Consider the following 57,671-nt stretch of genomic DNA (forward strand, 5'->3'; position numbering starts at 1 on the left):
GAATATGTTACGATCGAATCCTAAGGTCAGCTAGCTCAGGGAACTGATAAGGAGGAATCGTATGACAGAGGAGGACCGACTCTTTTTAGCCGCGAAAAATGGTGAGTCTGAAGCTTTTCGCAACTTGTATCAGCAATACCAACCGGTAGTCTTTAAAATACAGCAAAAGTTTTTTTTGAAAGATTTAGACCAAGACGACTGGCATCAAGAAGCTCGAATTATTTTTTTTCTGTCCTTGCAACGCTTTGATAAAGCAAGAGGCATTACGATTGGTAGTTTTTTTCGGATTAATTTGGAACGCCACATTGTTAGTTTGTTACGAAAACAAGGGGCTGCCAAACGCCAAGGGACTTTAATGAGTACGTCTTTAGAACAACGGATAATTGAAAGTGGCGAAGACTGTTTAAATCATGAAGGTGAGCAACGAAACTTATTTATTCAATATATTATGATCAGGGAAGCTTTAAAGGAATTTAGTGATTTATTGTCTTCCTTTGAAAGTGGGATTTTAGAATTATATTTAAAAGGTCGAGGGATTACTGAAATTGCTGAAATTAAGTGCTGTTCAATAAATAAAGTCAAAAATGGCCTTAGTCGGATTAGAGTGAAATTCAAAAAAGAGTTTCGAAAAATAAAGGATTATTAAAAGAGTTAAGAGGAGTAACAGGGGTTGCTCAAATAATTAGCTTCGATTAAAAGTTGTTCAGAAAAAATAAAAATATATTAATAAACGTTGCATTGTCCTTTATTTTATGATAAACTTGTAAAATTTTAGAAAGTGTGTTAGTATTTGCGTAGAGGTGAATTGGATGCCAACAACATTATCAACAATTAAAAAGAAGATGGAAGATCGCATCGGAAGTAAGATTATGTTAGTCGCTCAGACAGGTCGTAAGCGCCAAACAGAACATCGCGGAACGTTGACTGAAACTTACCCAGCTGTTTTTGTTGTGGATTTAGACCAAGATGAGAATTCTTTTGAACGTGTTTCATATAGTTACACTGACATCTTAACTCACACAGTGGAAGTTGAATTTTTATAATTTCCTCTAAACGATACGCAAAATAACTAGCCTAGTTAAGGGCTTTTTATTTTGGCTAAAAACAGAAAGCAGGGGAAATATGCAGATATTTATTGATGGAGATGCCTGTCCAGTTAAAGAAATTATCTATGAAGAAGCTTTAAAAAGAGGGATGCTAGTGACATTAGTGACAAGTATTTCCCATCATAGTAATAAAGAACTGCCAAAGAATGTTACTGTCGTCTATGTCGATGAAGGCAGTGATTCAGCTGATTTTAAACTAGTCAGTTTAGTTAAAAGGGGCGATCTCTTAATTACTCAAGATTATGGCTTAGCCTCATTAGTCTTAAGTAAAGGTGTTCGGATTTTACATCACCTTGGTTATGAGTATACCCAGAACAATATCGGTCAAATGTTGGAGTCCCGTTATCATGGTGCGCAAATGCGTAAAAGTGGCCAACGGACTAAAGGACCTAAAAAATTTAAACAAGCCAATCGCGATAATTTTATGCAAGCGTTGATTGAGCTCTTGGAGGAAAGTTAAGTGAAAAAAATCTTAATCGTGTGTTTAGGAAATATTTGTCGGTCGCCAATGGCTGAAGCCGTTTTAAGGCAGTTAATTAAGGAAGCCGGGTTAGTTGAGGAATTAAGTGTTCAATCCCGGGGAACGAGTCATATCCAAGTTGGTAAAATCCCCCATGAAGGGACCCGTCAACAACTTGATAGCTACGGAATTAGTTATGAGAACATGGTGGCGGAACAAATCACAACTGCTGATTTTACAGACTATGATTACATCATTGCCATGGATCGTCAAAATGTCAAAGATCTTTTAGGGCTGGCGCCAGCAGGCTTAGGGAGTAAAGTCCACTTATTTTTAGAAGTTCTACCTGAAAGTGAGTACGAGGAAGTGCCAGATCCATACTATACTGGGGACTTTGAGTTAACTTATCAATTAGTAAAAGCCGGCTCAGAAGCTTGGTTAGCAAAAATTAAATAAAAAAATAACACGTTTCGGTCAAACCGAAACGTGTTAGTCTAATAGAAAGAATTTTTTTCTAAATCGAAAGCTTTGATCATTTGATCGGAAGCTTTTTTTGTAGAAACTTTTTTGACAAGCTCCCCTTGAATAATCAGACGTTCATTACCAGAATAATCACAAGTGACCAAGGTAATCATTTTTTTGTCAGGAACGTCATCAATGATTTCGCCGTGACGAGGGTCAATGTATTTTTTGACTGTGACTTTATATTCATAAATGTACTCTAAGTCAGTTATATACATAGGCGTCTCAATAGAAGGGTCTGGGATATCCATTAAAGGACCGAAGAGCAGACGATGGTCATTCATATTATGACTAGCTAAGGCGTAATTGCCTTCCCCCATCTTTTGATCTTCTTTCATCGTGCCAGCTCCAGCGGATAAAGAGTAGTTGGAAACACCTTTAAAAATCGGTAAGTTAAGGCCAACTTCAGGAATTGCAATCCCACCAACGACATAAAGTTGATCTTGATACAAGCGGGCTTTTGCCACGGTTTCAAAATCTAAAGAAATGACAGCATCGAAATCAAAGTCAGCCTCTTTGGCTAAATTTGATTGAATGTCTTCTTTTGTGACATTTTCAATCCGGTTGTGATTAGACATCCAGCGGACTAGAAAATTCTTGATTTGACCGTTAAAAACTAGGGCGAGACCAAGGATTAGCATTAAGGTCAATAAGACGTTGATTAATTTATTTTTTAAAGTTGATTTTTTTTTAGTTCGTGCTTTTTGTGAACGTTTTTTGTTTGACATGAGAGATCCTCCTCTATAGACCTATCATATAATAACATAGAGAATTACTCAATGGAAAAGTTTCAAAAAATTATTAAGATAGGAATATTACAGTCGTGTGTCTAATAGGGATGAAAAAGACTTAGAATGTAATCAAAATTTAAACAAGTATTGCCCCATTTTAAAAGCAAAATGGGGTAGAATGGAATAAGAGAGATTTAGAGGAAGAGGTGACTTAAATTGGCAGTGGCTTATATTTACATACATTTGGATACTATCAGTAATTCCGTGATGGCCAAAGGGTTAAATATAACAGATTTTAACCGGTCCAATTTTGACAACCCTCAAAATATTTTACTTTTGGAACCTAACGCTGTTGCAGGTGAATTTGAACCTCATACTGGCTTAAAAATGATTCGTGGCACTACCGATGTTAATAGTTTTTTTGAGTCGCAAGGAACAAAAAAAGACAGTAGTTTAAAATGGATTGATTTTAAAGATACTCATTTCCTACAACAACTAACGCCAATGGAAATTGCCGAGTTGTTATATTTTGGACATGTGGCCTCACAGTTACACTCGCCCTTTTTCTATAAATTACAAAACAATTTTGTTTACTTTGAAAAGAAAGATGGTATGAGTAAAATCTTTTATCGTAACTTAGATAACTTCTACCACTTGTTAGCAACTAAACTTGAAATGATTGTTCATGAACGTATCAATGAAAAGAAATCTTTTTTTAAACCAGCAATCGCTGTTGCGAAACTACCACCTCAGATGATGAAGGATTTACGAACAGTCTTTCAGGAAGGTGTCGTTTTAAGCAGTTGTTATCATGAAAGAGGCTCAGATACTTTTGAAATACCTGTTTATGTCGTTGAAGATCAAATGAAAAATATTGAGGGCCGCAAATACAATAAAGAAGATCAAATTGGCACAATCACTTATCATATCTCTGACAGTCGTTGGAGTGTCGAGCAAGAAGAGTGGGAGTTGTTACCAAATTTAAGACAAGTCTAAGGAAAAAATTCTTAGACTTTTTTTTATTGTGATTAATTGGTATAATAAACAAGAAGTCGTTAAAAATATTGACTAAATTAGTGATAACGATTAGGATGATAACTTACAATAAAACTGTTCAGGAAAAGATTGAGGAGGAGTACATTTGAAAATCATTGCAATTTATGGGGGAAAAAGTGCTGAACATGATATTTCGATTTTATCGACATATTCAATGTTACAAGCTTTTTATTATGAGTATTATGATGTTCAACCAATATATATCACAAAAGCAGGGCAATGGTTGAAAGGCTCGATTTTCACTGCTGCACCTAAAGCCCAGGAAGAACTGCATTTGACACCAGAAAATGCGACAATCATTAATCCTAGTGATATTAAAGAAGAGGATAGTATTGTTTTTCCGATTTTACATGGACCTAATGGGGAAGATGGAACAATTCAAGGCTTACTAGAAATTCTCGATATACCTTATGTCGGGGCCGGTGTGTTAGCCAGCGCCTGTGGCATGGATAAAATTATGACTAAATATATTTTACAACAAATTGGAATTCCTCAAGTACCATATGTGTCAGTGATGAAAACTAAGTGGAATGAAGAGCCGACAGAAGTCTTCGCCCAATGTGAAGGTTCTTTAGTGTTTCCGATGTTTGTGAAACCAGCTAATATGGGGTCAAGTGTTGGAATTAATAAAGCTGAAAGTCGGGAAGAGTTAGAAGCCGCGATCAATGAAGCTTTCTCATTTGACCAACGTGTCGTTGTCGAACAAGGAATTGAAGCCCGGGAAATTGAAATTGCCGTCTTAGGAAATGAAGAAGTACGGACGACAGTTGCTGGTGAAATTGTTAAAACCGTTGATTTTTACGACTATGAATCGAAGTATTTAGATAATAGTGTGACGTTACAAATTCCAGCTGAAATCCCTGAAGAGATTCATGAAAAAGCTCGTAAGTACGCAAAACAAGCTTACCTAGCCCTTGATGGCAGTGGCTTAAGCCGTTGTGATTTCTTCTTAACGAGTAACAATGAACTCTTTTTAAATGAATTAAATACAATGCCAGGTTTTACGCCTTTTAGTATGTACCCATTACTTTGGGAAGAGATGGGAATTAAGTACGGCGATTTAATTGAAGAACTTATTCAACTTGGTTTAATACGTCATCAACAAAAACAAGCTTTATCGTTAGATTATAATTAAACTACTAGAAGCTGAACCTTTTGTGTTCGGCTTTTATTGTGTAAAGGATGAAGAAGAGCATGAAACTATTAGTAAGTGAATTAGCAAAGGTCGTTAAGGCGGAAAATGATTGGCAACAATGGGCTGATGTTGTCGTTGAACACGTCGAATTTGATACGCGTAAAATTGTTAAGAACAGTTTGTTTGTGCCACTCCAAGGTGGGAACCGGGACGGCCATGAATTTCTAGAAGTGGCGATTGAGTCAGGGGCTAGTGTGAGTTTATGGCAGAAAGAAGTAGCGCCGGCAAGGGCAAACTTTCCAATCTTAGTCGTTGAAGATACGTTAATAGCGATGCAAAAAATTGCCATGTATTTTTTAAGTGTCGTTCAACCAAAAGTGATTGGCATTACAGGGAGTAATGGTAAAACAACGACTAAAGATATGGTTGCCAGTGTCTTAGGCCAACAATTTGAAACATACAAAACCCAAGGCAATTATAATAATCACATTGGCTTGCCTTATACGATCTTATCAATGCCTATGACAACAGAAATGTTAGTTTTAGAAATGGGCATGGATCACTTTGGAGAAATAGAAGTGTTAAGTCAGATTGCTCAACCTGATGTGGCAGCGATTACGATGATTGGTGAATCACATATGGAGTTTTTAGGCAGCCGAGCTGGGATCGCCAAAGCTAAGATGGAAATTGTTAGTGGCTTAAAAGCAGGGGGCTTGCTAGTTGTCCCAGGTGAGGAACCTTTATTGAAGCCATTATTAGAACAAGTTTCTCAAAAGGTTCTTACTTTTGGGCCTAGTCAGAAAAATAATCTAAGTGCCCAAATCACCGCAGAAACTAAAGTAGAGACGACTTTTAATGTTCCTAACTATCAAAACAGTCAGTTTGTGATTCCCGTTTTAGGTCAATATAATGTTAATAATGCCTTAATTGCTTTAGCAATCGGTAGCTATTTTGAGATGGAGATTGGGAAGATGGCCACTGGTTTGGCTGAGTTGGATTTAACAAAAAGTCGAACAGAGTGGTTAGTAGCGGCGAATGGTGCGGAAATTTTAAGTGATGTCTATAATGCTAACCCAACGGCCATGTCTTTAGTTTTAGATACTTTTAGTCAGTTGCCAAGTAGCGGTCGTAAATATGCTGTGTTAGCTGATATGGGTGAATTAGGTGATTCTTCACAAAGTTTACATGAAAAAATGGCAGAGCATTTAGATCCAGAAAAAATTCAAGAAGTATTTTTATTTGGTCCGCAAATGAAGGCTTTATTCAAAAAGTTAAGCTTGAAATACCCGAAAGGGCAAGTGTCTCATTATGACCTGGATGCTAAAGGGGAGTTGATAACTAAAGTTCTTGAAGGGCTACAATCAACAGATATGATTGTCCTAAAAGGGAGCAATAGTATGAAACTAATTGAAATTGTTGAAAAATTAACTGAAAACAAAAGCTAGTTTACATTGTAAAGCAATCTGTTCTATGGTATACTAGGACGGATGTGGGCAATTACGAGGCACAGTTGCGACTGTTGTTAGATGATAGATAAATATAGTTGGAATAAAGTTGCAACGCTTTGCGTGACGATTATTCTAACAATTGATTAGGTTAACTAATAATTAACGAATGATAGTCAAGAACAGACGCATAGACAAATTAGTTTAAAGACTCAGTGAGTCATTACTAATTCAAGGTTGCATCGGAAAAAGAAGCATAGATAAATTAGTTTCGACTAACTTATCAAAAAATAGATAGATCGGCAAACAAAACTTAAGGACACCGCTATTCTAGCAATTTATTGCGTAGAGCTAGGGGTTCCGGAAGATTTCTGTAAACCGAACAAGTAACACAGAATAAGCAGACATCGGTAAAACAAAAATTAAGGAGGACTATTATTCTTAGGAAGCGAAGCGACTTAGAGATAACAGTTACCGGATAATTTTTGTTAGCCGAATAGGTTCACAAAAATTAGGAGGATATCATTTGAAATTTGAAGAATTAGGTTTAGCACCAGAGTTATTAGAAGCTGTAAAACGCGCAGGGTTTGAGGAAGCCACACCAGTCCAAGCTGGGACAATTCCTTTAGCATTAGAAGGAAAAGACGTCATTGGACAAGCTCAAACAGGAACTGGTAAAACAGCTGCCTTTGGGCTACCTATGTTACAAAAAATTGACCCATCAAAACGTATGGTTCAAGGGCTAGTAATCGCGCCTACTCGTGAGTTAGCGATTCAAACACAAGAAGAATTATTCCGTTTAGGAAAAGACAAACGCATTAAAGTTCAAGTCGTTTACGGTGGAGCAGATATCGGCCGTCAAATTCGCGCCCTTAAAGATGGTCCACACATTGTTGTTGGAACACCTGGTCGTTTAATTGACCATATCAACCGTAAAACATTGAAATTAGAAACAGTTGAAACATTAGTTTTAGATGAAGCTGATGAAATGTTAAACATGGGATTCTTAGAAGATATCGAAAAGATTATCTCTAAAACACCTGCTAACAGACAAACACTGTTATTCTCAGCAACAATGCCTGATCAAATCAAACGCATTGGTGTTAAATTCATGGAAAATCCAGAACACGTTGCTATTAAAGCGACAGAATTAAGTTCTAACTTAATTGATCAATATTATGTTCGTAGTAAAGACTTCGAAAAATTCGATATTATGACTCGTTTATTAGATGTTCAAACACCAGAATTAACAATTGTTTTTGGTCGTACGAAACGTCGTGTTGATGAATTAGCTCGTGGTTTAGAATTACGTGGCTATAAAGCTGAAGGAATTCATGGCGATTTATCACAACAAAAACGGATGAGCGTTTTACGTTCGTTCAAAGGTGGTCAATTAGACATCTTAGTAGCAACAGACGTTGCCGCTCGTGGCTTAGATATTTCAGGAGTAACACACGTTTACAACTACGATATTCCACAAGATCCAGAAAGCTATGTTCACCGTATTGGTAGAACTGGACGTGCTGGAAATGACGGTATGTCAGTAACTTTCGTGACTCCAAACGAAATGAGCTACTTACACACAATTGAAAACTTAACTAAGAAAAAAATGACACCTTTACGTCCACCAACTCAAAAAGAAGCAATCCAAGGACAAATCGGTGCAGCAATTGAATCAATTCAAACACAAATGGCAGCTAATGGTCTTGAAGAATACCAAAAAACTGCTGAAGATTTGTTAAGTGAATATTCTGCTGAAGATTTAGCAGCCTTATTAGTAAAAACTGTTGCTAAAGAAACATCATCTGAAGTACCAGTTAAAATTACTCCAGAACGTCCGTTACCATCAGGTGGTAAACGTGGCGGCGGTGGCGGTGGAAACCGTGGCCGTAGTGGTGGCAATCGTGGCGGAGGCCAAGGCGGCAACCGTGGTGGCGGTCAAGGTGGCAATCGTGGCGGAGGCCAAGGTGGCAACCGTGGTGGTGGTCAAGGCGGACGTCGTGACGACCGTCGTCGTTGGGATGATAAAAACAAACCTGGCGGTAGCGAAGCTAAAAAAGGCAACTTCAAAAAACAAGATGGACCTGCCAAAAAAGCAGCGCCAAAAAAAGCTAACCGCGATTTCGTAATTAGAACAAGTAATAAGTAATCAAACGTTTGAAAAGTGTGGATCTTTAAGATTCACACTTTTTTTATTTCTCAGATAGATGGTATAATTAAAAGTAAGATTACTCATAGTTAGATGAGTTTTAAAAGAAGTGAGGGATAAGTGTGATCAAAGGAATTGGCGTTGATATCGTTGAAATGGAACGAATCGAAAAGATAATTAGTGATAACTTAAAATTTGTTGACCGGGTCTTGACTGACAAAGAATATGAACGATTTGCTAGTTTAAAAGGTCGTCGACAAGTTGAGTATTTAGCCGGACGTTTCGCTTGTAAAGAAGCATTTTCCAAAGCTTACGGTACTGGGATAGGTAAATTAACATTACAAGACATTGAAATCTTAACAGGTGAGCGAGGGGAACCAATCGTGACTAAATCGCCTTTTAAGGGGAATGTTCACGTCTCGATTTCCCATACAGACAGCATTGCGATTGGTCAAATAGTACTAGAAGAATAAAGAAAAACGTCACCTGAAAAGGCGACGTTTTTATGTGATTTGACGTTTTTTAGTTGAATTAGCAATTTTCGATTTTAAAAAACTAATTTTACGAATCGAATTAATAGGGATCATCCGGATGCTCTGGGTTTTCTGATCAGATAAAATGATGATGTCAGGGTTGTTTTCATTGGCACGCAATTTTCCGGCAACAGTTTCAAAAGGTTGATTAGGGTCATTAGATTCAGCAATATGAATCACAACGAAAGAATTTTCAGAACAGGCTAAGTTAATTTTTTTTCTTAATTTGTCTCTGTCTTTGGACAATTTAATGTCATCGTTGATAAACGCTGCTAATAACTTTTGAGATGAATCGGAAATTAGTTTAGTTAATATTTTGACACTATTTGTAGGTTTCTCTTTCGCCAATTTTGCTTACCTCCTCGTTAATAAATGATAACTGTGAATACTATTATACCGAACATTTGTTTCATAAGTCAACTGCTAGGAATAGTTGAAAACGTTTTTCGAGATAAAATAACAGGGGGCTGATTTGAGAAGTAAGTAAGAGCTAGCCGGTTAGTAGCTATGGTATAATAGTTAGTAAGAAAAGGCTGAGGAAGGTGATAAGATTGGGACAAAGACGCTTAAATAAAGTTGATTTGCAGGAAGTTTCAAACTTATTACCAGAAATGACACAATTTTTACCGATTTATCTAAGTAACAGTCAAAGTCGTCAAAAATATTATGCTAGTTTTTTCCGTGAAGATGTTAACTTAGAACTAGTCAAAATCGAAAGCCATGAGAAGGTGTTAGGCTTTTTAAGTCTATTAATTGAAGGCAAGACCTTACTACTAACTAATCTGCTTGTACCAGCTCATAAAAATAGCCGTAAGTATGGCTTAGATTTTTGGCTAAAGCACGTTGAGAAACTTGCTAAAGAAGAATTATGTGAAAGACTTCAGCTTAACTTGGCACCAGTCAATGGCTATATCAAAAATTTATTAGTGGCAAAAGGCTACAGTTTTCAGGTGACATCAGGGGGAGACTGGCAGTTTACGAAAAGACTGAATTATCGCAGAGGGTTAGTCTTGGCAGGTGGTGGCGCACGAGGGGCTTTTCAAATAGGTGCTTGGCGCGGCTTACAAGAATTAGGGATAACTTATGATCTGATATGTGGTACTTCCGTTGGTGGGTTAAATGGTGGGTTGATTTTACAAGGGGATTATCAAGCTGCGGAAAAAATGTGGCGTGAGATTGAAACGAAGCAGATTCTTGATTTTGAAACAGTTGCTGAGGAAGTTGATTATTCACCAGTGACGTTACTTAAAACAATTCAACGGTTTACTTTTTCAGCTTTAGTAAAACAAGGAGTCAGCACCGCACCTTTACAGAAATTGATTGAAGAGTTGATTGACGAAGAAAAGATGATGAACAGTGAGAAAGAATTCTATATATGTACAACGGAATTGCCTCATTTAAAGGAACGAGTTGTTTCTATAAAGGACAGCTTACCAGGGGAATTTCATAAGTGGTTGTTAGCTTCTTCCTCTTTCTTTCCTGCAATGGCAGCGGCGGAAATAGCTGGTAAGTATTACGTTGATGGGGGATATCGTAACAATATTCCGATAGATGTCGCCTTAAACCAGGGGGCAACAGAATTACTTGTGATTGACGTCAAAGGCCCTGGGATTACCAAACCAGTCCTAGTTCCAGCAGAAGTACCTATTAAGTGGGTGAGTAGCCCGTGGAATTTAGGGGCAGTCTTATTATTCGATGGGGCCCGCTCCCACTGGAACATTGAATTAGGTTACTTAGAAACCTTAAAGGCTTACGGTGTCTATGAAGGTTACTGGTATAGTTTTACGAAAGAAGATCAGTCTAGTCGCCAAGGGGAATGGCAAAAGCAGTTTAATGGCTTGTTAATGAAGGAGTTGCAAGTCAGAGGTAAACATGTAGCTAAAACTGAGTTACCTACTTATTTAAAAGAACTTTTGAAAAAAATCCGTAAAACGTATTCTCACGATTTAAAAGCTGAGTCAGTTAGTTTATTCGTGTTAGAATATCTAGGCAAAGCCTTTAATTTGTCACCGATTCAATTATATAGTGTGGAAAGTTTTAGTCAGGAAATTTGTGTTAAAATGAAAAAAAGTCAAACCGAGCTAGTGACAGGGAACAAAATGTTGCTGACTTTACCGGAATGGAGCAGGCTTTATTTAGAAGAACTGCCCTTACCGACAGAGAAACAACAAATTCTCTATTTGTATCATAAAATAAAAGGGGAACAGCGGGAAAATCTCTTTCACGTTATGGCGAACATCGCCCCCTTACCTTATTTAGCGGCGTTAGTTTTAAATCATTTATTAGGAAATAAAGATGAAAAATAAAGGAGCATCAGTATGGCACAAGAATTTAGTTATGAAATTGTCGAAGAAATTGCTGTCTTAGGTGAAAACGCCAAAGGCTGGAAAAAAGAATTAAACTTAATTAGTTGGAACGGTCGAGCACCGAAGTTTGACTTACGGGACTGGGCACCAGAGCATGAGAAAATGGCCAAAGGGATCACTTTGAGCAATGAAGAATTTGCAGCTCTAAAAAAAGTTTTAAGTGACATGGACTAAAAATTTAAGCAAGAGTGACAGAGGAGTGTGGAAAGATGAAAAGTATGACTGGTTTTGGTAAAGCGACCTATTTTCAAGAACCCTATCAGATTGATTTTGAAGTGAAATCAGTCAATCACCGCTTTTTAGATACTCAAATTAGATTGCCGCGAGAATACAATGTGATGGAGATGCCTCTCCGCCAATTAATCAAAGCTGAAATTAGTCGAGGGCGAATTGAAACCTCTGTTTATGTGACTAAAAGTAGTGGGGCGAGTAAAGAGCTTCGAATCAACTGGCTCCTCTTAGATAGTTTAATTAAACAGTTAACAGAAGCGGAAGAGAGCCGTTATTTAGACTTATCTTTTGATACTCAGAGCATCGTCAATGGCTTAGTCAATCACGATGATTTTTTTGAAATTGTCGAAAATCAAGAGGAAGACCCTGACTTAGAAAGTTATTTTTTAGCGGGAATGACAGCAGCGTTAATAAAATTAAATCAGAGTCGGGAAACAGAAGGCCAAGACATTGCTAGTCTTTTAACAAATTATTTAACGGATTTTAAAGCAGAGCTAGCACTGGTTGTCAGTTCCGCAGAGCTTTACGAAGCAGACTATCAACAAAAGCTGACAGCGAAAGTGACAGACCTTTTAGGGGAGTCAGTCGACGAAAGCCGCTTACTAACGGAAGTCACCTTACTAATTGAACGAGGAGACATTCACGAAGAACTTGACCGTTTAGACATTCATATAAAGAAACTGCAAGGGTTGCTACTAGTTAAAACCCCTATTGGTAGAGAAATGGATTTTCTAATTCAAGAAATGAATCGGGAAGTCAATACGATTGGCTCAAAATCAGCGCCAATCACAATTAAAGAAAGTGTTGTCCAAATGAAGACAATCTTAGAAAAAATCCGTGAACAAGTCCAAAACGTCGAGTAAAATGAGAATCTGCCTAGATTATGGCAATTATTCCAAAAAAAACTTGAAGAAGAGTGATTTATAGCATAAACTAATTAGATATACTATAATTGAAAGGGACGACAACATGCCAGAAAAAGGTTTGCTAATAGTGTTATCTGGTCCTTCTGGAGTAGGTAAGGGGACAGTCAGAAAAGCGATATTTGAAAGCGAAGGAACAGACTTCGAATATTCAATTTCAATGACCACGCGGAAGATGCGTGAAGGAGAAGTTGAAGGAGTCGATTACTTCTTTCGATCAAAAACAGAATTTGAAGAATTAATTACAGCAGGCCGAATGTTAGAGCATGCTCAATATGTAGGCAACTACTACGGAACACCTTTAGATTATGTCCAAAAAACATTAGATGAAGGCAAAGATGTTTTTCTGGAAATTGAAGTTCAAGGGGCGATGAAAGTTAAAGACCAAGTACCTGATGGAGTCTTCATCTTTTTAACACCACCAGATTTGACTGAGCTGAAATCACGGATTGTCGGCCGGGGAACAGATGAAATAGCAGTCATTGAAGAACGGATGGAAGTCGCTAAAAACGAAATCGAAATGATGAGTCATTACGATTATGCTGTCGTTAACGATGAAGTCGACTTAGCTGTTGAACGAATTAAAGATATCATCAAGAGCGAACACTTACGAGTGGATCGTGTGATTGATCGCTATAAAAAAATGATAAAGGAGTTGTAGGCCAAATGATGTTAAAACCGTCAATTGATTCATTGTTAGAAAAAGTAAACTCAAAATATTCACTAGTGATCTTAGCTAGTAAACGTGCCCACGAATTAGAAAGCGGTGCAACTAAAATGTTAGACGATTATTATTCAGTTAAACATGTTGGTCAAGCCTTAGAAGAAATCGACTCTGGGGATGTCGTCATGGATCCTAATCCTGACTTAAAGAGAGCTTTATTAAAACGTAAAGAAGAAGAAAAAATGGCTGCTCGTAACCGTGAGAAAGCCGACCTAGAAGCTAAAATTAAATTAGATCAACCTAATTAGTTACTCGTAAACAGGACAAGCTATCTGCTCGTTCTGTTTATTTTTTAGGTTAAGGCCTGATTAGCTAAGGTCTTTTAAAGACAAACTAAGGATTATTTAGTAAACTAGAGATTATGAAAAGACAAAGAAAGAAGGTGGAATTAGATGGTCTACGTTGCAGAAGTCATTGTTGATGTCCCAACAATGCAAACAGATGCCCCATACACGTATCTGATTCCAAGTGAGTTAGGAAAACAAATTAAAACCGGGATGCGGGTAGAAGTCCCCTTTGGTAAAGGCAACCGTCACGTACAAGGCTTTGTTGTGGCAACTTACGAACAAGAGTCCAAGGTGACTGACACCGGTTATGAATTAAAAGAAATTGTCTCGGTCCTTGATTTAACACCAGTTTTAAATCAAGAGATGTTAGCCTTAGCAGATGAAATGAAAGAACGAACCTTTTCTTTTAAAATTACGTGCTTACAAACGATGTTACCTAGTGTCATGCGAGCGACTTATCAAAAATGGTTAGTGCTAGTCGATGAAGTCAGTGATGAGATTTTATATGAAGTCTTTAAAGGCTTAGATGAAATTACTTGGGAAGAAGGGGTAGCTTCAGGAAAACTCCCTGAGCTGATGCGCTTACGAGAAGCTGAAAAAATTGATATCCGTTACGAAGTTAAAAATCGTAATCGGAGCAAGACGATTAATGGCTTTCACGTTCGCTTCACTTTTGAACAGTTAGAAGAAGCCCGTCATGGTTTACGGAAAGGTTCTACTCAAAAAGAAAATTTAATTAATTTACTCCAAGGGATGAAGGCCACTGAGCCGATGACTGTCAAGCAAGCCCAAGTTGACTACGGCGTTAACCGCCCGGCAATTAATGATGGTCACAAACTAGGCTGGTTAGAGATTGTTGAAATTGAAGTTAATCGGGACCCCTATGCTAATCATAAATTTGAACAAGATCAAAGGAAAGCGCTGAATCCAGGCCAACAGCAAGCCTATGAGAAAATTTTAACTTCAATGAAAGCCGGGGATCATAAGACCTTTCTATTAGAAGGAATTACTGGTAGTGGGAAGACTGAAGTCTACTTACAAACAATTGCCGAAGCTTTAGCAGAAGGTAAAACAGCGATTATGTTAGTGCCGGAGATTTCCTTGACGCCCCAAACCGTTCACCGCTTTAAAAGTCGTTTTGGTGATGAAGTAGCTGTTTTACACAGTGGCCTGTCAGAAGGGGAAAAATACGATGAGTGGCGGAAAATCGAAAGTAAACAAGCGAGAGTCGTTGTTGGCGCCCGTTCCGCTGTGTTTGCCCCTTTAGAAAATATTGGTTTAATTATTATTGATGAAGAGCATGAAGGCAGTTATAAACAAGACGACACTCCCCGGTATCATGCCCGTGATTTGGCGATTTGGCGGAGCCAGTACCATCATTGTCCCGTTGTTCTAGGTAGTGCTACGCCCTCTTTAGAGTCGCGAGCCCGAGCCCAAAAAGGGGTCTATGAACGGTTAGTTTTAGATAAACGAGCCAACGAAGCAGCACAATTACCGAGTATTCAAATTATTGATATGCGGAAAGAATTAGCTAAAGGTCAAATGCAAAGTTTTTCAACGACCTTATTAGATAAAATCCACGATCGTCTAACGAAGCAAGAACAAACGGTTTTAATGCTTAATCGCCGTGGCTACTCTTCCTTTATTATGTGTCGTGACTGTGGTTACGTGCTACCTTGTCCGAACTGTGATATTTCTTTAACCTTACATATGGACAGTAAACGGATGAAATGCCATTACTGTGGTCACGAAGAAGGCATTCCTCATGATTGCCCAATCTGTGCTAGTAGTAAAATGCGCTATTATGGAACAGGTACCCAAAAAGTCGAAGAGGAACTCCAAGGGTTGTTTCCAAACAGTCGTATCTTACGAATGGATGTCGATACGACCCGGCGCAAAGGGGCTCACGAAAAGCTCTTGAAAACCTTTGGAGATAAAGAGGCGGATATTTTACTAGGGACCCAAATGATCGCTAAAGGCTTAGATTTCCCTGATGTGACCTTAGTCGGTGTCTTAAATGCTGATACGGCTTTGAATTTACCGGATTTTCGCTCAGCTGAAAAAACCTTCCAGTTATTAACCCAAGTTAGTGGTCGGGCAGGTCGGGCAGAAAAAGCCGGGGAAGTTGTGATTCAAAGTTTTAATCCAGAGCATTACTCGATTCAGTATGCGAAACATCAAGATTTTCCAGGCTTTTATCAAGCGGAGTTAGCGAATCGCCACCAAGGGAACTATCCACCATTCTTCTTTACTGTGCAAATTGTAGCCAGTCATGAAGATGAAAATACTGCAGCCAAAAAAATGTACGAGATTGTTCTGCAATTAAGAGCAGCACTTTCAGATAAGAGCATTATTTTAGGTCCAACACCTAAAGCAGTGATGCGGGTTAATAACCGATACTTTTATCAGTTAGTCGTTAAATATAAACAAGAACCAGGCTTACAAGCTGTCTTAAAGAAAATTTTAAACGAGAGCCAAGTCGATGTCCGCAATGGCTTGAAACTAGCAATCGATGTAGAACCCTTGAATTTTATTTAAAAGTAACTGCCAGCTGAACTGGCCTAAGAAAGAGGACGACAATGCGATACCCAATAATTATTTACCCAAATGATATGTTAGAGAAAAAAACCAAAGAAGTCACAATGATTACTGATGAATTAGTCCAAATGTTAGACGATATGCGTGAGACGATGATTGCTCATGATGGGATTGGTTTAGCTGCGCCACAAATCGGCAAAAATTTACGAGTGGCAATTGTAGAAATCGATGAGGAAAGTGGTTTGTTTGAAATGATTAACCCAGAAATCATCGAAGCTAGTGGCAGTGACATTGATGTGGAAGGGTGTTTAAGCTTTCCCAATATTTACGGAACGGTTGAACGTTTCCGAGAAATTACCGTTCGTTACTTTGACCGGGAAGGGGACGAGTACGAAGTGGAAGCCACAGAATACTTCGCCCGAGCGATTCAACATGAAATCGAACATTTAGATGGTAAATTATTTACTGACAAAATCATCGAACGAATTGCCCCAGAAGATTTAGATAAATATACGGAGGAACACCAACATGACTAAAATAGTATTTATGGGAACACCGGCTTTTTCAGTGCCGATTTTAGATGCTTTGGTAGCAGCTGATTATGAGGTCGTAGCAGTTGTTACGCAACCAGACCGACCAGTTGGGCGTAAACGAGTCTTAACACCGCCACCGGTCAAAGTAGGGGCCTTAAAACATGGTTTAGAAATTTTACAACCAGAAAAGATTTCTGGTTCGCCTGAAATGGAGCGAATCATCGCTTTAGAACCAGATTTAATCGTGACTGCGGCTTTCGGTCAGTTTTTACCAGAGAAGCTCTTACAAGCGCCAAAATTTGGAGCGATCAACGTTCATGCCTCATTACTGCCTAAGTATCGTGGTGGTGCACCGGTTCATTACGCCATCATGAATGGTGAAAGTGAAACAGGTGTTACGATTATGGAAATGATTAAAAAAATGGATGCTGGGGATATTATTAGCCAAGGGGCATTACCGATTACCGCAACTGACGATGTCGGGTCGATGTTTGATAAGTTAAGTGCTTTGGGAACAGAGTTATTATTAGCGACTTTACCTGACTATTTAGCTGGTAAAATCACACCACAAGTCCAAAATGAAGCAGAAGTGACATTTTCACCGAATATTAGTCGGGAAGAAGAAGCCATTGACTGGCAAAAAACTGCGGAAATGATTGATAGTCAAATTCGTGGGATGCGCCCATGGCCTGTTGCCTATACTATGTTAGGGGACAATCGTTGGAAATTATTTGATGTGGCAGTTAGTGATGAAACAACGACCGAGGAACCGGGAACAATCATTGATATTACTAAAAAAGATTTCGCGATTGCGTGTGGCGATGGCACAGTTTTACGGATTTTACGATTACAACCAGCTGGTAAGGGGCAATTAAGTGCCCAAGAATTTATTAACGGCGTAGGACAAAATTTAGAGATTGGCAATCAGGTGAACTAAGATGGCGAAAAAAATACCAGTAAAAATTAAACGCAGTGCCCGTTTTGTAGCAATGAAATTATTAACGCGGGTGGAAACCCAACAAGCTTATTCTAACTTAGTCATTAACCAAGCGATGAATGAAGCGCAATTAAGTGAAAAAGATGGTCGCTTATTAACAGAAATCGTCTATGGCACGATTAGTCATAAATTAACTTTAGAGTATTATTTGGCGCCTTTTATTGCTAATGCCAAAAAAGTCGATCCTTGGGTCAAACAATTATTACTTTTATCAATTTACCAATTTGAATATTTAGACCGAGTGCCGGCTCATGCCGTAGTCGATGAAGCAGTGGAAATTGCTAAAGCTTTCGGTAATGTGGGAGCGGGGAAATTTGTTAATGGCGTCTTACGGACGATCCAACGTCAAGGGGTACCCGATGTTTACGCGATCAAAGACCCAGTGGAACGCTTAAGTATTGAGTTAAGCATGCCGAAATGGTTAACGGAGAAATTTATTGCTGACATCGGTTACGAAGGAACTTACGAGCTAGGTTTGTCGTTATTTGAGCCAAGCCAAGTCAGTGCCCGGGTCAACACCGCTGTTTACACACGAGATGAAGCCCTAAAAGAACTGACTGATGATGGTTTTGAAGTGACGGAAAGTCAATTGTCGGAAGCTGGTATCGTAGGTAAAAAAGGCTTCTTAGCAGGTAGCTGGTTATTTAAAGAAGGTAAGATGACAATTCAAGATGAATCCTCGATGTTAGTAGCACCAGCTATGCAAATTGAGCCTCATCATAAAGTCTTAGATGCTTGTGCTGCCCCTGGTGGGAAAACGACACATATGGCAACGTATGTCGATGAAACTCAAGGTGGATCGATTATTGCTGTGGATATTCATGAGCATAAAGTCAAGTTGATTGCTGAAAATGCGGAACGTCTCCATGTCGGGAATCGAATTGAAACCGTGGTTTCTGATGCCCGTAAATTAGACGAGCTATACCCTGATGACAGCTTTGACCGCATCTTAGCCGATGTTCCCTGTTCTGGTTTAGGCTTGTTACGTCGTAAACCAGACATCAAATACAGTAAAAAACCAGAAGATTTCCTAAGATTACCGAAAATTCAACTAGAAATCCTAGAAAGTCTTGCCACAAAGGTGAAACAATACGGTATAATAACCTATAGTACATGTACGATTGCCCATCAAGAAAATCAAGAAGTGATTGCAGCCTTCCTGGCGAAGCATCCAAATTTTGAGAAAATTGACGTAATCGGCAGTGAAAATCTAACAGAGTCAGTTGTAGATAAATGTGTGACGATTTATCCAAATCAATACCAGACAGATGGCTTCTTTATCTGTTGTCTGCAACGACGCTCGTAATTAGAAAAGTAAAGAGGTGTAATCATGGAAATTGGATTTCGGACTGATGTTGGTCGTAAACGGAAAAGTAATCAAGATGCCGTAGGTGTTTTCCAAAATCAAAAGAAAATTAAATTGGCAATTGTCGCTGACGGAATGGGCGGTCACCAAGCTGGTGATGTTGCCAGTCATTTGACGATTTCAGATCTTGGCAAAGCGTGGGAAGAGTCCCAGTTAACAGAACAAGAAGAGGTCATTCAGTGGTTGTTGAAAAGTATCCAAAATGAAAATGAGCGAATTTATAATAAAGGTCAAACGGACCCTAATCAAGCAGGCATGGGAACAACGATTGTCGCTGTGGTTCTTTTAGACGAAAAAGTGTTATTAGCTCACGTCGGAGATAGCCGTTTTTATTTAGTTCGTAAGGGTAAAATCAAGCAAATTACTGAAGATCATTCATTAGTGAATGAGCTTGTTAAAAGTGGTGAAATTACGAAAGAGATGGCGAATCATCATCCTCGGAAAAATGTCCTTGTTCGTTCAATCGGCATCCCTGGTACTGTAGAAGTTGATTTAACTGATTTAGAAGTCATTGTTGGTGATAAGTTGTTATTGTGTTCGGATGGCCTAAGTAACATGGTTTCTGACCAAGAAATCTTAAAGATTATTGATCAGAAAAACAGCATCGATCAATCCTTAGATCAATTAATTTCAGCAGCTAATGAAGCTGGCGGCACAGATAACATCACCGTTCTCTTAATTGATTACAATGAAACGAGTGAGGTGACAGCTAATGATTGATATCGGTAGTAAAGTTAGCGGCCGTTACAAAGTTATCCGCAATATCGGTAGTGGGGGGATGGCTAACGTTTTCCTCGCCCGTGATTTGATTTTAGACCGTGATGTGGCAGTGAAAGTCCTTCGTTTTGACTTCCAAGACGACAAATCGGCCATTCGCCGTTTCCAACGAGAAGCACTAGCTGCTTCTGAACTTGTCCATCCAAACATTGTCGGTGTCTATGACGTTGGTGAAGAAGATGGCATGCAGTATTTAGTCATGGAATACGTCAGAGGGACGGATTTGAAGAAGTACATTAAAAATCATTACCCGATGCCTTATGAAAATATCGTGATTATTATGCGCCAAATCTTATCAGGGATTTCTTTGGCCCATCAACATCGAATTATTCACCGGGACTTAAAACCTCAAAATATTTTAATGGATGAAGATGGCAACGTTAAAATTGCCGATTTTGGGATTGCTATTGCCTTATCTGAAACGTCCTTAACCCAAACGAATACGTTGTTAGGCTCTGTTCATTACTTATCACCCGAACAAGCCCGGGGCAGTATGGCAACTCGTCAATCAGATATTTATGCTTTAGGGATTATTTTATACGAATTACTAACAGGTTCTGTGCCTTTTGAAGGAGAATCAGCGGTGTCAATCGCCCTGAAACATTTCCAAAGTGAAGTTCCTTCAGTGAGAGTCGTTGATCCAGAAATTCCTCAAGCTTTAGAAAACGTCGTCTATCATGCTACTGCTAAAGAAGCCACAGATCGTTATGTCTCTGCAGATGAAATGGCTCATGATATCGGTACGTCTTTATCGCCAGATCGTTACGGTGAAGCGTTGTACGAACCAACGACGATGATGGAAGAAACGAAAGTCTTAACGCCTTTAACGGATGCGGATATTCCTAATCTATCTAACAGTGAAGAAACAGTAGCTGTTAAGAAAATGATTGAAGAGCCGGAACCGGATAGTAATAAGAAACCGAAAAAGAGAAAAGGTAAGAAAAAATGGATTGCTTTAATTGCGCTCTTACTAGTCTTAATTGGTGGTAGTACATTTCTGGCGATGTATCGCCCAGCTAATGTGGAAGTACCAGATTTAAGTGGCATGACAGTGGAAGAAGCTCAAGCCGAATTGACAAAAGTCAAACTAGCTTTAAATCCAGTAACTTTAGAAGTCGCCGATGAAAAAGTTGAAAAAGGTCTTGTTGTCAAAACTGACCCGAAAGCCGGCAGCAAAGTGAAAAAAAATCGTGACGTCCAACTCTTTATTAGCACGGGGAGTGAAAAAATCACGTTGGAAGATTTCACTGGGGAGTCAATGACAGACGCCCGTCGCAAACTGATTAACTTAGGCTTTGATTCAAGCTTAATTGTTGAAGAGTTGGAAAACTCTACTGATGTCCCTAAAGGCTCGATCATTTCCCATAGCCCAACCTCAGGTGAAGAAGTCGATCCGGAGAAAGACACAATTGTCTTTATTGTCAGCGATGGACGAGGGGCCTTTGAGCTTCGAGATCTTTCTGGTTACCGGAAAGTAGATGCCCAAGACTATTTAGAAAATCAAAACTTAAATGTAGCGATTATCGAAGAAGAGTCTGATGAAGTTTCTGAAGGGATGGTTCTTAGACATTCGCCCGGACCAGGGGTTTATGTTAACGAAGGTGATGAAATCACGATTGTTATTTCGAAAAAGAAAAAAGAAGAAGTGAAACCACCTGCTAGCACAGCACCGCCTGTGACTAGCACCCCACCAACTTCTGAAGCGCCACCGACGGAGTCTTCAACTCCACCAGAGAGTCAACCGACTGACGGAACAGACGTTAGTGAGGAAGAAACAGAAGAGTAACTAATATGGAGAAGGGAGCCGTTGACTATTGTCAACGGCCCTTTTTTGGCTAGATTAATTGGCAGTTAAAAACAAATATGTTATGCTTTGTTTCTATTACTGAGGAGGTGTAACCGATGAAAAAGAAAATATTAGGCTTTTTAGCTTTAGGTGTCGGTTACTCAACGGCTGTTTTTTTCTAAAATTGTTTGAACAAGGGTGGAGTCCGTCGTTTTATGAGACTGCCACATCAATTATCAAGCAAACAAAAAGGAGAAAAACAGATGACCAATAATATAATTAGAAAAAACCCTGAAACAATGCCCTTACCCGTAGGTGAATATAGCCACGTAACGGTTATTCCCCCACAAGCCACTTGGTATACTTTTTCTGGCCAAATCGGTAGTGATTTAAACAATCAACTGCCTTTAGCTTTCAATCAGCAAGTCACGAATACGTTAAAAAATATCCAACTTGCGTTAGCGTCAGAAAAACTAACTGGGGAAGATGTGATTAAAGTTAACATCTGGTCAGTAGAAGAGATCGACTGGGAACATTTTTATCAGAAGTGGCATGAACTCTTTCCTAAAGAACAACCTTCTATGACAATTGGCTACATTAAAGCTTTAGGTTTACCAGAAATTAAAATTGAAATTGAAGTCATTGCTGCTAAAGTTCAGTAATGAAGACAATGAAAAAACAAGAACTTCGGTTCTTGTTTTTTTTCAAAATTAATAAAAGTATTTTTTATCTTAATTATTAAGGAAATTACTTGAAATCTCCTAAGATATTAAGTACAGTGAAAACAAGAAGAGAAAAAATGGAGGTGCGACAGTGACAAAAGGCCAAATTAGAAAAGCCCTGAGTGGTTTTTATTATATTTATGCAGATGGGACAACTTATCAAACAAGAGCCCGGGGAAATTTTCGTAATCGAAACATCACCCCCTTAGTTGGCGATCATGTCATCTTCGAAAGCACTAATTTAACAGATGGTTACTTATTAGAAGTCTTACCACGAGTGAACCAACTTGTTCGACCAGCAGTTGCTAATATCGAGCAAGGAGTCGTTGTTATGAGTAGTGTTTCGCCAAATTTTTCGGCAAATTTACTTGATCGCTTCTTAGTGACTCTAGAATATGAACGAATTAAACCGATTATTTATTTAACAAAAATTGATTTATTAACACCAGAAGTCTATGAAGAGTTAAAAGCAGTCAAAGCCAGTTATGAGAAGATTGGTTATCCGGTGATTTTACCAGAGATAACGAGTGATGAGCGTGCTCTTAAAGAAATCGTTAGTTACTTCCCTGAATCCCTAACAGTCTTTATGGGCCAAACCGGGGCGGGGAAATCGACGTTACTTAATCGGATTTCACCAGAATTAGCTTTGAAGACTGGGGAAATCTCTAAATCATTAGGTCGGGGCCGTCATACTACTCGTCATGTGGAATTAATTCCATTATACGATGGGTTAGTCGGAGACACTCCTGGTTTTAGTGCCATTGATTTTCTTGAGATGAGTGCTGAAGAGCTAACTGGTCAGTTTCCTGAAATTGCCCGGGCAGCGACAGAATGTAAATTTAGAGAATGTAAACACCTTCATGAACCAAAATGTGAAGTCAAAGCTCAAGTGGAGAGTCAGGAAATACTAGCATCGCGATACAAACATTATTTACAATTTTTAGATGAAATCGAAAATCGTAAACCAATGTATGGAAAAAATAAAAAATAAGAAGAGGTAAGTAGACATGAAGATTGCACCATCGATTTTAAGCGCAGATTTTGCTAATTTGGAAAGAGACGTCGTGTTAGTTGAAAAAGCCGGAGCGGATTATATTCACGTTGATGTAATGGACGGACAGTTTGTTCCAAACATCACTTTAGGACCGAATATTGTTTCAGCCATTCGACCGGTGACGAAATTACCTTTAGATGTCCATTTGATGATTATGAACCCAGAACGCTTTGTTGATGATTTTGCGAAAGCCGGAGCGGATTTTATTGTCATTCATCAAGAAAGTACGATTCACTTACATCGAACTTTACAAATGATCAAAAATGCTGGGGTTAAAGCTGGAGTCGTAATTAATCCAGGGACACCAGTAGCAACGCTGAAAGATGTTTTGAGTATGGTTGATTTAGTCTTAGTGATGACTGTTAACCCTGGGTTTGGTGGCCAAGCCTTTATTCCAGAGATGACTGAAAAAATTGCAGAGTTGGCAGCTTTACGAAAAAAACATAATTACAGTTATGAAATTGAAGTCGATGGTGGGATTGATGCAGAATCGGCTAAATTGTGTGCTCAAGCCGGGGCAGATGTTTTTGTGGCTGGTTCATACGTTTATAATTCTGACTCGCCAGCTGCTCGTATCCAAGCCTTAAGAGACGCGGTGGAATAATGATTAGTCAAGTAGTGATCGTAGCAGGTGGCGATGAAACACTTTGGCCGGAGATTACCACTTATCAAGGTCGTGAGACTTTTTGGATCGGCGTTGACCGGGGCGCCTATCGCTTACTTAAAAAAGGGATTGTGCCAGATTTAGCTGTAGGGGACTTTGATTCCTTGAGTTCTGCTGAATTAAAGGAAGTCGAAGGCTTGGTTTCAGATATCCACTACTCGATACCAGAAAAAGATGATACTGATACTCAGTTAGGCCTAAAATTAGCCCTTGCTAAACACCCTCAAGCAGAAGTTTTAATCTTAGGGGCAACTGGGGGACGCTTAGATCATTTCTTATCAAATCTTTGGCTACCTTTAGATCCTCGTTTTGAAGAGGAGCTTCAGCGAATTAAACTTATTGATGAACAAAACACCATTACTTACTTCTTGCCAGGGGATTATGTGATTGAAAAAGAAGCGGATAAAAAGTATTTAGCTTACGTTTGCTTAACAGCAGTCACAGATTTATCTTTGTATGATGCCAAATATCGTTTAGAAAATTATCAAGTGCCGAGACCAATGAGTTTTGCCAGTAATGAATTTATTGGTGACACCTCCCACTTCTCCTTTACTTCAGGCGTGGTGGCGGTTATTCAAAGTAAAGACTTATAGACACAAAAAAAGACCGTCAGAGCTGATCTGATGGTCTTTGTCTATTTAGAAAGATTAAACGCGTTCAACTTTACCTGATTTCAAAGCACGAGTTGAAACCCAAACTTTCTTTGGTTTGCCGTCTACTAAGATACGAACCTTTTGTAGGTTAGCTTTCCAAGTACGTTTTGATTTATTCATCGCGTGAGAGCGAGTATTACCACTTGCAGATTTACGTCCAGTGATATAACATTCTTTTGCCATGTTTCTTCCTCCTTTGCTTTGATATTGGAGCCTTTAAGTACTTTGCTCATACTAGAATATCTTACTATAATTAAAAGTTGAATGCAAGCAAAAGTTAAGCATAAATTGTAAAAATTAGCTTCCAAGTCAAGTTAAAGGGGGGAAGCCAAGAGCTAACAGGGGTTAATGGGACTTGTTTTAAGAAAAAAATTGCCTTGAATATTAGAAAACGACTAGGATAATCCGGTTATTATTAAGAAAAGGTCTATTTTCCTTTTAAATAGCCCACGCCTATGATAAAATAATAAGAGAAATTGGGCTATTATGCCCAAAGGAGGACCTGGTCTAACTAACTAGCAATAGCTGAGAGTTACAAGGATCGAGGAAAAGACCTAAAGGAGGCTTAATCTAATGGCTGTAAAAATTAAAACCCAAGCGGGAACGATTGAAATAAGTAATGATGTGATCGCAACAGTTGTTGGCGGTGCAGCGACAGATATTTATGGCATCGTTGGAATGGCTAGCAAAAATCAAATCAAAGATAACTTAAATGAAATACTTCGTAAAGAAAACTATTCTCGTGGCGTAGTTGTCCGCCAAGAAGACAATGGTGTAGCGATTGATGTCTACACAGTTGTCAGTTATGGAACAAAAATATCAGAAGTTAGTCGTAACGTACAAGAAACAGTAAAATACAATTTAGAAACGATGTTAGGCGTTACTGCTAATTCCGTTAACGTATTTGTTCAAGATGTGCGCGTACTACCAGACTAATCTAGTTAGGTAGTTAATCTAAGGAGGATAATTAAGTGAAAGTAACAGCAATTAACAGCGGTCAGTTTCAAGCAATGGTTCAAGCTGGAGCGAGTCGTTTGGATAAAAATGCAGAATATGTGAACTCATTGAACGTATTTCCGGTCCCAGATGGCGACACAGGAACGAATATGAATTTATCAATGACAAGTGGGGCGAAAGCCGTCACGAATAATGTATCAGAAAAAGTCGGCGAATTAGCCCAAGCACTATCAAAAGGCTTACTAATGGGAGCCCGTGGAAACTCAGGAGTTATTTTATCTCAGTTATTCCGTGGCTTTTCAAAACAAATTCCAGATGTTGTGGAATTAAATGCCCAAGATTTAGCAGCAGCTTTCACAAAAGGCGTTGATACAGCCTATAAAGCTGTTATGAAACCTGTTGAAGGAACAATTTTAACAGTTTCTCGAGAAGCAGCCCGTGCTGGTGAGAAAAAAGCGAAAGAAACCGATGACTGTATTGAAGTTATGGAAGCTGTCGTTAAAGGAGCCAAACGCTCTTTAGATAAAACACCAGACTTATTACCAATTTTAAAAGAAGTTGGCGTTGTTGATAGTGGTGGTCAAGGCTTACTATTTATTTATGAAGGCTTCTTAGAAGTTCTTTCTGGTAAAGCCGTTGCCGAACAAGTGTATCAACCAAACCCAGCTCAAATGGAAGAAATGGCGAAAGCTGAACATCACCGTAGTGTGGCTGGTCATGTAGCGACTGAAGACATTACGTTTGGTTACTGTACTGAAATTATGGTCCACATTGGTGAAGGCGAAACTGTTGATAGTGAGTTTGACTATGATACGTTCCGTAACTACTTAAATGAATTAGGTGACTCATTATTAGTCGTTGCTGACGATGAAATTATTAAAGTTCACGTTCATACAGAGTACCCAGGCGAAGTCATGAACTACGGTCAAAAATTCGGTTCACTGGTTAAAATCAAAGTTGATAATATGCGTCTGCAACATGATTCATTATTAGAAAACGAAAAAACAGAAGCACTGAAACCAAAACAACCACCAGTTCCATTTGCAGTAATTGCAATTGCTGCTGGGGCAGGTATCCAAGAATTATTCAAAAGCTTAGGTGCAAGCTACGTTATTAGTGGTGGCCAAACAATGAACCCAAGTACGGAAGATATCTTAAAAGCGATTGAAGAAGTAAATGCTGAAAAAGTCATTATCTTACCGAATAATAAAAACATCTTTATGGCGGCTGATCAAGCTGCTGAAGTCAGTGAATTACCAGTAGCAGTTGTCCCTGCGAAAACTATTTCACAAGGTATGACAGCGATGTTAGGCTTTAACGATCAATTAAGCTTAGAAGAAAACAAAGAAGCGATGATCAATATGTTAGCTGAAGTCAAAAGTGGTCAAGTCACAACAGCTGTTCGTGACACATCAATTGACGGCATTGAAATCAAAAAAGATGAGTTCATCGGAATGTTAGAAGGCAAGATAGTTGTCTCTGAACCTAATCTTTATGACGCGTCACTGGCAACTCTAGCAAAAATGTTCGACGAAGACAGTGAAATTGTGACGATTATCATCGGTGAAGATGGCAATCAAAAAGAAGCGGAAAAATTAGCTGCAGGGATTGTTGAAATCAATGCTGATTTAGAAGTTGAAATTCACAATGGCGATCAACCAGTCTATCCTTATTTATTCTCAGTCGAATAAATGGGATAAACCTGTATTTATTCTCAGTCGAATAAACGGGGTAAACCTGTATTTATTCTCAGTCGAATAAATAGAAAAAGCCCAATTTAACGTATTTAATTTAGTACGAAGAATTAATAATTAAAATGTTACGAAGCCAAACCATGTGTTTGGCTTTTTCTATAGAATCTTAGGAGGGATCAGGATGAAGAAGACGAGCGATTCGATTCAACTATTGCCAGGGGTTGGTCCGAAACGAGGGGAAAACTTAGAAGCACTAGGCTTATTCACAGTTGAAGACGTCTTAACTTACTACCCCTTTCGTTATGACGATATCCAAGAAAAAAATATAGCTGAAATTGGTGATCAAGAAAAAGTTGTTCTTAAAGGGACGGTGATTGCTGAAGGCGTCGTTTCCCATTATGGCTATCGGAAAAATCGCCTAAGTTTTAGAATCATGCATGACCAAGCGGTAATTAATGTGACTTTCTTCAATCAAGCTTACTTAAAAGACAAAGTCGTGCTAGCTGAAGAAATTGCAATCTTTGGGAAATGGGATGCTAAACGAAAAGCCTTAAGTGGGATGAAAATTCTTGGCAGTAAAGACAATCAAGAAGCTGACTTTGCGCCTATCTACCATTTAAATAAAAAAGTTCGTCAAGGGACTTTAGTGGAACTAATCAAAAAAACCTTTGAACTATATGGTGATGTCATTGAAGAGTGGTTACCGCCAGAACTTCTTGAAAAGTACCGTTTGTACCCACGTAAACAGGCGATGTATGCTATGCACTTTCCTGAGAAAGCCGAAGAAAGTCAGTTTGCTCGCCGGCGAATAGTCTTTGAAGAGTTTTTTGAATTTCAAATGCAAATGCAACAACTCCGTTACCAAGAAAAAGAAGTCAGTTTAGGCTTAGAAATTTTGTACGATGTGGAGCAGTTAAAAACCTTTACTCAAGGCCTGCCTTTTGATTTAACAGACGCTCAGAAGCGGGTCACTAATGAGATTTGTCGGGACATGCGTAGTAGCTCTCACATGCACCGTTTACTCCAAGGGGATGTGGGAAGTGGGAAAACCGTTGTGGCAGCGATTGTGATGTATGCAGCTTATACTGCTGGCTTCCAAAGTGCCTTAATGGTGCCAACGGAAATTTTAGCGGAACAACATCTAGAAAGTCTAACGGAATTATTTGCTGACTTTCCAATTAAGATCGCTTTGTTAACTGGTTCAACGAAAGCTAAAGAGCGGCGTGAAATTTTAGCCCAACTAGCAGAAGGTAGCTTAGATGTTTTAATTGGGACCCATGCCTTAATTCAAAAAGATGTTGAATTCAAGCACTTAGGATTAGTGATTACAGACGAGCAGCACCGCTTTGGTGTGAATCAACGGAAGATTCTTAGAGATAAAGGGGATAACCCTGATGTTCTCTTTATGACAGCGACACCAATTCCTCGGACTTTAGCGATTACCGCTTACGGTGAAATGGATGTCTCGATTATTGATGAGTTGCCGAAAGGTCGGATACCGATTGAGACTCGTTGGATACGTCCGCCACAGTTAGAAACGGTTTTAACTTGGACGGAAAAAGAATTAGCACGAGGCAGTCAAGCGTATGTGATTTGTCCGTTGATTGAAGAATCAGAAACGATTGATGTTAAAAATGCTACGGAAATCTATGAGACCCTTCAAGCTTTTTACGGTGAAAAATATCAAGTAGGCTTACTCCACGGAAAGATGAAATCTCAAGAAAAAGATGAGATTATGACTAAATTCAAAGACAACCAACTCCAAGTTTTAGTCTCAACGACAGTGATTGAAGTTGGAGTTAATGTGCCAAATGCGACGACGATGTTAATTATGGATGCTGACCGCTTTGGACTAGCGCAGCTCCATCAGTTACGGGGCCGGGTGGGACGTGGTAACAAGGCTTCCTATTGTGTCTTAGTCGCTAATCCGAAAAATGAGATGGGCAGTGAACGGATGAAAATCATGACAGAAACGACCGATGGTTTTGTTTTAAGTCAAAAAGACTTAGAAATGCGGGGGCCGGGCGAAGTCTTTGGTTCACGCCAGTCCGGGATTCCCCAGTTTGCTGTTGGTGACATTGTGGCAGACTTCGCTATCTTAGAAGCAGCTCGCCAAGAAGCTGTTGCCATTTGGGACCAACCGAAATGGTGGCAAAAGAAGGACTATCAAGGCATGTGTCAACGAGTCTTAGGGAAAGAGGACAATGCTACCGCCTTTGATTAAGAAAACATTAATGAAAAAATAGCTGAAAACGAGGAGTGATTCGTTTTCAGCTTTTCGGAGTTTAGTTTGAAAATCTGGACTTATAATAGAAGAAAGAAAAAAATAAGACTAAACGTAACAACAAGTACCTTATAAATTCATCATGAATTACAATTATGCTATACTGTATTTATTATTAAATTATTGACCTATTGTCAGAGGAGATGGCCACATGAGAATCGCGGTAGATGCGATGGGAGGCGACAACGCCCCACAAGCAATTGTTGAAGGTATTATGTTAGCACAAAAAGAATACCCAACGATCGAATTTCAACTATACGGAAAAGAAACAGAAATAAAAAAATATGTCACAAATGACACAAACATTAAAATTATTCATACTGATGAAAAGATTACAAGTGATGACGAACCTGTTCGAGCGATTCGTCGCAAAAAGACAGCTTCAATGGTCTTAGCAGCAAAAGCTGTCAAAGACGGAGAAGCAGATGCCATCTTTTCTGCTGGGAACACGGGTGCCTTATTAACTGCCGGCCTTTTCATTATTGGTCGCATTAAGAACGTGGAACGTCCTGGTTTGATGACAACGATGCCGGTCTTAGGGAATCCTGATGGCGGGTTTGATTTTATTGATATGGGTGCCAATGCTGATAATAAGCCGGAACATATTTTACAATATGCTATCTTAGCTAGTTACTACGCTAAAAATGTCCGTCATATTAATAATCCTACTGTTGGTTTATTAAATAATGGTTCAGAAGCCACGAAAGGTAGCGAGTTAACAAAAGCTACTTACGAACTGCTAGCCGCCGAAAAGGAAATTAATTTTATTGGAAATGTGGAAGCCCGGGACTTATTAACAGGTGCTGCTGACGTAATCGTAACTGATGGCTTTACTGGTAATGCGGTCTTGAAGTCTACTGAAGGAACCGCCTTAGCTTTAATGGGAGTTCTGAAAGAATCAATCTTAAGTGCTGGCCTAAAAGGGAAAATCGGCGCCTTACTATTAAAAGACTCCTTGAAAAAAATGAAAAACGAATTGGATTATTCTTCTCATGGTGGAGCAGTCTTGTTTGGTTTAAAAGCCCCAGTCATTAAAACCCATGGTTCAACAGGACCAGAAGCAGTGAAATATACGATTCGTCAAATTCATACGATGTTAGAAAGTCATGTCATTGAAGATTTAGTCCAACATTTTGAAAAAGAAAGTCAAGAATAAGCTTGTCGTAGCAAGGGATTTAAGGGAATCTTTAAAAAAGGATAGACAAATCACTGATTAATCAGTAAAATGATAGTGAGTTAATTGTAACGAGATTGTAATCGTTTGGAGGTGAACATACTTGACTAAAGAAGAAGTATTACATAAAGTTCGCTTAATTATAACAAAACACTTTGATATCGAAGAAGACAAAGTTGTTGAAAGTTTAAACATTAAAGATGATTTAGGCGCAGATTCAATTAGTATCATGGAATTTGTTCTAGAACTTGAAGATGAGTTCGGCACAGAGATTTCAGACGAAGATGCTGAGAAGATTGAAACAATTGGAGCAGCCGTAGATTACATTACTGGTCGCCAATAAAAGAACCACAGATGATTATTAGAGGAATCTAATTGTTTTCTGTGGTTTTTCTTATTTTAGAGGGCGTTGTATCACGACTTTCGAGATATTTTTGTAAAACTTCTGAAAAGATTGAAAAAAGTTAGAAATTTCAGTATAATTATTAAATATCGAAAAGAATATGAAAAGAAAAATAACAGACTTTGCTTTTTCTTTTTTGATGATTCGGAATAAATATGGAAAAGTCTTTTTTTTGTTAAGTAAGGCTTTTCAAATGCAGGAGAAAAGAGAGAGGGGTATCCTATTGAACGTTCATGATCAATTACTAGACATTCACGATTTGCATACAGGATTCAGAATTAAAGATGATTTTTATGATGCAGTTGATGATGTCTCAATTACGCTGGAAAAGAACGAGATTTTAGCAATCGTAGGAGAGTCAGGCTGTGGTAAGAGCACGCTGGCAACAACTATTATGGGGCTTCATAACCCAATTAACACGAAAATTACAGGCCAAGTCATCTATAAGGATTTAAACTTATTAGATTTTAATGAAACCTTGTACAATCAAATTCGCGGTAACGATATTGGGATGATTTTCCAAGACCCATTGTCAGCTTTAAATCCGTTAATGAGAATTGGTGACCAAATCTCTGAATCTTTGTCATATCATACGGATTTCACAAAAGATCAAAAAGAAGCCAGAGTCTTAGAGTTATTAGACCAAGTAGGCATTAAAAATGGCCCACGGGTGGCGAAACAATACCCTCATGAGTTATCAGGTGGGATGCGCCAACGGGTGATTATTGCCATTGCCATTTCATGTAAACCAGCGATTATTATTGCTGATGAGCCAACAACTGCCTTAGATGTAACAATCCAAGCGCAAATTTTAGATTTATTAGTTGATTTACAAGCTGAAACGGAAGCCGGCATTATTTTAATTACCCATGACTTAGCAGTTGTGGCTGAAATGGCTGACCGAGTAGCAGTGATGTATGCTGGACAAATTGTTGAGCAAGCCCCAGTTGAGGAATTATTTAATAATCCAAAACACCCATACACACGCTCGCTATTAAACTCAATCCCTCAAGAAGATGCGATTGATGAAGATTTACACGTTATCGAAGGTATCGTACCCTCACTTAAAAACTTGCCTCGTGAAGGCTGTCGTTTTGCGCCACGAGTGCCGTGGATTGACGCTGAGGAACACGAAGAAACACCAATCCTTCATGAAGTTGGACCGGATCACTTAGTTCGTTGTACATGTTACAAGAACTTCCATTTTAAAGACCAGAAAGGTGATGTGTAATGGATGAATTAATTACAATAAAAGACTTAAAAATCCACTATCCAATACGCAGCGGTTTCTTCAACCGCGTAACGGATCATGTTTACGCTGTTGATGGTGTTGATTTTATTATTGAACGAGGTAAGACTTACGGTTTAGTTGGTGAGTCTGGTTCAGGTAAATCAACGACGGGTAAAGCCATCGTGGGACTTGAAAAAGTCACAAGTGGTGAAATTATTTATCAAGGAAAAGACATTACGAAAGCTAGTGTTCGTAAGGGCATGGGCTATAACAAAGACGTCCAAATGATTTTCCAAGACGCCATGTCAAGTTTGAACCCGAAAAAACGCGTGATTGATATTATTGCGGAACCGATTCGTAACTTTGAACGTCTATCAGACCAAGAAGAGAAGAAAAAAGTCCAAGCAATGTTAGACATCGTTGGTATGCCGACAGATGCTTTATACAAATACCCACATGAGTTTTCAGGTGGTCAACGTCAACGTTTAGGTGTGGCTCGTGCAGTAGCAACAAGTCCTAAATTAATCGTGGCAGATGAACCTGTCTCAGCTTTAGATTTATCAGTTCAAGCTCAAGTCTTGAACTTTATGAAGCACATTCAAGAAGAGTTTGGCTTAAGTTACTTATTTATCTCTCATGATTTAGGGGTTGTTAAACATATGTGTGACAACTTAGCAATCATGCACAAAGGCCGTTTCGTTGAAATTGGTACTCGTGAAGATATTTATAACAACCCACAACACATTTACACAAAACGTTTATTGTCAGCAATTCCGAAAATCGACGTTGCCAATCGTGAAGCTCATAAAGAGACACGTCGGGCCGTTGAAAGAGAGTTCCAGTCACTTCAAACCGAATACTATGACGCTAATGGCCGGGTGTATGATTTGAAGAAATTATCACCAACCCACCAAGCTGCTTTATTACATCTTGAAAGTGAGGGGAACTAACTATGTGGAAAACAATATTACGCCGTGTTATCTTGATGATTCCCCAAGTTATTATTCTTAGTGTTTTTATTTTCGTCTTAGCTAAGGCGATGCCAGGGGACCCTTTTACGGGACTAATCAATCCTAACATGGACCCAGCAGTAATTGAGCGGATGCGTGAAGCAGCTGGCTTAAATGATCCATGGTACACACAATACTTTAACTGGGTAGCGAATGCCGTTCAAGGGGATTTCGGCTCAAGTTTCTTGTATAAATTACCAGTAGCAACAATTATTGGTGAGCGTGCCTTAAATACGATTATTTTATCAGTCTTAACAGTTATCATCACTTATTTAATCGCTTTACCATTAGGCCTATTTTCAGGTCGTTACCAAAATTCGTTATTTGACAAAACTGTTGTCGTTTATAACTTCTTCAGTTTTGCGGTACCAGCCTTTATCTTTGCCTTACTAATGTTATTCATTTTTGGTTACCGCTTAGGTTGGTTCCCAACTACCGGCTCAGTTTCCAGTTGGGTTGAACCAGGGACTTGGGCATATTTCTGGGATAAACTGTATCACATTATCTTACCAGCGATTTCTCAAGCTTTATTAGCAACAGCTGTCACAATTCAGTACTTACGTAGTGAAGTCATTGACTCTCAGTCATTAGACTATGTCAGAACAGCCCGTTCTAAAGGGGTACCGACAAACCGTGTTTACACACGTCATATTTTCAGAAACGCATCACTACCAATTGCTTCACAATTAGGTTATGAAATTACTGGCTTAATTAGTGGGTCAATCGTAATCGAAAGAATCTTCGCTTACCCAGGAATTGGCAAACTTTTCATCGATGCTATCTTGCAACGTGACTACACTGTAATCACAGCCTTGATTTTGATTTTAGGTATCGCAACGCTAATTGGTACTTTGTTATCAGATATTATCATGAGCATTGTTGATCCAAGAATTCGTATTCAATAAAAATCAAAATTAAGAAAGGAAGGTACAGCAGATGAGTGAAGAAATTACAAACACCGAAGTCATTCCGGAAAGTATCCCACCAATGGGCTTCCGTATGATTATTCGTGAGTTTAAAAAAGATAAATTAGCTTTATTTTCACTAGGATTACTAGTAGTCATTTTACTGTCAGTCTTTATTGGCTCAGCGATCATCGATCAAGACGCAGTAATGCGTGTCAGTATCTTCGACAAATATGCTCAACCAGGAGCTTATAGTTCGACTAAAGATGCAACGTTTTATTTAGGAGCTGACGAAGGTGGCCGTGATGTCTTAGGCCAAGTTTTCCTTGGGGCTCGTAACTCAATTACAATTGGTTTCGCGATTACGATTATTACGTCGATTGTCGGTGTTGGAATCGGAATTGCCGCCGGTTACTATGGTGGTTTCATTGATAACATCATGATGCGGATCGTCGATTTCGTGATGATCTTACCAGTTCAAATGATTATTATCGTTATTGTGACGATTTTACCACGTTACAACGCTTGGTCTTTCATTTGGATCATGAGTGCATTTTATTGGGTCGGTAAAGCTCGACTCTTTAGGAGTAAGACGCTTTCAGAAGGTCGTCGTGACTACGTGAGTGCTTCAAAAACCATGGGTACAAGTGATTTCAAAATTATGTTTAGAGAAATCATGCCTAACTTAAGCTCACTAATCATTACGAACTTAACAATGAACTTTGCGGCCAACATTGGGATTGAAACAACCTTAACATTCTTAGGCTTTGGTTTACCGACCAGCGTCCCAAGTTTAGGTACGTTAATCGCCTATGCAGCCAATGGTGACGTCTTATCTAATAAGACTTGGATTTGGTTACCAGCATCACTATTAATCTTAGTAATGATGCTTAGTATTAACTATGTCGGGCAAGCTCTGAAGCGTTCAGCTGATGCGCGTCAACGACTAGGATAGCTTTATCAGATTTAAAAGGGGGAAGGAAAGAAGTATGAAGACAAAAAGAATTTTAAGTTTAGTAACGTTGGCAACTGTTGCAGCGTTAACACTAGCAGCTTGTGGCGGGGGCAACAAGTCTGGTGAAAACAAGGAAACTGAAACAGCCGATGTTTCAAAATTCCCGATTGCCGTTTCAAATGACAAAAAAGCAATCGACGGTGGTCAACTTGACGTTGCCGTAGTTATGGACACACAATTCCAAGGATTATTCTTATGGGAATTATATGAAGATAACTTCGATGCGCAATTCATGATGCCATCACACGAACAATTATTCACAACAGATGAAGACTTCGTTATTACTAATGACGGACCAGCTTCACTGGACTTAGACAATGAGAAAAAAATGGCAACAATCAAATTACAAAAAGACTTAGTTTGGTCTGATGGTGAGAAAGTCACTGTTGATGATTTAATTTACCCATATGAAATCATTGGTAATAAAGATTACACAGGTGTTCGTTACGATAATACTTTCACTAACATTGTTGGTATGGAAGAATTTAACAAAGGTAAAGCTGACACAATTTCTGGTATTAAAAAAGTTGATGATAAAACAATCACAATTGAATACAAAGAAATGAGCCCAAGCATGCAACAAGCTGGTGGTGGTGTTTGGACTTACGCTGCACCGAAACATGTCTTAAAAGACATTGCTCCAAAAGCCTTAGCTTCATCTGATGCTGTTCGTAAGAGCCCAGTTACTTTTGGTCCTTACAAAATGAACAAAATCGTTCCTGGTGAATCGGTTGAATACGTTCCAAACGAACACTACTACGGCGAAAAACCAAAATTAGATAAAATTGTTTTCTCTGGTATTCCATCTGCCTCAGCAGTTGAAGCGTTGAAAGCTAAAAAATACGATATCGCTCTTAAAATGGGAACTGATATCTACTCAACATATAAAGACTTAGAAGGTTATGAAAACTTAGGTCGTGAAGAGTTGTCATACACTTACATTGGCTTCAAATTAGGTAAATGGGACGGCGAAAAAGTCGTAAGTAACCCAGATGCTAAAATGGGCGACAAGAGCTTACGTCAAGCAATGGGCTATGCTGTGAACAACGATGAAGTTGGCGAGAAATTCTACAACGGCTTACGTTCAAACGCAACAACATTGATTCCACCAGTTTTCAAAACATTCCACAACACAGAAGTTGAAGGTTACTCACAAGACAAAGAAAAAGCGAAAAAATTATTAGCTGATGCTGGCTTTAAAGACGTTGACGGTGACGGCTTCGTTGAAGATAAAGACGGTAAACCATTAGTTATCAAATTTGCTTCAATGTCAGGTGGCGAAACTGCTCAACCTTTAGCAGATTACTACATGCAAGAATGGAATGACATTGGTTTAAATGTTGAATTATCAACAGGTCGTTTAATCGACTTCCAAGCATTCTATGACAAACTTAAAAATGATGATCCAGAAATCGACGTTTTCCAAGGAGCTTGGGGAACAGGTAACGACCCATCACCAACAGGTCTTTACGGTTCTAACTCATTCTTTAACCACGGACGTTTCTCTTCTGAAGAAAACGATGCGTTATTAAAAGACATCGATTCAGAAAAATCATTTGATCCAGAATTCCGTAAAGCTGCTTTCGATAAATGGCAAGCTTACGCTGCTGACGAAGCTTTCGTTATTCCAACACTTTACCGTAATGAAATTTTACCAGTTCATGAACGTGTAACAGGATTTGACTGGAGCCACATTAACTTTAGCGCCTTTGCTAATGTTGGTGTTTCAGCTGAAAAAAGATAATTAAGTAAAATCCCTCTTCTAGGAGTTATTTCCTAGAAGGGGGATTTTTGTTTTAAAAAACTTTTCTTTTAAGAGAGCATCCTAAGCTAACTAATAACAGACCTATTAACAAAGGGATAACTGAAGTTGTTTCACCTGTTTTAGGCAAGTCTTTAGAAGGTGACTGGCTACTATTTGTGCTTCTAACATTACTAGAAGAACTTGTTTCAACAGTTGAATCAGAACTACTAATGATTGGTGGTGTACTGTCTGAGTCCAGTGGCAGGTCGGTTTTTGTAAATATTAAAGTATGCTCTTGATCACTTTCACCAAAGATAAATTCAGTTTGGCTTGCCTCAGATAAGTCGTATCCTGGAATAACAGGTAATTCAATCTGATAGGCTTCAAAAGCCCGACCTCTTTTGAGAAGTGGTTCATGAAGTTCTAGCCCGTTACTATCATGAAAATAAATCATATCTGTAATTATTTCTTGAAAACCAGGTTGTTCGCCACTAAATAAGCCGAGGTAGTTTTTAAGAGTTGTTAGATAATTGCTGCGATTGTAATGAATACTACCGATATGATTCCCACTTGTTCCATCCCAGAGGTGTTTTTTCTCGCTTGCAGTGGCATTGAAGATGATTTCTTGAGAGCTGTAGGGGATAAAGCTATCATCTCGACTGTGAATTAAGCCAATGGGAACAGTCGCTTTTTTTACTTGATTAACTGCTGAAGCGGTTCGCATTGAAAAACCAAGCTCGGCTTGAAGACGTTTGTCTATTAGTGGCAAAGCCAAATTGAGATTTTCCTCAGTTAAACCCAACCATTCACCGATTTCTGATGGGTTGTTAGTAATTATTTGACTAATGTAAGTTAGTTGATCAGTCAGGGAAGTAAAAGCTGAGTCGGCGATAATACCTTTAACATTACTTGGTAATTCTTCGCCAGCAGCCATTAAAACAGTTGCGGCTCCCATTGACAATCCGTGAAGAATGATATCACTATCAGCCGAGGTTTTTGTAATCACTGAATTGATCCATTCTCGATAGTTGTTTTTTTCTAGCCAGCCGAAATCAATTAACTGACCGGGAGATTTCCCGTGTGCGTTAGCGTCCGGTGCCAAAATATTGTACCCTAAATCATAATACAATTTAGCCCAAGGCCCAACTAAATTTGCATTTCCTCGATAACCATGGGCAATAATAACTGTTTTGTCGCTAGTCGGGTGTTTTAAGAAAAAGGCTTGATTCCCATTAGCCAAGACTAATGTTTCTTTTGAAGCTTGCTCAAACCAAGCGAGGTCCGTTAAATATTGCGGGTCATTAGACATTGGTGCGTTAAAATCCACCCCAAGAACTTGCCATAAAAAAGCGCCTTCTTTTTTGTTAAAGGCAAAAGAATACAATAAGTTAGCGATGTGGTTTGGCGTGATCTTATCACTACTATCTATATCCATAGCTGTTAGAAGAAGTTCTTTTTGTTTTAATAATTCATCAGTATCTTCTTTTTCAATTGCTTCAATTTGCGAACTTGTTGTAGCAGTATCTTCTTGAATTGAACTTGAGGTTACAGAGTTTTCTGGAAAAATAGTTTCTGCCAAGGTGATAGAGCTGTTAATGATTAATAAAATAACTAATACAAAGATTGACTGACTTATTTTTCTCATAGGATAAATTCCTACTTTCTTTAGTTTGTTGTGATAAAGGATTAAAAAAGCTTTTAGTTCATCATTTTCATAAACACCCCCTTTAAATAAAATATAACAAAAATTTAGTTTATTGTATAGCTGTATCGTAAAAAAGAACTATATTTTATAAATATCAGATTATGAGTGAAATATGAGAAAATGAACCAATTGAACAAAATATACCGAGTGAATTATCTGAATATTTCCCTTATTTGACACAATAAAACGTTTACTTGATAAAAAAACAGAGAAAAAGCATAAAATGATTGCAATTAAATGAGAATTCGTATAATATAATCAATACAGAGTCTAATTTGTTTTTAATGATTCGAAAGTTTATTGTTTATTAAGAGGGGGACAAATGTATGGAAAAGAAAAGAATTTTAGGTTTACTGACAATGGCGACAGTGGCAACACTTACACTAGCAGCCTGTGGTTCAGGTGGCGACAAAGGTAAAGACAAAGGCAAAGACAATGCCGAAACAGCCACAGAAGATGTATCTAAGTTTCCGATTGTTGCTAGTAACACTGACAAGGCAATCGAAGGCGGCACATTAGACGTAGCTGTTGTTACTGATACTCAATTCAAAGGCTTATTCCTTTGGGAGTTATACCAAGATGCTTATGATGATCACTTCATGAGACCTTCTCATGAAACATTATTCTCTACTGACGAAGATTTCGTTATTACGAATGATGGGCCAGTTAAAATGGACTTAGACCAAGATAAAAACTTAGTCACTTTAACGTTAAACAAAGACGTTAAATGGTCAGACGGTGAAAAATTATCTGTTGAGGATATTATGTATTCTTACGACATCATCGGTCATAAAGACTATACAGGGATTCGTTATGACGAAACCTTTACTAATATTATCGGGATGGACGAGTACCATGCTGGTAAATCTGATACTATTTCAGGAATTAAAAAAGTTGACGATAAAACAATTACCATCGAATACAAAGAAGTTAGCCCAACGATGTTACAAGCTGGTGGTGGTGTTTGGAGTTATGCCGCACCGAAACATGTCTTAAAAGACATTCCAGTGAAAGATTTAGAATCATCAGATGCTGTTCGTAAGTCACCTGTGACTTTTGGTCCATACAAAATGAGCAAAATCACACCAGGTGAATCTGTTGAATACACACCTAACGAGCACTACTATGGTGAAAAACCAAAACTAGAAAAAATTGTCTTCAGTTCAGTACCAGACGCCTCAATTGTTGAAGCCTTAAAAGCTAAAAAATATGACATGGTTCTGTCAATGAGCACTGACACTTACCCGACATACAAGGACTTAGAAGGCTACGAAGTTTTAGGTCGTGAGCAAATGTCTTATACTTACTTAGGTTTCAAACTAGGTAAATGGGACAAAGAAAGCAACTCAGTTAAGATGGATGAAAATTCAAAAATGGCTGATAAGAGCTTACGTCAAGCCATGGGTTACGCAGTTGACAATGACGTCGTAGGAGAAAAATTCTACAATGGTTTACGTTCAAATGCTTCAACACTAATCCCACCAGTCTTTAAATCATTCCACAATGATAAAGCTGAAGGTTACACTCAAGACCAAGAAAAAGCGAAGAAATTACTAGCTGATGCTGGTTACAAAGATACTGACGATGATGGTTTTGTTGAAGATAAAGAGGGGAAACCATTAGTCATCAAATTTGCTTCAATGTCAGGTGGCGAAACTGCTCAACCATTAGCAGATTACTATATGCAAGAATGGAAAGCGATTGGCTTAAATGTTGAATTATCAACTGGCCGTCTAATTGATTTCCAAGCTTTCTATGACAAATTAGAAAATGATGATCCTGAAATTGATATTTATCAAGGAGCTTGGAGTACAGGGTCTGACCCATCACCATCAGGCTTATATGGTAGAACATCACCATTTAACTACTCACGTTTTGCTTCTGAAGAAAATGACAAAATGTTAAAAGACATCAACTCGAAAAAATCATTTGATCCAGAATTCCGTAAAAAAGCCTTCGATGACTGGCAAGAATATGCCGTAGAAGAAGCCTTTGTTATACCAACCCTTTACCGAAATGAAACAATGCCTTTAAACACTCGTGTAACTGGCTGGGATTGGCACCAAACACTAAATGATAACCCTTGGGCATCAATTGGTGTAACAGCGGAAAAACGTTAAATAAATAAGTAAACAACTTAGCAGAAATTTTGCTAAGTTGTTTTTTTTTGCACTTAAGCAAAAAAAGTGAAATCCGCTGACAAAGATCGTTTGGAATCAGCTAATTGACATAAGTTTAATAATCGCTTGAAGATGTTTTGGTGTGACTCTTAAAAGGTTGATTTAATCACGTTTGTCAGCTTAAAAACTAGTTTTATTTGTTGATTTAGATTAAAAAATACTTTAGTATGGAGATAATATTTTAACGGAATTTTAATGTTGCCTTTGGTCAAAATGGAAGGAGTGGAGAACTATGAAACACCTCATAAAAAAAGTTGGGCTGTTGTTGATTTTAAGCTTAGTCATTGCCGGTTGTCGTAACACCACTCAGGAAGCTGATGAGCCAGCTGAAGATGCCGCTATTGTTGTTGATATTAACCAATTTCCAATTGTTGTCTCAAACCAAGAGCCACCAATTGAAGGAGGGGTGATGGAAGTCGCCATTGTCACTGATACGCAGTTTGTTGGTCTTTTTTCACCAGCTTTAAACACTGATTTTTTTGATCGTTCCTTTATGTCCCCAGCGAATGAAGGGCTCTTTTCTTTTGACGAAGATTTTTTAATAACAAATGATGGGGTCGTCGCCTTAGACTTTGATCAAGAGGCGAAACAAGCCACTTTAACAATCCAGAAAGAAGCAGCCTGGTCTGACGGAGAGCCACTAAAAGCAGCTGATATTATTTACGCTTATGAAATTATAGGTCATCCAGATTATACAGGGGTTCGCTATGATACTCACCAACGCAACATCGTCGGAATTGAAGAATATCATGCCGGCGAGGCTGATTCTATTAGTGGGATTGAAGAAATCGATGAAAAAACTGTCCGAATTACTTACCAAGAAGTCAGTCCGACAATGCTTCAGTCAGGTGGTGGAATCTGGGGGACAGCGGAACCAAAACATCATTTAGGGGATATTCCGATTAAAGAGTTGGAATCTTCTAATCAAGTCCGTAAGACACCCCTTCATTTTGGACCCTATGCCATGAGTAACGTCGTTCCAGGAGAATCAGTGGAACTCATACCTAATGAGCATTACTACGGCTCTCAGCCCCATTTAGAGAAGATTGTCATTAACAGTGTCCCTCAAGCTACGATCGTTGAAGCTTTACGAGCGAAAAGTTATGATTTAGTCATTTCCATGCCTCCAGATGTTTATCCAACTTACCAAGAATTACCAGGTTATGAAATTTTAGGACGGGAAGATTTAGCCTATACTTACTTTGGCTTTAAACTAGGAACTTGGGATGAAGAGACAAGTGAAGTTAACTATGACCCTCAGTCAAAAATGGCCAGTCGCGAGTTACGACAGGCGATGATGTATGCTTTAGACTTAGATTTAGTTAGTGAACGGTTTTATTATGGCATTCGCACCCGAGCCACGAGTTTGATTATTCCAACTTTCGGAAGTGTTCATAACGATCAGCTAGCAGGTTATCCTCAAGATCAAGAAAAGGCTCGCCAACTTTTAGCAGAGGCAGGTTATGTTGATGTAACTGGTGATGGTTATGTGGAAGACCCCGATGGTGCACCTTTGACGATTAATTTCTTAATTAGAGAAGGTGGCGAAACCGCCCAACCCTTAGCAGATTATTATATTCAAGAATGGGCTGAAATCGGTTTACGAGTCGAATTATCTGGCGGACGGTTAGCTGATTTTAACGCGATGTATGATAAGATTCGTAACGATGACCCGGACATTGATATTTTCGATGCAGCTTGGTCAACGGGAACGGCCCCCTCACCAACAAGTTTTTATAGTCGCCAAGCAAATTTTAATTTTTCCCGTTATGCAAGTGAGGAACATGATCAATTACTTGCAGACATTGATTCGGCAGAGTCTTTTGACGTTGGTCACCGGAAAGCGGCATTTGATAAGTGGCAAGCCTTTGCTGAGGCAGAAGCTTATGTTGTGCCTTCCTTATTTAGAAATGCACTAATGCCAGTTCATGAAAGAGTCACTGGTTGGGATTGGCAGCATATTAATCGTGACGGTATTAACTGGGGAAACGTTGGTTTAAGTTCTGAGACTCGCGATTAAAAAGTTGACAAAATCAACTTTAATCAAACTTTGTTGCTGGATTTTAGTGAGTTGTTAAAGTCAGTGAAAGGGTGATTGATGATGAAAAAAAGTAAGTTAAAAGCAGTAGGATTAAGCCTCGTAAGTCTCTTTGTTTTAAGTGCCTGTCAAGGTGGGCAGCAGACCCAAGAAGAGGCCGATCCAGTGGATGTTTCAGCCTTACCGATTGTCGTTAGTAATACAGATGAGCCAATTGAAGGTGGCACCTTAGACGTTGGAATGGTGACAGACTCAGCTTTTACAAACATGTTATACCTTGAATTTTCTTCTGATACTTATGATGGTCAACTAATGGGGCCAATTAGAGAAGGAATCTTTAGTGCCGATGAAAACTTCGGTATTACTGATGAAGGCATCGTCAAAATGGATTTAGATGTTGAGGGCAGAAGTGTAACCTTAAGGATTCAAGAAGAAGTCAGATGGTCAGACGGAACAGACTTAACAGCAGATGACCTAATTTATTCTTATGAAGTCTTAGGTCATCCAGACTATCCAGGTGTGAGATTCACTGAGGAAGTTAGAAATGTTGTTGGGATCGAAGAGTATCACAATGGGGATGTTGATAGTATTTCCGGGATTACTAAAGTAGATGACCAGACCATCACGATTGAGTACAAAGAAGTTAACCCTGGTCACTTGCAATTAGGTGGTGGTATTTGGAATGGAGCCTTACCAAAACATTACTTAGAACACTTAGAAGTCTCAGAAATGGAAGCCTCAGATGAAGTTCGTTTACAGCCTGTCCACTACGGCCCTTATGTCGTAGAGACTGTGACACCAGGGGAGGCAATAACTTATGTTCCTAATGAGCATTACTACGGTGGTACCCCTAACTTAGAGAATATTCGGATAAGTGTCGTGCCAGATACATCAATCGTTGAGGCTTTAAAAGTCCAAGATTATGATATTGTCTTGTCGATGCCCACGGGTAACTATGATGTCTATAGTGTCATTCCTAATTACGAATATTTAGGACGATTGGACTACGCTTACACATACTTAGGTTTTAAGCTAGGAACCTTGAATGAAGAAACAGGTGAAGTTGAACCAAATGAGTCAGCAAAAATGGCGAATAAAAACTTACGTCAAGCGATGGGCTACGCCCTTGACAACGACGGTGTTGCTGAAAGATTTTACCATGGCTTACGATCCCGAGGGACAACTCTTATTCCACCGGTCTTTCCAGTCTTTCATGATGAGAGCCAACTTGGATTCCCTCAAGATAAAGAGAAAGCCCGAGAGCTATTAGCTGAAGCTGGCTATGAAGATGTCACAGGGGATGGCTTTGTTGAAGATCCTGAGGGGAACGAACTAGTCATTAACTTTGCTAGTATGTCAGGTGGTGGAGACATTGCCCAACCAATGACGGAAAATTATATTCAAGAATGGGCAGATGTCGGATTAAATGTTGAATTAGCCACAGGACGTCTAATTGATTTTCAATCTTTTTACGATAAGTTGAAAGCCGATGATCCAGAAATTGATATTTTTGAAGCCGCCTGGGCGACCGGGGCAGAACCAAGTCCTGGGAAGTTTTACGGTCGTAATGCGGCATTTAATTACACTCGCTATGCTTCCGAAGAACATGACGAGTTGTTACAAAAAATTAACTCGAAAGAAGCCTTTGATTTAGAGTATCGTAAAACAGCCTTTGCTGACTGGCAAAGTTATGCTAATGAGCAAGCTTATGTGATACCAACTTTGTATCGTAATGCTATCCTGCCAGTTCATAATCGGGTGACAGGTTGGGATTGGAACTATCACACTGAAAATAACTGGTTAACAGTCGGTGTCACAACGGAATCCCGTGATTAAAAAAGAGCTTAAATTAGTTAATTCTAATTTAAGCTCTTTTATTTCTGTGTAAACAGAAGAGACTCTGAGAAGAACTCTTGTTTTAAAGGTTGTTTAAATGGTCTTTCGGTCTATCTGGTGAAAAAATAGACATAAAATGATTGCAATTAGATGAGGAATGTTATACTATATTAATTAAATTGTTTGTGTATTCTAATTGTATTTTAATAGTCAAAAGGGGGAAACAACATGAAAATGAAAAAGTTAGTTTATTTTGGTTTCGTATCAGCTTTAGCCCTAACATTAGCGGCTTGTGGCGGTACAGATAAAGGCGCAACAGATACGTCGAAAAGTAAGGATGCGGAAACAACGGATTTAGCAGCGGAGCAAACTTTTACTGTGATTGAACAGCAAGAGATGCCGACAGCCGATCCATCTTTAGCAACAGACGTTATTGGAGCACGTGCGATTACGAATACTTATGAAGGTCTTTATCGTTTAGATTTAGAAAGCCAACCGCAACCTGCTGGAGCAGAAGAATTTGCTGAAGTCAGTGAAGATGGTTTAACTTATAAATTTAAATTACGGAAAGAATCAAAATGGTCTAATGGTGACCCTGTGACTGCCAAAGACTACGTATTCTCTTGGCAACGGACAGTTGACCCAGAAACAGCCTCAGAATACGCGTCAATCTTCTCACCAGTTAAAAATGCTGTGGCAATTACCGCTGGCGATAAAGAGAAAAGCGAACTAGGAATTAAAGCAATTAGTGATTACGAACTAGAAGTCACGTTAGAAAAACCAGTCCCATATTTCGATTACTTATTAGCCTTCAAACAATACTTCCCGCAAAATCAAAAAGTCGTTGAAGAGTTTGGCAAAGACTTTGCCACAACAAGTGAAAAAGCGGTCTATAACGGACCATTCACTTTAGCTGAATTTGATGGACCAGGAACAGATGGCGAGTGGGCTTACGTTAAAAACGAAGAATATTGGGACAAAGACACAGTTAAATTAGACCGAATCGACGTAAAAGTGATTAAAGAAGCCTCAACTGGTTTGAACTTATACCAAGACGGTCAAATCGAAGATGCGATTTTAACTGGTGAGTTAGCTCAACAAATGGCTGAAGATCCTGAATTAGTCATTGAGAAATTAGCAAGTACCTTCTACTTAGAATTAAACCAAATTAAAGCAGATTCACCATTTAAAAATGTGAACTTACGTAAAGCGATTGCTTATTCAATCGATCGTGATGCTTTAGCAACTCAAATCTTAGGTGACGGTTCTGTTGCTTCAAGAGGTTTAGTGCCAGCAGAGATGTCATTTAATCCAGATACGAAAAAAGACTTCGCTGAAGAAGGTGGCAACTACTTAGAACATGATGCTGACAAAGCCAAAGAGTATTGGGCTAAAGCTAAAGAAGAGTTGAAAGTTGATAAATTAACAATCGATTTACTCTCATCTGATACAGATTCATCTAAAAAAGTCGTTGAATACATTCAAGGTGTCGTGAAAGAAAACTTAGAAGGTGTGACAGTGAACGTTAGTCCTGTACCTTTTGCTGTTCGTCTAGAACGTAGTAACAAAGGAGACTTCGATATGGTTTTAGGTGGCTGGAGTGGTGATTACACTGATCCGATTACCTTTATCGAATTATTTATGAAAGAAGGCTCTTATAACCGTGGTAAATACTTTAATGAAGCCTACGATAAAGAAGCCCTAGAATCAGCCACAACAAATGTTAGTGATCCAGCGAAACGTTGGGCGAACTTACAAGCTGCTGAAAAATTAATTATGGATGACATGGGTGTCGTGCCATTGTACCAAAAAGCTGAAGCTCATTTAAGAACAGCAAAAATCAAAGATGTGGCAATTCATCCTGCGGGAGCACACTATGATTACAAATGGGCTTACAAAGTTGATTAGTACCTCGTAATACACGAAAACCTATAACCCTGAAAAAGGTTATAGGTTTTTTAAAATCATGGGATGAAAAAAAGTAACAAGACTGCAATGATCAAATAAAAAGCAGCTACACTCAACCAGTAAATCGGTTGTTTTGAGAAAATTTCAGAAGTTTTTACATAATCTTTTGGTTCGTTGCTTTTCCGCCGGGCTAAGGCGGCTTTCAGATTTGCTTGGAAGTTGTCGAAGAAACCAGAGATAAAGATCCCTATAAAAGCAGCAATCATTAAAAAGACGATACCTATCATGAAGAAGCTATTGGAAACACTAAGAATAGTTAGCTCTTTTTTGAATAGTAGTAAGTAAAGAAGGGTGATACTAGTAATTGCTAGAACACTAGCGCTAAATTTCTTTATTAATGTCATCGGATGAACTCGCTTTGTTTTAGATTTAATCAGAGTGTTTAAGTTAAAAGCTCTAATTAGTTATGATACTCATAACTTTAATGGATTTACCAATAGTTGTCAAAATAATAGTGAAAGTCGAGGTTTTAACTGTGAAAAACTTTTCTAAGTATTTTCTGAAAAGAGTTGGATTTATGTTAATCACACTGTGGTTAATTACGACCCTAACTTTTTTCTTAATGAAATCAATTCCCGGATCACCCTATGTCAATCAAGAAAAACTAAGCCCAGAACAAATTGAAATGCTGAATAAACAAGCTGGCTTAGATAAACCTGACATTGTTCAATACGGTATTTACATGAAAAATATTGCTAAATTAGATTTTGGAACATCTTTCCAATTCAAAAACCAACCGGTATCTAAATTACTTGTTAATCGGATTGGACCCTCATTACAATTAGGGATTCAAGCAATTATCTTAGGAACTTTCGTCGGGATTATTTTAGGCTTAATTGCCGCCATGAAACAAAACACGTGGATTGATACAGGGGCAACCTTGATTGCAATTTTAGGTCGTTCAATTCCTAACTTTGTTTTCGCCGTCCTACTACAATACGTCTTTGCGATTAAATTAAAAATCTTACCAATCGCCATGTGGAACCAAGGTTTCGCTTCAACGATTTTACCGACAATGGCTCTGGCCATGTCGCCTTTAGCTGACTCTGCCCGCTTCATTAGAACAGAGATGGTTGAAGTCTTAAGTACTGACTATATCGAGTTAGCTAGAGCCAAAGGGTTAAGCCGTTGGCAAGTTGCTTTCCGTCATGGCTTAAGAAACAGTTTAATTCCGTTGATTACGTTATTAGGCCCCTTAGCCGTGGCTTTAATGACAGGATCTTTAGTTGTTGAAAATATCTTTGCCATTCCCGGAATTGGTGAGCAGTTTGTTAAGTCAATCATTACGAACGACTACCCAACCATTATGGCAGTTACAATTTTATTCTCAACGATGTTAGTGACAGTTATCTTAATTGTTGATTTATTATATGGTTTAATCGATCCAAGAATTCGCGTATCAGGAGGTGGCAAAAGCTAATGGAACAAATCGATATTAAACAATTACCAGCAGATAGTTTTGAACCTTTAGATACGTCATCTAATTTAGAACGGGAGCGGATTGCCGCACCGTCACTAAACTTTTTACAAGATTCATGGCGTCGTCTGAAGAAAAATAAAGGCGCAGTCATTTCTTTAGTCATTTTATGTTTAGTGACATTGATTGCTTTTGGTTCAATTTGGTTATCACCTCACGATCCAACGAAACAAAACATTGAGTTTATTAACTTGCCACCAAAAATTCCTGGTGTGAACATTAATGGTTTCAACGGAACAGCCGTTGTGGCTAATAAACGAGTCGATAAATACGCCATGGCAAAAGTTCCAGATGATGTTCGCTTCTATTTAGGAACAGATGGCCTAGGCCGTGATTTATTATCCCGCTTATTAATGGGCACCCGAGCATCACTGATGATTGCTTTTATAGCAGCCTTTCTTGATTTAACTTTCGGTGTGACTTACGGTATGATTTCGGGGATGAAAGGTGGCCGAACGGATAACATCATGCAGCGGATCTTAGAAGTCCTCTCAGGCATTCCAAACTTAGTTGTGATGATTTTGATGTTAACGATTTTCAAACCAGGAATGCTCTCAATTATCTTAGCGATGGTTATTACCGGCTGGATTACAATGGCGCGGATTGTCCGGGCTCAAACCTTGAAAATCAAAGACCAAGAATATGTCTTAGCAGCGACTACTTTAGGGGAATCCCAAAAGAAAATTGCCATCAAACATATTTTACCGAATATCTCTAGTGTCATTATCGTGCAAATGATGTTTAGTATTCCCTCAGCGATTTTCTTTGAAGCCTTCTTAAGCTTTATCGGTCTTGGTTTAACGCCGCCAGCCTCATCTTTAGGGATGCTTTTAAGTGAAGGGTATAAAACCTTCCGCTTCTTGCCACACTTAATGTGGGCACCAGCAGTTGTACTATCAGTTATTATGATTTGTTTTAACTTATTAGCCGATGGCATGCGTGATGCCTTCGATCCAAAAATGAATGATTAGAATGGGTGAGAGAATGGAAAAAGTATTAGAAGTTAAAGATCTACATATTTCATTTGATACTTTCGCAGGTAAAGTTCACGCCATTCGTGGTGTCAGCTTTGACTTGAGAAAAGGGGAAACACTAGCGATTGTTGGTGAGTCCGGTTCTGGTAAATCAGTTACAACCCGCAGTATTATGCGCCTATTATCAAATAATGCTAATATCGATCAAGGTCAAATCCTTTTCAAAGGAGAAGACTTAGTTAAAAAATCTGAAAAAGCCATGCAACAAATTCGGGGAAAAGACATTGCGATGATCTTCCAAGATCCAATGACATCCCTTGATCCAACGATGAATATTGGTAATCAAGTAGCAGAATCTTTAAGAAAACATAAAAAGATCTCGAAAAAAGACGCCTTAGCTAGTGCTTTAGAGTTATTGCGTTTAGTCGGAATCCCAAATGCAGAACAACGCTTAAAAAATTATCCCCATCAGTTTTCTGGTGGTCAACGTCAACGGATCGTAATTGCGATTGCATTGATTTGTTACCCCGAAGTTTTAATTGCTGATGAACCGACAACAGCTTTAGACGTGACAATTCAAGCACAAATCATTGATTTGATGAAAGAAATTCAACAAAAAATTGCCACATCGATTATTTTTATTACCCATGACTTAGGGGTCGTTGCCAACGTGGCAGATCGAGTAGCCGTGATGTACGGTGGGCGGATTATTGAAGTCGGCACGGCTGACGAAATTTTCTACAATCCACAACATCCTTATACTTGGGGATTGTTAAGCTCAATGCCGACCTTAGATACAAAGGGCCAAGAGCTTTATGCGATTCCTGGTTCACCACCGGATTTGCTAGATCCGCCAACTGGGGATGCCTTTTATCCTCGGAATGAATTTGCAATGAAAATTGACACCGAACAAGCACCACCTTTGTTTAAAGTCTCTGAGACTCATCAAGCGGCTACTTGGTTATTAGCACCAGGCGCACCAAAAGTCACGCCACCGGCGGAAATTCAACGTCGTTGGAAGATTTATCAAAGTAAAAACCAACCAGTAGGTAGTTTATAGAGAGGAGCTAATGAACATGAATGCCGGATTAACGAAAGATAAAAAAATCTTAGAAGTTGAAAATTTAAAACAATATTTTAATGTGGGCCGAACAGATGAAGTCAAAGCTGTTGATGGCATTAGTTTTTCAATCTATGAAGGAGAAACCTTTGGCCTAGTGGGAGAATCAGGTTGTGGTAAGTCAACGACTGGTCGCAGCATTATCCGCCTCTATGATCCAACCTCAGGCAAGATTGAATTTGACGGTGAAGACATTAGTGGGATTAAGGGACGAGAAAATCTGCAACGTTTTCGTCAAGAAGTTCAAATGATTTATCAAGATCCCTATGCGTCATTAAATCCACGGATGAAAGTCAAAGACATCATTGCTGAAGGCATTGATATTCATAAATTAGCTAAAGATGATACTGATCGTGAAAAACAAGTCAACGACTTATTAGAAACAGTTGGTCTGAATAAAAGCCATGGCACTCGTTACCCTCATGAGTTCTCAGGTGGACAACGTCAACGGATTGGGATTGCCCGAGCCTTAGCAGTTCAACCGAAGTTCATCATTTGTGATGAGCCAATCTCAGCCTTAGATGTGTCAATTCAAGCTCAAGTCGTTAACTTATTACAAGAGCTCCAAGAACAAAAGAAATTGACTTACTTATTTATTGCCCATGATTTATCAATGGTGAAATACATTAGTGACCGCATCGGTGTCATGTACTACGGTAAGATGGTTGAAATTGGTAAAGCAGAAGAGGTCTATAACTACGGACTTCACCCTTACACGGAAAGTTTGTTATCAGCGATTCCTTTACCAGACCCTGACTATGAAAAAAGCCGTCAACGGATTACTTACACCCCAGCACCAGCTGATGATCAAGTGAGAGAGTTGCGAGAAATTGCGCCTGAACACTTTATCTACTGCAGTGAAGCAGAAGTTGTTGGTTACCAAGAAAAATTAGCAGCAAAAAAAGCAGCAAACGTTTAAACAAATAGCCTAAGGGCAGGTAAAACTGCCCTTTTACTACAAAATAAATAGTCTGAAAATTTAGTTAATTCTGAAAATAAGAGACAAGAGAATGTGAGGATGAATCAAATGAATCAAAAGAAATGGTTGAAAATGGGAATGGTCTTAATGGCCCCTCTAGTATTATTGGCAGCGTGTGGGCCGGCAAAAGAAGCGGGGAAAGATCAAGAGCAAGAGGCAACGAAAACGGAGCAAGTTTTCCGAACGATTGTTAATCAAGAAATGCCAACAGCGGACTTATCTTTAAGTAATGATGTTATTAGTTCGACAGCTTTAAATAGTGTCTATGAAGGACTTTACCGTTTCAATGCAGAAGGTAAGGCCGAACCCGCTGGGGCAGCAGAAGAAGCTGTTGTTAGCGAAGATGGCTTAACTTATAAATTTAAATTACGTGAAGATGCTAAATGGTCTGACGGTGAACCAGTGACCGCTGCTGATTACGTCTATTCGTGGCAACGTGGGGCTAATCCTGAGACTGGGGCAGAATATGCTTTCTTCTTCGGCAACGTCGCTAACGGCGAAGCAATTACCGCTGGGGACAAACCAGTCAGTGATTTAGGGATTAAAGCTGTTGGGGATTATGAATTAGAAATTACCTTAGCGAAACCAACCCCTTATTTTGATTATTTGTTAGCCTTTTCAACCTTTGCACCACAACGTCAAGACATTGTTGAAAAATTTGGGAAAGACTATGCTACAACAAGTGACAACGCCGTCTACAATGGCCCTTTTACGTTAACTGGTTTTGATGGTCCTGGTATCGATACTGAGTGGGCTTACGAAAAAAATCCTGAATATTGGGATCAAGAAACAGTTAAGTTAGACAAAATCCAAGTTAACGTGGCGAAAGAGTCTTCAACGGCCCTTAACTTATACCAAGATGGTCAAGCAGATGACGTGCTATTATCAGGTGAGTTAGCTCATCAAATGGCTGAAGATCCCGAATTTGTCTCTGATAAAAAAGCTGCAACTATGTATTTAGAAATGAACCATAAAAAAGCCGATTCACCTTTTAAAAATGAAAACTTCCGTAAAGCAATCTCTTACGCGATTAACCGGGAAGCCATTGCTAACGATATCTTAGGAGACGGTTCGATTGTACCAACAGGCCTAGTTCCTTCAGGGATTAAGTTAAACATCGATGGTGAAGAGAAAGAATTCGCTAAAGATTCAGGGAATCACTTAGAATACAGTCCTGAAAAAGCGAAAGAGTTTTGGAAAAAAGCCCAAGCAGAACTTGGCAAAAAAGAATTAACTTTTGATCTATTAACTGCTGATAGTGATGGAGCGAAAAAAGTCGCTGAATACATCCAAGGGGTAGTCACTGAAACTTTAGAAGGTGTTAGTGTCACTGTTAGTCCAGTAACTTTTGCAATCAGAATCGAACGGGGCATGAAGAATGACTTCGACATGTTAAACTCTGGCTGGAATGCTGATTACGCTGATCCAAGTAGCTTTATCGATCTGTTTGAAACAGGTATTTCATACAACCAAGGGAAATACTCAAACCCTGAGTACGACAAGTTAGTTAAATCAGCGTCAGTTGACAATGCTACAAAACCAGCGGAACGTTGGGCAGACATGTTAGCAGCTGAGAAAATCTTACTTGATGAAGCAGGTTTGATCCCTCTTTACCAAAAAGCTGAAGCACATTTAAGAAGCGCTAAAATCAAAGGTGTCGTCGTTAACTCGGCTGGCGCCCAGTATGATTACAAATGGGCTTATATTGAATAATAAGTATTAAAAATGAGTGAGTTAATGGAACAGTAAACTTTGAGAAAAGTTTACTGTTTTTTGGTTTAAGTCTCATTAAAATTGGGAATAGTATCTGAATAACTTTAAAAAATAGTAATTTAAAGATGTTTATTTCGAACATTGTTTTATATTACTTGATTAGCACTTTAAAAATTTAGTAAATATGCTATAATTAATAGTGATGTTATAATCGAAGTTACATAATATGCGAGTGAATACCGTTCTTTAAAGCTTTTTAATGAACGGTTTGTGTTATTTTAGTTTATAAAAAAATAGACTGATTGTATAAAAATACATTGTACAAAGGAATATAAAAGATTTTATTTATTGGTGTGAGTACAGCTGATATTTTTAGCTAGTTAAGTAATAACGAACGTTTTTTTAACGAACGTTATTATAAACGATAACAAATGTTTGTTTAACGAACGTTATTATAAGCAATAACAAATAGAAAGTGAGCGATAGATAGATGATTTTTGCACAAATATTAGCAGGTGGTAAAGGTACGCGGATGGGGAATGTGGACCGTCCTAAGCAATTTTTAAATTTAGCAGGGCGACCAATGATCGTCCATACAATTGAAAAATTTATTCTAAATGATCGCTTTGAGTTGATTTTGTTGTCTTGTCCGAAAGATTGGATGCAATATACGATTGATATTTTGAAAAAATATATTAGTGATCAACGAGTAGTTGTGATTCAAGGTGGTTCTGATCGTAATGAAACCATTATGAATGGGGTTACATACATCGAAGCTAACTACTCAATTACTGAAGATGATGTTATTGTAACTCACGATGCCGTTAGACCATTTATCACTCATCGTATTATTGAAGATAATATTGAAGCGGTTTTAGAAACAGGAGCTGTCGATACTGTCATACCTGCTCACGATACAATTGTGCAAGGGAAAGATGGGTATATTTCAGGGATACCTGTTCGTGATGAAATGTATCAAGGTCAAACACCTCAATCTTTTAAAATGTTAATGTTGAAAAAGCATTATGAAGCCTTAACGGATAATGAAAAAGGGATTCTGTCAGACGCTTGTAAAATCTGTTTGTTAGCAGGCGAAAAAATTAAATTAGTTCGTGGTGAATCATTTAATATGAAAGTTACAACAACTTTCGATTTAAAAATCGCCAACACAATTGTAGAGGAGCGGATGGACAATGCTTAATCAAGTTTATCGCCTTGTCTCCCCTAGACAATTTGAAGTTCAAATTGTCAATGAGCCGATGAGTGATGAAACAATCATTGTGCGGCCAACTTATTTATCAATCTGTATGGCAGATCAAAGGTATTTCACTGGCGAACGGGATAAAAAAGTCATGGCTAAAAAGTTACCGATGTCCTTAATTCATGAAGGGGTTGGTAAAGTTATTTATGACCCAAAAGGGGAATATAAAAAAGGGGACCGTGTCATTATGGTGCCAAATACACCAATGGAAAGTGACCCAATAATTAATGAAAACTACTTAAAAACGTCTAAGTTTCGTTCTAGTGGTTATGATGGCTACACTCAAGATTACGTCTTCCTTAGAAGAGACCGAGCAGTTTTAGTGCCTGAAGGCGTGGAAGAGCCTGTAGCTGCATACATGGAGTTATTCTCAGTTGCTATGCACGCAATTACTAGAATGGAAGCAAAAAGAAATGGCAACCAAAAAGTTTATGGTGTTTGGGGAGACGGTAGCTTAGGTTACTTAACTAGTTTAATCCTTAAATATTTGTACCCAGAAGCCCAAGTGAATGTCTTTGGAAAAAATAGTCAAAAATTAGATTATTTTTCTTTTGCAGATAATGTTTATTATATTGACGAAATCCCACCCGAGATGGAACTGGATCACGTATTCGAATGTGTTGGTGGACGTGGCAGCCGTTCTGCGATTGAACAAGCCATCCAATTTATCAAACCTGAAGGTACGATTTCTCTTTTAGGCGTGACGGAATACCCGGTTGAAATTGACACTCGCTTAGTCCTTGAAAAAGGCTTAACCCTTTTTGGCAGTAGCCGTAGTGGACGTCAAGATTTTCAAAATTCAGTTGATTTTATTAGTCAACACGAGCCAGTCCAAGCTTACTTAAATAACTTAATTGGTAAAGTTATTACAATCGAGAAAGTATCTGATATTATCCAAGCCTTTGAATTTGATTTAGGGAATGCTTGGGGAAAGACAATCATGAAATGGGAAATTTAATTTGGAGAAAATTAAAGAAGTTAAGTTAGTAATTCTAAAACAAACATATAATATTTTTTATCAAATAGTTGCTTTCTTTACTGTGCCTAAAAAAAGAATTGTGATTACTAGTAATCGTGCTAGCTTTCTGAGAGGGAATTTGTTAGCCATCCACGAAGAATTGATAAAAAATGATGAGTTAGAAGTAGTTGTTTATTTGTTTCATTTTGAACGCAGTTTTAAAGGGCGAATAGTTTATTTTTTGAAATCATTTCGAGTGCTTTACTATTTAGCGACATCCTCTGTATTTATTATTGATGACTATCTGTTTCCACTTTATTGTATTAATAAGAAAAAAGAGAATACAGTTATTCAAGTTTGGCACGCTGTAGGGACACTAAAGAAATTTGGCTTAAGTATCCCAAGGAACAAGCTAGATGTTGTAATCCCACATCGGAACTACGATTGGGTAATTGTGAACACGGAAGACGATATTGAAGCCTACGCAGAAGCTTTTGGTGTGGAAAAGGAACAAGTCTTGCCTTTAGGTGTTCCAAAATTGGATTTAATTCAAAAAAAACAAAAAAAAGTTAAAAATAAGAGGATTTTGTATGCTCCAACCTATAGAAAGGATACTGATCCATTTATAGGTAATCAAATGAATGACTTGTTAAAGATGGTTGAAATAAACTTACCTGATTGGGAAATAATTATTTCACTACATCCGTATGTGAAAAATCGTTATGAATTAAGATCAAGTGGAAAAGCAAAAGTAATTACATCACCGGAATCAATAGAAGATTATTATACCAGTACAGATGTATTCATAACAGATTACTCTGCAACAATGTTGGAATATAGTTACTTCGAACAGCCAATTTTAATTTATGCGCCGGATTTAAAATATTATAAAAAAGATCCTGGTTTTTATGTGGATTTCGAATCATTTTTAAACGCACCTGTTTTTAAAAGCGCAGAAGATTTGGTGAAATATATAGGGAATAACGATATAATAAATGAAGTAGGGTATGTTAGGGAAATAAAAAATAAAATATTTAACAAGTGTGAGAATATGAATAGTTCAGATGAAATTAGGGTATTTTGTGAAAGGATTCTCGATAATCATCATAGATAATAAAGACGAAAAGTGAAAGAGAGCGATGAATTATGTGGGGCAGAAGAAAAAGAAAAAGGTTTGTGAGTAACTATAGTAAAATAGAAATGAAAGAAACAAAAGAGTTTGAATATGATATTAGCATTGTTGTCCCTATGTATAACTCGCAAGATACGATATTAAGAACATTGGAGTCAATTGAGTCTCAAAAAACTCAAAACGTAAAATACGAAGTATTACTAATTGATGATGGTTCTACTGATGATAGTAGTTCCATCGTGGCTGAATTTGTAGCTAAGTATGAAAATTTCCACTATCACTATGGTGAGAATGCAGGGGTATCAACAGCGAGAAATAAAGGTATTGATTTAGCCAAAGGGAAATATATTATGTTCCTAGATTCAGATGACACTATTAAAGCTAATACTATTAGAAGTAATTTTGAAGGATTTGAAAAGTATCAAAATGAGGCAGATGTTTTAGCTTATAATCTTTTTCAAAAAAATAACGAAAATATAACTCCACATGTTAGAAATAGCAATTTTATAAAAAAAGGAAATGTTGAATTATATGATATAAATATCTTCCCTAATTTAAACCAATGTACTATGAATGTAGTAATAAAAAACAAAGAAAAAAATGAGCGTATATACTTTGATGCAAATTTAAAACAATCTGAAGATGCTAAGTTTATTACTGAAATGCTATTGGAAAAAGGTAAGCTAATCTTTTCTAAAGTGGGTGGGTATATATATGATATCAGTGGTTACTCTGCAGTTGATAAGTATAAAAGTCCAGTCAATATAAAAAATATGATCTTTGAATTTTTTGAATCGTTAATAAATGACTCGAGACATCAAAATAACGACATTGTAATCCCGTATGTTCAAAGCATGATATTGTATGAATTGAATTGGCGATTTCAACAAAATACTTTGTATCCGTATCACTTAGACGATCACGATTATCAAGAATGGATGGAACGGCTTAAAAGTGTGTTTGAATCAATTGAAGTAAGTACAATAATGTCACAACGAGGAATGGACTTTTATCATAAAGCTTATTGGATTACTAATTTTAAAGAAAAGCCAAGAGTAGTTAGTAATTCTTATGGGTTAGCAGTACACTCAGGGAATAATAAAATAGTGGATATAAATTCTGTAACCTTAGTCTTTAACAATATTAGACCAAATA

At 38.3% G+C, this 57,671-nt stretch carries 52 protein-coding genes (1 of these 52 only partly in view); 47 read left to right on the plus strand and 5 right to left on the minus strand.

Annotated elements, in window-relative coordinates:
- Positions 1 to 61: 61 nt before the first annotated feature.
- The 4 genes from CBF35_RS06635 to CBF35_RS06650 all read left to right on the plus strand — a co-directional run bounded on the left by CBF35_RS06635 (position 62) and on the right by CBF35_RS06650 (position 2,022).
- Positions 62 to 646, plus strand: a complete 585-nt coding sequence (locus CBF35_RS06635) for a sigma-70 family RNA polymerase sigma factor (RefSeq protein WP_126779358.1) — start codon at positions 62 to 64, stop codon at positions 644 to 646.
- Positions 647 to 809: 163 nt separating this feature from the next.
- On the plus strand, positions 810 to 1,043 hold the full coding sequence (locus tag CBF35_RS06640; RefSeq protein ID WP_126779360.1) for a Veg family protein: 234 nt from the start codon (positions 810 to 812) through the stop codon (positions 1,041 to 1,043).
- Between the two features lie 79 nt (positions 1,044 to 1,122).
- Positions 1,123 to 1,566: a YaiI/YqxD family protein gene (locus tag CBF35_RS06645; protein ID WP_126779362.1), complete on the plus strand. Its 444-nt coding sequence runs from the start codon at positions 1,123 to 1,125 to the stop codon at positions 1,564 to 1,566.
- Complete coding sequence (locus CBF35_RS06650) at positions 1,567 to 2,022, plus strand: low molecular weight protein-tyrosine-phosphatase (RefSeq protein WP_126779364.1); 456 nt, start codon at positions 1,567 to 1,569, stop codon at positions 2,020 to 2,022.
- Between the two features lie 38 nt (positions 2,023 to 2,060).
- Here the strand turns inward: CBF35_RS06650 and CBF35_RS06655 are convergent, their stop codons facing one another.
- Positions 2,061 to 2,816 (minus strand): class A sortase, encoded by a 756-nt coding sequence (locus CBF35_RS06655; protein ID WP_126779366.1) that lies wholly within the window; start codon positions 2,814 to 2,816, stop codon positions 2,061 to 2,063.
- Positions 2,817 to 3,041: 225 nt separating this feature from the next.
- On the opposite strand from CBF35_RS06655, the gene CBF35_RS06660 reads away from it, so the two are divergent.
- The 5 genes from CBF35_RS06660 to acpS all read left to right on the plus strand — a co-directional run bounded on the left by CBF35_RS06660 (position 3,042) and on the right by acpS (position 9,077).
- Positions 3,042 to 3,815: a hypothetical protein gene (locus CBF35_RS06660; RefSeq protein ID WP_244922576.1), complete on the plus strand. Its 774-nt coding sequence runs from the start codon at positions 3,042 to 3,044 to the stop codon at positions 3,813 to 3,815.
- 145 nt (positions 3,816 to 3,960) lie between these two features.
- Positions 3,961 to 5,010 (plus strand): D-alanine--D-alanine ligase, encoded by a 1,050-nt coding sequence (locus CBF35_RS06665; RefSeq protein WP_126779368.1) that lies wholly within the window; start codon positions 3,961 to 3,963, stop codon positions 5,008 to 5,010.
- Positions 5,011 to 5,069: 59 nt separating this feature from the next.
- Positions 5,070 to 6,455, plus strand: a complete 1,386-nt coding sequence (locus CBF35_RS06670; RefSeq protein WP_126779370.1) for a UDP-N-acetylmuramoyl-tripeptide--D-alanyl-D-alanine ligase — start codon at positions 5,070 to 5,072, stop codon at positions 6,453 to 6,455.
- A gap of 526 nt (positions 6,456 to 6,981) precedes the next feature.
- Entirely contained in the window at positions 6,982 to 8,604 is a 1,623-nt protein-coding gene (cshA, locus tag CBF35_RS06675; RefSeq protein WP_126779372.1) for a degradosome RNA helicase CshA, read from the plus strand.
- A gap of 122 nt (positions 8,605 to 8,726) precedes the next feature.
- On the plus strand, positions 8,727 to 9,077 hold the full coding sequence (acpS, locus tag CBF35_RS06680; protein ID WP_126779374.1) for a holo-ACP synthase: 351 nt from the start codon (positions 8,727 to 8,729) through the stop codon (positions 9,075 to 9,077).
- 30 nt (positions 9,078 to 9,107) lie between these two features.
- Here acpS and CBF35_RS06685 read toward each other — a convergent pair whose 3' ends face one another.
- Positions 9,108 to 9,485: a hypothetical protein gene (locus CBF35_RS06685; protein WP_126779376.1), complete on the minus strand. Its 378-nt coding sequence runs from the start codon at positions 9,483 to 9,485 to the stop codon at positions 9,108 to 9,110.
- Positions 9,486 to 9,688: 203 nt separating this feature from the next.
- Here CBF35_RS06685 and CBF35_RS06690 point away from each other — a divergent pair, with 203 nt between their 5' ends.
- The 15 genes from CBF35_RS06690 to CBF35_RS06760 all read left to right on the plus strand — a co-directional run bounded on the left by CBF35_RS06690 (position 9,689) and on the right by CBF35_RS06760 (position 24,698).
- Positions 9,689 to 11,443, plus strand: a complete 1,755-nt coding sequence (locus tag CBF35_RS06690; protein ID WP_126779378.1) for a patatin-like phospholipase family protein — start codon at positions 9,689 to 9,691, stop codon at positions 11,441 to 11,443.
- 12 nt (positions 11,444 to 11,455) lie between these two features.
- Positions 11,456 to 11,677, plus strand: coding sequence for a YdbC family protein (locus CBF35_RS06695; protein ID WP_126779380.1), 222 nt, complete (start codon positions 11,456 to 11,458; stop codon positions 11,675 to 11,677).
- Between the two features lie 35 nt (positions 11,678 to 11,712).
- Positions 11,713 to 12,597, plus strand: a complete 885-nt coding sequence (locus tag CBF35_RS06700; protein ID WP_126779382.1) for a YicC/YloC family endoribonuclease — start codon at positions 11,713 to 11,715, stop codon at positions 12,595 to 12,597.
- Positions 12,598 to 12,703: 106 nt separating this feature from the next.
- Positions 12,704 to 13,318, plus strand: a complete 615-nt coding sequence (gmk, locus tag CBF35_RS06705; RefSeq protein ID WP_126779384.1) for a guanylate kinase — start codon at positions 12,704 to 12,706, stop codon at positions 13,316 to 13,318.
- Positions 13,319 to 13,323: 5 nt separating this feature from the next.
- Entirely contained in the window at positions 13,324 to 13,629 is a 306-nt protein-coding gene (gene rpoZ, locus CBF35_RS06710; RefSeq protein WP_126779386.1) for a DNA-directed RNA polymerase subunit omega, read from the plus strand.
- A gap of 144 nt (positions 13,630 to 13,773) precedes the next feature.
- A complete protein-coding gene (gene priA, locus CBF35_RS06715; protein WP_126779388.1) occupies positions 13,774 to 16,206 on the plus strand; it encodes a primosomal protein N' in 2,433 nt (810 codons plus the stop codon).
- Between the two features lie 41 nt (positions 16,207 to 16,247).
- Positions 16,248 to 16,742, plus strand: coding sequence for a peptide deformylase (gene def, locus CBF35_RS06720; RefSeq protein ID WP_126779390.1), 495 nt, complete (start codon positions 16,248 to 16,250; stop codon positions 16,740 to 16,742).
- Entirely contained in the window at positions 16,735 to 17,676 is a 942-nt protein-coding gene (gene fmt / locus CBF35_RS06725) for a methionyl-tRNA formyltransferase (protein ID WP_126779392.1), read from the plus strand. The genes def and fmt overlap by 8 nt, the downstream gene beginning before the upstream one ends.
- A gap of 1 nt (position 17,677) precedes the next feature.
- A complete protein-coding gene (gene rsmB, locus CBF35_RS06730; RefSeq protein ID WP_126779394.1) occupies positions 17,678 to 19,042 on the plus strand; it encodes a 16S rRNA (cytosine(967)-C(5))-methyltransferase RsmB in 1,365 nt (454 codons plus the stop codon).
- Between the two features lie 24 nt (positions 19,043 to 19,066).
- Positions 19,067 to 19,822, plus strand: coding sequence for a Stp1/IreP family PP2C-type Ser/Thr phosphatase (locus CBF35_RS06735; RefSeq protein WP_126779396.1), 756 nt, complete (start codon positions 19,067 to 19,069; stop codon positions 19,820 to 19,822).
- On the plus strand, positions 19,815 to 21,665 hold the full coding sequence (gene pknB, locus CBF35_RS06740) for a Stk1 family PASTA domain-containing Ser/Thr kinase (protein ID WP_126779398.1): 1,851 nt from the start codon (positions 19,815 to 19,817) through the stop codon (positions 21,663 to 21,665). The genes CBF35_RS06735 and pknB overlap by 8 nt, the downstream gene beginning before the upstream one ends.
- Positions 21,666 to 21,928: 263 nt before the next feature.
- Positions 21,929 to 22,327 carry a RidA family protein gene (locus CBF35_RS06745; protein WP_126779400.1) on the plus strand — a complete coding sequence of 133 codons (399 nt, stop codon included), beginning with the start codon at positions 21,929 to 21,931 and terminating at the stop codon, positions 22,325 to 22,327.
- Between the two features lie 151 nt (positions 22,328 to 22,478).
- Positions 22,479 to 23,378 carry a ribosome small subunit-dependent GTPase A gene (rsgA, locus tag CBF35_RS06750; RefSeq protein ID WP_126779402.1) on the plus strand — a complete coding sequence of 300 codons (900 nt, stop codon included), beginning with the start codon at positions 22,479 to 22,481 and terminating at the stop codon, positions 23,376 to 23,378.
- 16 nt (positions 23,379 to 23,394) lie between these two features.
- On the plus strand, positions 23,395 to 24,045 hold the full coding sequence (rpe, locus tag CBF35_RS06755; RefSeq protein WP_126779404.1) for a ribulose-phosphate 3-epimerase: 651 nt from the start codon (positions 23,395 to 23,397) through the stop codon (positions 24,043 to 24,045).
- The gene (locus CBF35_RS06760; RefSeq protein WP_126779406.1) at positions 24,045 to 24,698 is read left to right on the plus strand and encodes a thiamine diphosphokinase; all 654 of its coding nucleotides are present in this window, start codon (positions 24,045 to 24,047) and stop codon (positions 24,696 to 24,698) included. The genes rpe and CBF35_RS06760 overlap by 1 nt, the downstream gene beginning before the upstream one ends.
- A 54-nt stretch (positions 24,699 to 24,752) precedes the next feature.
- Here CBF35_RS06760 and rpmB read toward each other — a convergent pair whose 3' ends face one another.
- Entirely contained in the window at positions 24,753 to 24,941 is a 189-nt protein-coding gene (gene rpmB, locus CBF35_RS06765; RefSeq protein ID WP_126779408.1) for a 50S ribosomal protein L28, read from the minus strand.
- A 390-nt stretch (positions 24,942 to 25,331) separates the two neighbouring features.
- Here rpmB and CBF35_RS06770 point away from each other — a divergent pair, with 390 nt between their 5' ends.
- The 10 genes from CBF35_RS06770 to CBF35_RS06815 all read left to right on the plus strand — a co-directional run bounded on the left by CBF35_RS06770 (position 25,332) and on the right by CBF35_RS06815 (position 37,175).
- Positions 25,332 to 25,694 carry an Asp23/Gls24 family envelope stress response protein gene (locus CBF35_RS06770; RefSeq protein ID WP_126779410.1) on the plus strand — a complete coding sequence of 121 codons (363 nt, stop codon included), beginning with the start codon at positions 25,332 to 25,334 and terminating at the stop codon, positions 25,692 to 25,694.
- 35 nt (positions 25,695 to 25,729) lie between these two features.
- Positions 25,730 to 27,406 (plus strand): DAK2 domain-containing protein, encoded by a 1,677-nt coding sequence (locus CBF35_RS06775; RefSeq protein ID WP_126779412.1) that lies wholly within the window; start codon positions 25,730 to 25,732, stop codon positions 27,404 to 27,406.
- 184 nt (positions 27,407 to 27,590) lie between these two features.
- A complete protein-coding gene (recG, locus tag CBF35_RS06780; protein ID WP_126779414.1) occupies positions 27,591 to 29,633 on the plus strand; it encodes an ATP-dependent DNA helicase RecG in 2,043 nt (680 codons plus the stop codon).
- A 211-nt stretch (positions 29,634 to 29,844) separates the two neighbouring features.
- Positions 29,845 to 30,849, plus strand: coding sequence for a phosphate acyltransferase PlsX (plsX, locus tag CBF35_RS06785; RefSeq protein WP_126779416.1), 1,005 nt, complete (start codon positions 29,845 to 29,847; stop codon positions 30,847 to 30,849).
- A gap of 121 nt (positions 30,850 to 30,970) precedes the next feature.
- Positions 30,971 to 31,210 carry an acyl carrier protein gene (acpP, locus tag CBF35_RS06790; protein ID WP_126779418.1) on the plus strand — a complete coding sequence of 80 codons (240 nt, stop codon included), beginning with the start codon at positions 30,971 to 30,973 and terminating at the stop codon, positions 31,208 to 31,210.
- A gap of 253 nt (positions 31,211 to 31,463) precedes the next feature.
- On the plus strand, positions 31,464 to 32,501 hold the full coding sequence (locus CBF35_RS06795) for an ABC transporter ATP-binding protein (protein ID WP_244922572.1): 1,038 nt from the start codon (positions 31,464 to 31,466) through the stop codon (positions 32,499 to 32,501).
- On the plus strand, positions 32,501 to 33,451 hold the full coding sequence (locus tag CBF35_RS06800) for an ABC transporter ATP-binding protein (protein WP_126779420.1): 951 nt from the start codon (positions 32,501 to 32,503) through the stop codon (positions 33,449 to 33,451). Before CBF35_RS06795 ends, CBF35_RS06800 begins: the two co-directional genes overlap by 1 nt.
- Positions 33,452 to 33,453: 2 nt before the next feature.
- Positions 33,454 to 34,416: an oligopeptide ABC transporter permease gene (gene opp4B, locus CBF35_RS06805; protein WP_126779422.1), complete on the plus strand. Its 963-nt coding sequence runs from the start codon at positions 33,454 to 33,456 to the stop codon at positions 34,414 to 34,416.
- A gap of 31 nt (positions 34,417 to 34,447) precedes the next feature.
- The gene (locus tag CBF35_RS06810; protein ID WP_126779425.1) at positions 34,448 to 35,371 is read left to right on the plus strand and encodes an ABC transporter permease; all 924 of its coding nucleotides are present in this window, start codon (positions 34,448 to 34,450) and stop codon (positions 35,369 to 35,371) included.
- Positions 35,372 to 35,405: 34 nt separating this feature from the next.
- A complete protein-coding gene (locus CBF35_RS06815) occupies positions 35,406 to 37,175 on the plus strand; it encodes an oligopeptide ABC transporter substrate-binding protein (RefSeq protein WP_126779427.1) in 1,770 nt (589 codons plus the stop codon).
- 52 nt (positions 37,176 to 37,227) lie between these two features.
- Here the strand turns inward: CBF35_RS06815 and CBF35_RS06820 are convergent, their stop codons facing one another.
- On the minus strand, positions 37,228 to 38,820 hold the full coding sequence (locus tag CBF35_RS06820) for an alpha/beta fold hydrolase (RefSeq protein ID WP_126779476.1): 1,593 nt from the start codon (positions 38,818 to 38,820) through the stop codon (positions 37,228 to 37,230).
- A gap of 386 nt (positions 38,821 to 39,206) precedes the next feature.
- Here CBF35_RS06820 and CBF35_RS06825 point away from each other — a divergent pair, with 386 nt between their 5' ends.
- The 4 genes from CBF35_RS06825 to CBF35_RS06840 all read left to right on the plus strand — a co-directional run bounded on the left by CBF35_RS06825 (position 39,207) and on the right by CBF35_RS06840 (position 46,842).
- Positions 39,207 to 41,000, plus strand: coding sequence for an oligopeptide ABC transporter substrate-binding protein (locus CBF35_RS06825; RefSeq protein WP_126779429.1), 1,794 nt, complete (start codon positions 39,207 to 39,209; stop codon positions 40,998 to 41,000).
- Positions 41,001 to 41,292: 292 nt separating this feature from the next.
- Positions 41,293 to 43,080: an oligopeptide ABC transporter substrate-binding protein gene (locus CBF35_RS06830; protein ID WP_126779431.1), complete on the plus strand. Its 1,788-nt coding sequence runs from the start codon at positions 41,293 to 41,295 to the stop codon at positions 43,078 to 43,080.
- 81 nt (positions 43,081 to 43,161) lie between these two features.
- Positions 43,162 to 44,934 (plus strand): oligopeptide ABC transporter substrate-binding protein, encoded by a 1,773-nt coding sequence (locus CBF35_RS06835; RefSeq protein ID WP_170174732.1) that lies wholly within the window; start codon positions 43,162 to 43,164, stop codon positions 44,932 to 44,934.
- A 234-nt stretch (positions 44,935 to 45,168) separates the two neighbouring features.
- Positions 45,169 to 46,842: a peptide ABC transporter substrate-binding protein gene (locus CBF35_RS06840; protein ID WP_126779478.1), complete on the plus strand. Its 1,674-nt coding sequence runs from the start codon at positions 45,169 to 45,171 to the stop codon at positions 46,840 to 46,842.
- A 56-nt stretch (positions 46,843 to 46,898) separates the two neighbouring features.
- Here the strand turns inward: CBF35_RS06840 and CBF35_RS06845 are convergent, their stop codons facing one another.
- Positions 46,899 to 47,246, minus strand: a complete 348-nt coding sequence (locus CBF35_RS06845) for a DUF3899 domain-containing protein (protein WP_126779435.1) — start codon at positions 47,244 to 47,246, stop codon at positions 46,899 to 46,901.
- Between the two features lie 131 nt (positions 47,247 to 47,377).
- Here CBF35_RS06845 and opp3b point away from each other — a divergent pair, with 131 nt between their 5' ends.
- From opp3b to CBF35_RS06890, 9 genes are all read left to right on the plus strand, one after another.
- Positions 47,378 to 48,322: an oligopeptide ABC transporter permease gene (gene opp3b / locus CBF35_RS06850; protein ID WP_126779437.1), complete on the plus strand. Its 945-nt coding sequence runs from the start codon at positions 47,378 to 47,380 to the stop codon at positions 48,320 to 48,322.
- Entirely contained in the window at positions 48,322 to 49,350 is a 1,029-nt protein-coding gene (locus CBF35_RS06855; RefSeq protein ID WP_126779439.1) for an ABC transporter permease, read from the plus strand. The genes opp3b and CBF35_RS06855 overlap by 1 nt, the downstream gene beginning before the upstream one ends.
- Positions 49,351 to 49,363: 13 nt before the next feature.
- The gene (locus CBF35_RS06860) at positions 49,364 to 50,413 is read left to right on the plus strand and encodes an ABC transporter ATP-binding protein (protein ID WP_126779441.1); all 1,050 of its coding nucleotides are present in this window, start codon (positions 49,364 to 49,366) and stop codon (positions 50,411 to 50,413) included.
- Between the two features lie 16 nt (positions 50,414 to 50,429).
- Positions 50,430 to 51,392, plus strand: coding sequence for an ABC transporter ATP-binding protein (locus tag CBF35_RS06865; protein WP_126779443.1), 963 nt, complete (start codon positions 50,430 to 50,432; stop codon positions 51,390 to 51,392).
- A 108-nt stretch (positions 51,393 to 51,500) separates the two neighbouring features.
- Positions 51,501 to 53,165, plus strand: a complete 1,665-nt coding sequence (locus tag CBF35_RS06870) for a peptide ABC transporter substrate-binding protein (RefSeq protein WP_126779445.1) — start codon at positions 51,501 to 51,503, stop codon at positions 53,163 to 53,165.
- 490 nt (positions 53,166 to 53,655) lie between these two features.
- Positions 53,656 to 54,366: an IspD/TarI family cytidylyltransferase gene (locus CBF35_RS06875; RefSeq protein WP_126779447.1), complete on the plus strand. Its 711-nt coding sequence runs from the start codon at positions 53,656 to 53,658 to the stop codon at positions 54,364 to 54,366.
- Positions 54,359 to 55,384 carry a zinc-binding dehydrogenase gene (locus CBF35_RS06880; RefSeq protein ID WP_126779449.1) on the plus strand — a complete coding sequence of 342 codons (1,026 nt, stop codon included), beginning with the start codon at positions 54,359 to 54,361 and terminating at the stop codon, positions 55,382 to 55,384. Before CBF35_RS06875 ends, CBF35_RS06880 begins: the two co-directional genes overlap by 8 nt.
- A 1-nt stretch (position 55,385) precedes the next feature.
- Entirely contained in the window at positions 55,386 to 56,498 is a 1,113-nt protein-coding gene (locus CBF35_RS06885) for a CDP-glycerol glycerophosphotransferase family protein (protein ID WP_126779452.1), read from the plus strand.
- Positions 56,499 to 56,530: 32 nt separating this feature from the next.
- Positions 56,531 to 57,671 carry the beginning of a bifunctional glycosyltransferase/CDP-glycerol:glycerophosphate glycerophosphotransferase gene (locus tag CBF35_RS06890; RefSeq protein WP_126779454.1) on the plus strand. The gene runs 1,571 nt beyond the window's last position, so 1,141 of the gene's 2,712 nt are visible here — the first part of the coding sequence; the start codon lies at positions 56,531 to 56,533; its stop codon lies beyond the right edge, outside the window.

It is taken from the genome of Vagococcus salmoninarum (assembly GCF_003987495.1).
Taxonomy (GTDB): Bacteria; Bacillota; Bacilli; order Lactobacillales; family Vagococcaceae; genus Vagococcus_D; species Vagococcus_D salmoninarum.

Excerpts from the sequence above, each read along its gene's own strand:
- CBF35_RS06635 (WP_126779358.1), top strand. The coding sequence starts at position 62 with ATGACAGAGGAGGACCGACTCTTTTTAGCCGCGAAAAATGGTGAGTCT.
- CBF35_RS06640 (WP_126779360.1), top strand. The coding sequence starts at position 810 with ATGCCAACAACATTATCAACAATTAAAAAGAAGATGGAAGATCGCATC.
- CBF35_RS06645 (WP_126779362.1), top strand. The coding sequence starts at position 1,123 with ATGCAGATATTTATTGATGGAGATGCCTGTCCAGTTAAAGAAATTATC.
- CBF35_RS06655 (WP_126779366.1), bottom strand. The coding sequence starts at position 2,816 with ATGTCAAACAAAAAACGTTCACAAAAAGCACGAACTAAAAAAAAATCA.
- CBF35_RS06670 (WP_126779370.1), top strand. The coding sequence starts at position 5,070 with ATGAAACTATTAGTAAGTGAATTAGCAAAGGTCGTTAAGGCGGAAAAT.
- CBF35_RS06695 (WP_126779380.1), top strand. The coding sequence starts at position 11,456 with ATGGCACAAGAATTTAGTTATGAAATTGTCGAAGAAATTGCTGTCTTA.
- CBF35_RS06700 (WP_126779382.1), top strand. The coding sequence starts at position 11,713 with ATGAAAAGTATGACTGGTTTTGGTAAAGCGACCTATTTTCAAGAACCC.
- gmk (WP_126779384.1), top strand. The coding sequence starts at position 12,704 with ATGCCAGAAAAAGGTTTGCTAATAGTGTTATCTGGTCCTTCTGGAGTA.
- rpoZ (WP_126779386.1), top strand. The coding sequence starts at position 13,324 with ATGATGTTAAAACCGTCAATTGATTCATTGTTAGAAAAAGTAAACTCA.
- priA (WP_126779388.1), top strand. The coding sequence starts at position 13,774 with ATGGTCTACGTTGCAGAAGTCATTGTTGATGTCCCAACAATGCAAACA.
- def (WP_126779390.1), top strand. The coding sequence starts at position 16,248 with ATGCGATACCCAATAATTATTTACCCAAATGATATGTTAGAGAAAAAA.
- fmt (WP_126779392.1), top strand. The coding sequence starts at position 16,735 with ATGACTAAAATAGTATTTATGGGAACACCGGCTTTTTCAGTGCCGATT.
- rsmB (WP_126779394.1), top strand. The coding sequence starts at position 17,678 with ATGGCGAAAAAAATACCAGTAAAAATTAAACGCAGTGCCCGTTTTGTA.
- CBF35_RS06735 (WP_126779396.1), top strand. The coding sequence starts at position 19,067 with ATGGAAATTGGATTTCGGACTGATGTTGGTCGTAAACGGAAAAGTAAT.
- pknB (WP_126779398.1), top strand. The coding sequence starts at position 19,815 with ATGATTGATATCGGTAGTAAAGTTAGCGGCCGTTACAAAGTTATCCGC.
- CBF35_RS06745 (WP_126779400.1), top strand. The coding sequence starts at position 21,929 with ATGACCAATAATATAATTAGAAAAAACCCTGAAACAATGCCCTTACCC.
- rpe (WP_126779404.1), top strand. The coding sequence starts at position 23,395 with ATGAAGATTGCACCATCGATTTTAAGCGCAGATTTTGCTAATTTGGAA.
- CBF35_RS06760 (WP_126779406.1), top strand. The coding sequence starts at position 24,045 with ATGATTAGTCAAGTAGTGATCGTAGCAGGTGGCGATGAAACACTTTGG.
- rpmB (WP_126779408.1), bottom strand. The coding sequence starts at position 24,941 with ATGGCAAAAGAATGTTATATCACTGGACGTAAATCTGCAAGTGGTAAT.
- CBF35_RS06770 (WP_126779410.1), top strand. The coding sequence starts at position 25,332 with ATGGCTGTAAAAATTAAAACCCAAGCGGGAACGATTGAAATAAGTAAT.
- recG (WP_126779414.1), top strand. The coding sequence starts at position 27,591 with ATGAAGAAGACGAGCGATTCGATTCAACTATTGCCAGGGGTTGGTCCG.
- plsX (WP_126779416.1), top strand. The coding sequence starts at position 29,845 with ATGAGAATCGCGGTAGATGCGATGGGAGGCGACAACGCCCCACAAGCA.
- CBF35_RS06795 (WP_244922572.1), top strand. The coding sequence starts at position 31,464 with ATGCAGGAGAAAAGAGAGAGGGGTATCCTATTGAACGTTCATGATCAA.
- CBF35_RS06800 (WP_126779420.1), top strand. The coding sequence starts at position 32,501 with ATGGATGAATTAATTACAATAAAAGACTTAAAAATCCACTATCCAATA.
- opp4B (WP_126779422.1), top strand. The coding sequence starts at position 33,454 with ATGTGGAAAACAATATTACGCCGTGTTATCTTGATGATTCCCCAAGTT.
- CBF35_RS06810 (WP_126779425.1), top strand. The coding sequence starts at position 34,448 with ATGAGTGAAGAAATTACAAACACCGAAGTCATTCCGGAAAGTATCCCA.
- CBF35_RS06815 (WP_126779427.1), top strand. The coding sequence starts at position 35,406 with ATGAAGACAAAAAGAATTTTAAGTTTAGTAACGTTGGCAACTGTTGCA.
- CBF35_RS06820 (WP_126779476.1), bottom strand. The coding sequence starts at position 38,820 with ATGAGAAAAATAAGTCAGTCAATCTTTGTATTAGTTATTTTATTAATC.
- CBF35_RS06825 (WP_126779429.1), top strand. The coding sequence starts at position 39,207 with ATGGAAAAGAAAAGAATTTTAGGTTTACTGACAATGGCGACAGTGGCA.
- CBF35_RS06830 (WP_126779431.1), top strand. The coding sequence starts at position 41,293 with ATGAAACACCTCATAAAAAAAGTTGGGCTGTTGTTGATTTTAAGCTTA.
- CBF35_RS06835 (WP_170174732.1), top strand. The coding sequence starts at position 43,162 with ATGAAAAAAAGTAAGTTAAAAGCAGTAGGATTAAGCCTCGTAAGTCTC.
- CBF35_RS06840 (WP_126779478.1), top strand. The coding sequence starts at position 45,169 with ATGAAAAAGTTAGTTTATTTTGGTTTCGTATCAGCTTTAGCCCTAACA.
- CBF35_RS06845 (WP_126779435.1), bottom strand. The coding sequence starts at position 47,246 with ATGACATTAATAAAGAAATTTAGCGCTAGTGTTCTAGCAATTACTAGT.
- CBF35_RS06855 (WP_126779439.1), top strand. The coding sequence starts at position 48,322 with ATGGAACAAATCGATATTAAACAATTACCAGCAGATAGTTTTGAACCT.
- CBF35_RS06860 (WP_126779441.1), top strand. The coding sequence starts at position 49,364 with ATGGAAAAAGTATTAGAAGTTAAAGATCTACATATTTCATTTGATACT.
- CBF35_RS06865 (WP_126779443.1), top strand. The coding sequence starts at position 50,430 with ATGAATGCCGGATTAACGAAAGATAAAAAAATCTTAGAAGTTGAAAAT.
- CBF35_RS06870 (WP_126779445.1), top strand. The coding sequence starts at position 51,501 with ATGAATCAAAAGAAATGGTTGAAAATGGGAATGGTCTTAATGGCCCCT.
- CBF35_RS06875 (WP_126779447.1), top strand. The coding sequence starts at position 53,656 with ATGATTTTTGCACAAATATTAGCAGGTGGTAAAGGTACGCGGATGGGG.
- CBF35_RS06880 (WP_126779449.1), top strand. The coding sequence starts at position 54,359 with ATGCTTAATCAAGTTTATCGCCTTGTCTCCCCTAGACAATTTGAAGTT.